This window comes from Streptococcus nakanonensis, from assembly GCF_059738785.1.
Map to the genome: position 1 here is coordinate 593,187 of NZ_AP027139.1, position 55,454 is coordinate 648,640.

61 protein-coding genes and 4 pseudogenes (2 of these 65 cut by a window edge) are annotated in these 55,454 nt (G+C 40.7%); 31 read left to right on the forward strand and 34 right to left on the reverse strand.

Translation table 11 applies throughout. The annotated features are described in order from the left end of the window. Together AC6I9F_RS03075 and dtd are read left to right on the forward strand one after the other, a co-directional pair. Positions 1–211, forward strand: the final stretch of a protein-coding gene (locus tag AC6I9F_RS03075; protein WP_173219876.1) for a RelA/SpoT family protein. 2,012 nt of this gene lie to the left of the window's left edge; only the last 211 of its 2,223 coding nucleotides appear in the window; its start codon lies off the left edge, out of view; its stop codon occupies positions 209–211. A 29-nt stretch (positions 212–240) separates the two neighbouring features. Next, complete coding sequence (gene dtd / locus AC6I9F_RS03080) at positions 241–684, forward strand: D-aminoacyl-tRNA deacylase (protein ID WP_173219879.1); 444 nt, start codon at positions 241–243, stop codon at positions 682–684. A gap of 38 nt (positions 685–722) precedes the next feature. Here dtd and AC6I9F_RS03085 read toward each other — a convergent pair whose 3' ends face one another. The 5 genes from AC6I9F_RS03085 to AC6I9F_RS03105 form a co-directional block, all read right to left on the reverse strand. Next, on the reverse strand, positions 723–1,136 hold the full coding sequence (locus tag AC6I9F_RS03085; RefSeq protein WP_078465556.1) for a hypothetical protein: 414 nt from the start codon (positions 1,134–1,136) through the stop codon (positions 723–725). Positions 1,137–1,412: 276 nt separating this feature from the next. Beyond that, on the reverse strand, positions 1,413–2,630 hold the full coding sequence (locus AC6I9F_RS03090) for a tyrosine-type recombinase/integrase (RefSeq protein WP_001291561.1): 1,218 nt from the start codon (positions 2,628–2,630) through the stop codon (positions 1,413–1,415). Positions 2,631–2,711: 81 nt separating this feature from the next. Further along, positions 2,712–2,915, reverse strand: coding sequence for an excisionase (locus AC6I9F_RS03095; protein ID WP_000814511.1), 204 nt, complete (start codon positions 2,913–2,915; stop codon positions 2,712–2,714). 460 nt (positions 2,916–3,375) lie between these two features. Continuing rightward, positions 3,376–3,606 carry a helix-turn-helix domain-containing protein gene (locus tag AC6I9F_RS03100; RefSeq protein ID WP_000857133.1) on the reverse strand — a complete coding sequence of 77 codons (231 nt, stop codon included), beginning with the start codon at positions 3,604–3,606 and terminating at the stop codon, positions 3,376–3,378. Further along, positions 3,603–4,025, reverse strand: a complete 423-nt coding sequence (locus AC6I9F_RS03105; protein ID WP_000804885.1) for a sigma-70 family RNA polymerase sigma factor — start codon at positions 4,023–4,025, stop codon at positions 3,603–3,605. Before AC6I9F_RS03105 ends, AC6I9F_RS03100 begins: the two co-directional genes overlap by 4 nt. 504 nt (positions 4,026–4,529) lie before the next feature. On the opposite strand from AC6I9F_RS03105, the gene AC6I9F_RS03110 reads away from it, so the two are divergent. After that, positions 4,530–4,883: a helix-turn-helix transcriptional regulator gene (locus tag AC6I9F_RS03110; protein WP_001227347.1), complete on the forward strand. Its 354-nt coding sequence runs from the start codon at positions 4,530–4,532 to the stop codon at positions 4,881–4,883. Positions 4,884–4,942: 59 nt separating this feature from the next. On the opposite strand, the gene AC6I9F_RS03115 is transcribed toward AC6I9F_RS03110, so the two are convergent. The 6 genes and pseudogenes from AC6I9F_RS03115 to AC6I9F_RS03140 form a co-directional block, all read right to left on the reverse strand. After that, on the reverse strand, positions 4,943–5,110 hold the full coding sequence (locus tag AC6I9F_RS03115; protein WP_000336323.1) for a cysteine-rich KTR domain-containing protein: 168 nt from the start codon (positions 5,108–5,110) through the stop codon (positions 4,943–4,945). Between the two features lie 118 nt (positions 5,111–5,228). Then, the gene (gene tet(M), locus AC6I9F_RS03120; RefSeq protein ID WP_000691743.1) at positions 5,229–7,148 is read right to left on the reverse strand and encodes a tetracycline resistance ribosomal protection protein Tet(M); all 1,920 of its coding nucleotides are present in this window, start codon (positions 7,146–7,148) and stop codon (positions 5,229–5,231) included. Between the two features lie 15 nt (positions 7,149–7,163). Next, positions 7,164–7,211: pseudogene (locus AC6I9F_RS03125) on the reverse strand (hypothetical protein); the annotation flags it as partial. A gap of 313 nt (positions 7,212–7,524) precedes the next feature. Then, on the reverse strand, positions 7,525–8,457 hold the full coding sequence (locus AC6I9F_RS03130; protein WP_001224318.1) for a conjugal transfer protein: 933 nt from the start codon (positions 8,455–8,457) through the stop codon (positions 7,525–7,527). Beyond that, entirely contained in the window at positions 8,454–9,455 is a 1,002-nt protein-coding gene (locus AC6I9F_RS03135; protein ID WP_000769868.1) for a bifunctional lytic transglycosylase/C40 family peptidase, read from the reverse strand. The genes AC6I9F_RS03130 and AC6I9F_RS03135 overlap by 4 nt, the downstream gene beginning before the upstream one ends. Beyond that, positions 9,452–10,174: pseudogene (locus AC6I9F_RS03140) on the reverse strand (YtxH domain-containing protein); the annotation flags it as partial. The gene AC6I9F_RS03135 and the pseudogene AC6I9F_RS03140, both read right to left, overlap by 4 nt. Positions 10,175–10,249: 75 nt before the next feature. On the opposite strand from AC6I9F_RS03140, the gene AC6I9F_RS03145 reads away from it, so the two are divergent. Next, complete coding sequence (locus AC6I9F_RS03145) at positions 10,250–10,930, forward strand: IS6-like element IS1216 family transposase (RefSeq protein WP_049486871.1); 681 nt, start codon at positions 10,250–10,252, stop codon at positions 10,928–10,930. A 111-nt stretch (positions 10,931–11,041) separates the two neighbouring features. Here the strand turns inward: AC6I9F_RS03145 and AC6I9F_RS03150 are convergent, their stop codons facing one another. Next, on the reverse strand, positions 11,042–11,440 hold the full coding sequence (locus tag AC6I9F_RS03150; RefSeq protein ID WP_009732039.1) for an FmdB family zinc ribbon protein: 399 nt from the start codon (positions 11,438–11,440) through the stop codon (positions 11,042–11,044). Between the two features lie 172 nt (positions 11,441–11,612). On the opposite strand from AC6I9F_RS03150, the gene AC6I9F_RS03155 reads away from it, so the two are divergent. Beyond that, positions 11,613–11,939, forward strand: a complete 327-nt coding sequence (locus AC6I9F_RS03155) for a DMT family transporter (RefSeq protein ID WP_009732038.1) — start codon at positions 11,613–11,615, stop codon at positions 11,937–11,939. 163 nt (positions 11,940–12,102) lie between these two features. Here the strand turns inward: AC6I9F_RS03155 and AC6I9F_RS03160 are convergent, their stop codons facing one another. Beyond that, the gene (locus tag AC6I9F_RS03160; protein WP_257960204.1) at positions 12,103–12,417 is read right to left on the reverse strand and encodes a hypothetical protein; all 315 of its coding nucleotides are present in this window, start codon (positions 12,415–12,417) and stop codon (positions 12,103–12,105) included. A 41-nt stretch (positions 12,418–12,458) separates the two neighbouring features. Here AC6I9F_RS03160 and AC6I9F_RS03165 point away from each other — a divergent pair, with 41 nt between their 5' ends. After that, positions 12,459–13,139, forward strand: coding sequence for an IS6-like element IS1216 family transposase (locus AC6I9F_RS03165; RefSeq protein WP_049486871.1), 681 nt, complete (start codon positions 12,459–12,461; stop codon positions 13,137–13,139). A 52-nt stretch (positions 13,140–13,191) separates the two neighbouring features. Here AC6I9F_RS03165 and AC6I9F_RS03170 read toward each other — a convergent pair. From AC6I9F_RS03170 to AC6I9F_RS03215, 10 genes and pseudogenes are all read right to left on the reverse strand, one after another. Further along, positions 13,192–14,655 (reverse strand): annotated as a pseudogene (locus tag AC6I9F_RS03170) (CD3337/EF1877 family mobilome membrane protein); the annotation flags it as partial. A 2-nt stretch (positions 14,656–14,657) separates the two neighbouring features. Next, a complete protein-coding gene (gene tcpF / locus AC6I9F_RS03175; protein WP_498022705.1) occupies positions 14,658–17,105 on the reverse strand; it encodes a conjugal transfer ATPase TcpF in 2,448 nt (815 codons plus the stop codon). After that, positions 17,089–17,481: a conjugal transfer protein gene (locus AC6I9F_RS03180; protein ID WP_000723888.1), complete on the reverse strand. Its 393-nt coding sequence runs from the start codon at positions 17,479–17,481 to the stop codon at positions 17,089–17,091. Before AC6I9F_RS03180 ends, tcpF begins: the two co-directional genes overlap by 17 nt. Positions 17,482–17,569: 88 nt before the next feature. Further along, positions 17,570–18,067, reverse strand: a complete 498-nt coding sequence (locus tag AC6I9F_RS03185) for an antirestriction protein ArdA (protein WP_000342539.1) — start codon at positions 18,065–18,067, stop codon at positions 17,570–17,572. Between the two features lie 116 nt (positions 18,068–18,183). Further along, positions 18,184–18,405 (reverse strand): hypothetical protein, encoded by a 222-nt coding sequence (locus AC6I9F_RS03190; RefSeq protein WP_001009056.1) that lies wholly within the window; start codon positions 18,403–18,405, stop codon positions 18,184–18,186. 42 nt (positions 18,406–18,447) lie between these two features. Further along, positions 18,448–19,653 (reverse strand): MobT family relaxase, encoded by a 1,206-nt coding sequence (gene mobT / locus AC6I9F_RS03195; protein ID WP_000398284.1) that lies wholly within the window; start codon positions 19,651–19,653, stop codon positions 18,448–18,450. Positions 19,654–19,830: 177 nt separating this feature from the next. Next, the gene (locus AC6I9F_RS03200) at positions 19,831–21,213 is read right to left on the reverse strand and encodes an FtsK/SpoIIIE domain-containing protein (protein WP_016398735.1); all 1,383 of its coding nucleotides are present in this window, start codon (positions 21,211–21,213) and stop codon (positions 19,831–19,833) included. Between the two features lie 28 nt (positions 21,214–21,241). Further along, positions 21,242–21,628 carry a YdcP family protein gene (locus AC6I9F_RS03205; RefSeq protein ID WP_000985015.1) on the reverse strand — a complete coding sequence of 129 codons (387 nt, stop codon included), beginning with the start codon at positions 21,626–21,628 and terminating at the stop codon, positions 21,242–21,244. Between the two features lie 15 nt (positions 21,629–21,643). Continuing rightward, positions 21,644–21,958 carry a YdcP family protein gene (locus AC6I9F_RS03210; RefSeq protein WP_000420682.1) on the reverse strand — a complete coding sequence of 105 codons (315 nt, stop codon included), beginning with the start codon at positions 21,956–21,958 and terminating at the stop codon, positions 21,644–21,646. A 402-nt stretch (positions 21,959–22,360) separates the two neighbouring features. Beyond that, positions 22,361–23,011, reverse strand: a complete 651-nt coding sequence (locus AC6I9F_RS03215; protein ID WP_000188509.1) for a metal-dependent transcriptional regulator — start codon at positions 23,009–23,011, stop codon at positions 22,361–22,363. A gap of 111 nt (positions 23,012–23,122) precedes the next feature. Here AC6I9F_RS03215 and AC6I9F_RS03220 point away from each other — a divergent pair, with 111 nt between their 5' ends. Both AC6I9F_RS03220 and AC6I9F_RS03225 read left to right on the forward strand, forming a co-directional pair. Continuing rightward, on the forward strand, positions 23,123–23,965 hold the full coding sequence (locus AC6I9F_RS03220; protein ID WP_498022731.1) for a metallophosphoesterase family protein: 843 nt from the start codon (positions 23,123–23,125) through the stop codon (positions 23,963–23,965). A gap of 75 nt (positions 23,966–24,040) precedes the next feature. Further along, positions 24,041–24,478: an Rrf2 family transcriptional regulator gene (locus AC6I9F_RS03225; protein ID WP_295525399.1), complete on the forward strand. Its 438-nt coding sequence runs from the start codon at positions 24,041–24,043 to the stop codon at positions 24,476–24,478. Positions 24,479–24,533: 55 nt separating this feature from the next. Here AC6I9F_RS03225 and AC6I9F_RS03230 read toward each other — a convergent pair whose 3' ends face one another. Then, positions 24,534–25,607, reverse strand: coding sequence for a DUF2974 domain-containing protein (locus AC6I9F_RS03230; protein WP_173234642.1), 1,074 nt, complete (start codon positions 25,605–25,607; stop codon positions 24,534–24,536). A gap of 155 nt (positions 25,608–25,762) precedes the next feature. Here AC6I9F_RS03230 and AC6I9F_RS03235 point away from each other — a divergent pair, with 155 nt between their 5' ends. Together AC6I9F_RS03235 and AC6I9F_RS03240 are read left to right on the forward strand one after the other, a co-directional pair. After that, positions 25,763–26,440 (forward strand): response regulator transcription factor, encoded by a 678-nt coding sequence (locus AC6I9F_RS03235; protein ID WP_000548993.1) that lies wholly within the window; start codon positions 25,763–25,765, stop codon positions 26,438–26,440. Further along, complete coding sequence (locus AC6I9F_RS03240) at positions 26,433–27,407, forward strand: sensor histidine kinase (RefSeq protein WP_173252844.1); 975 nt, start codon at positions 26,433–26,435, stop codon at positions 27,405–27,407. Before AC6I9F_RS03235 ends, AC6I9F_RS03240 begins: the two co-directional genes overlap by 8 nt. Positions 27,408–27,440: 33 nt before the next feature. Here AC6I9F_RS03240 and thrS read toward each other — a convergent pair whose 3' ends face one another. From thrS to AC6I9F_RS03255, 3 genes and pseudogenes are all read right to left on the reverse strand, one after another. Next, on the reverse strand, positions 27,441–29,396 hold the full coding sequence (gene thrS / locus AC6I9F_RS03245) for a threonine--tRNA ligase (protein WP_173249899.1): 1,956 nt from the start codon (positions 29,394–29,396) through the stop codon (positions 27,441–27,443). Between the two features lie 40 nt (positions 29,397–29,436). Beyond that, positions 29,437–29,617: pseudogene (locus tag AC6I9F_RS03250) on the reverse strand (hypothetical protein). A gap of 100 nt (positions 29,618–29,717) precedes the next feature. After that, a complete protein-coding gene (locus AC6I9F_RS03255) occupies positions 29,718–30,092 on the reverse strand; it encodes a hypothetical protein (protein WP_173234647.1) in 375 nt (124 codons plus the stop codon). Between the two features lie 202 nt (positions 30,093–30,294). Here AC6I9F_RS03255 and rpsO point away from each other — a divergent pair, with 202 nt between their 5' ends. The 6 genes from rpsO (at position 30,295) to AC6I9F_RS03285 (ending at position 35,806) form a co-directional block, all read left to right on the forward strand. After that, complete coding sequence (rpsO, locus tag AC6I9F_RS03260; RefSeq protein ID WP_001018251.1) at positions 30,295–30,564, forward strand: 30S ribosomal protein S15; 270 nt, start codon at positions 30,295–30,297, stop codon at positions 30,562–30,564. An 880-nt stretch (positions 30,565–31,444) separates the two neighbouring features. Next, a complete protein-coding gene (locus AC6I9F_RS03265; RefSeq protein WP_000531713.1) occupies positions 31,445–32,065 on the forward strand; it encodes a CadD family cadmium resistance transporter in 621 nt (206 codons plus the stop codon). Positions 32,066–32,299: 234 nt separating this feature from the next. After that, complete coding sequence (locus tag AC6I9F_RS03270) at positions 32,300–33,346, forward strand: FecCD family ABC transporter permease (RefSeq protein WP_498022736.1); 1,047 nt, start codon at positions 32,300–32,302, stop codon at positions 33,344–33,346. Between the two features lies 1 nt (position 33,347). Then, positions 33,348–34,103, forward strand: a complete 756-nt coding sequence (locus tag AC6I9F_RS03275) for an ABC transporter ATP-binding protein (protein ID WP_498022738.1) — start codon at positions 33,348–33,350, stop codon at positions 34,101–34,103. A gap of 19 nt (positions 34,104–34,122) precedes the next feature. Further along, positions 34,123–35,133 (forward strand): ABC transporter substrate-binding protein, encoded by a 1,011-nt coding sequence (locus tag AC6I9F_RS03280; RefSeq protein WP_218764200.1) that lies wholly within the window; start codon positions 34,123–34,125, stop codon positions 35,131–35,133. After that, a complete protein-coding gene (locus tag AC6I9F_RS03285; protein ID WP_218764201.1) occupies positions 35,114–35,806 on the forward strand; it encodes an alpha/beta hydrolase-fold protein in 693 nt (230 codons plus the stop codon). The genes AC6I9F_RS03280 and AC6I9F_RS03285 overlap by 20 nt, the downstream gene beginning before the upstream one ends. 43 nt (positions 35,807–35,849) lie before the next feature. On the opposite strand, the gene AC6I9F_RS03290 is transcribed toward AC6I9F_RS03285, so the two are convergent. Further along, a complete protein-coding gene (locus tag AC6I9F_RS03290; RefSeq protein ID WP_084950107.1) occupies positions 35,850–36,599 on the reverse strand; it encodes a lysophospholipid acyltransferase family protein in 750 nt (249 codons plus the stop codon). A gap of 132 nt (positions 36,600–36,731) precedes the next feature. Here AC6I9F_RS03290 and AC6I9F_RS03295 point away from each other — a divergent pair, with 132 nt between their 5' ends. The 6 genes from AC6I9F_RS03295 to AC6I9F_RS03320 all read left to right on the forward strand — a co-directional run bounded on the left by AC6I9F_RS03295 (position 36,732) and on the right by AC6I9F_RS03320 (position 43,837). Then, positions 36,732–39,068, forward strand: a complete 2,337-nt coding sequence (locus AC6I9F_RS03295; RefSeq protein WP_498022741.1) for a cation-translocating P-type ATPase — start codon at positions 36,732–36,734, stop codon at positions 39,066–39,068. Positions 39,069–39,169: 101 nt separating this feature from the next. Further along, on the forward strand, positions 39,170–39,847 hold the full coding sequence (locus AC6I9F_RS03300; RefSeq protein WP_498022743.1) for a tRNA (adenine(22)-N(1))-methyltransferase: 678 nt from the start codon (positions 39,170–39,172) through the stop codon (positions 39,845–39,847). Continuing rightward, complete coding sequence (locus AC6I9F_RS03305; protein WP_498022745.1) at positions 39,834–40,631, forward strand: Nif3-like dinuclear metal center hexameric protein; 798 nt, start codon at positions 39,834–39,836, stop codon at positions 40,629–40,631. Before AC6I9F_RS03300 ends, AC6I9F_RS03305 begins: the two co-directional genes overlap by 14 nt. Positions 40,632–40,647: 16 nt before the next feature. Continuing rightward, the gene (locus AC6I9F_RS03310) at positions 40,648–41,751 is read left to right on the forward strand and encodes an NAD(P)/FAD-dependent oxidoreductase (RefSeq protein ID WP_498022747.1); all 1,104 of its coding nucleotides are present in this window, start codon (positions 40,648–40,650) and stop codon (positions 41,749–41,751) included. Positions 41,752–41,850: 99 nt separating this feature from the next. Continuing rightward, positions 41,851–42,870 carry a UDP-glucose 4-epimerase GalE gene (gene galE / locus AC6I9F_RS03315; RefSeq protein WP_368081586.1) on the forward strand — a complete coding sequence of 340 codons (1,020 nt, stop codon included), beginning with the start codon at positions 41,851–41,853 and terminating at the stop codon, positions 42,868–42,870. 1 nt (position 42,871) lies between these two features. Beyond that, a complete protein-coding gene (locus tag AC6I9F_RS03320; protein WP_498022750.1) occupies positions 42,872–43,837 on the forward strand; it encodes a glycosyltransferase family 2 protein in 966 nt (321 codons plus the stop codon). 50 nt (positions 43,838–43,887) lie between these two features. Here the strand turns inward: AC6I9F_RS03320 and AC6I9F_RS03325 are convergent, their stop codons facing one another. After that, positions 43,888–44,094 (reverse strand): ferredoxin, encoded by a 207-nt coding sequence (locus tag AC6I9F_RS03325; protein ID WP_173218573.1) that lies wholly within the window; start codon positions 44,092–44,094, stop codon positions 43,888–43,890. 45 nt (positions 44,095–44,139) lie between these two features. Between AC6I9F_RS03325 and AC6I9F_RS03330 the strand changes: the two genes are divergently transcribed. The 8 genes from AC6I9F_RS03330 to AC6I9F_RS03365 all read left to right on the forward strand — a co-directional run bounded on the left by AC6I9F_RS03330 (position 44,140) and on the right by AC6I9F_RS03365 (position 49,718). Further along, a complete protein-coding gene (locus AC6I9F_RS03330; protein WP_173218575.1) occupies positions 44,140–44,610 on the forward strand; it encodes an SAG1386/EF1546 family surface-associated protein in 471 nt (156 codons plus the stop codon). An 8-nt stretch (positions 44,611–44,618) separates the two neighbouring features. Beyond that, a complete protein-coding gene (gene cmk / locus AC6I9F_RS03335) occupies positions 44,619–45,290 on the forward strand; it encodes a (d)CMP kinase (RefSeq protein WP_498022753.1) in 672 nt (223 codons plus the stop codon). Positions 45,291–45,420: 130 nt separating this feature from the next. Further along, the gene (locus AC6I9F_RS03340; protein WP_498022755.1) at positions 45,421–45,759 is read left to right on the forward strand and encodes a zinc ribbon domain-containing protein YjdM; all 339 of its coding nucleotides are present in this window, start codon (positions 45,421–45,423) and stop codon (positions 45,757–45,759) included. A 2-nt stretch (positions 45,760–45,761) separates the two neighbouring features. Beyond that, positions 45,762–46,391 (forward strand): Pr6Pr family membrane protein, encoded by a 630-nt coding sequence (locus tag AC6I9F_RS03345; protein WP_173226970.1) that lies wholly within the window; start codon positions 45,762–45,764, stop codon positions 46,389–46,391. A gap of 125 nt (positions 46,392–46,516) precedes the next feature. Then, a complete protein-coding gene (locus AC6I9F_RS03350; RefSeq protein ID WP_498022757.1) occupies positions 46,517–47,668 on the forward strand; it encodes an MFS transporter in 1,152 nt (383 codons plus the stop codon). 98 nt (positions 47,669–47,766) lie between these two features. After that, complete coding sequence (truA, locus tag AC6I9F_RS03355) at positions 47,767–48,516, forward strand: tRNA pseudouridine(38-40) synthase TruA (RefSeq protein WP_262080528.1); 750 nt, start codon at positions 47,767–47,769, stop codon at positions 48,514–48,516. Continuing rightward, complete coding sequence (locus AC6I9F_RS03360; protein WP_173234671.1) at positions 48,506–49,279, forward strand: bifunctional hydroxymethylpyrimidine kinase/phosphomethylpyrimidine kinase; 774 nt, start codon at positions 48,506–48,508, stop codon at positions 49,277–49,279. Before truA ends, AC6I9F_RS03360 begins: the two co-directional genes overlap by 11 nt. Further along, positions 49,257–49,718, forward strand: coding sequence for an ECF transporter S component (locus AC6I9F_RS03365; RefSeq protein ID WP_173234673.1), 462 nt, complete (start codon positions 49,257–49,259; stop codon positions 49,716–49,718). Before AC6I9F_RS03360 ends, AC6I9F_RS03365 begins: the two co-directional genes overlap by 23 nt. A 74-nt stretch (positions 49,719–49,792) precedes the next feature. On the opposite strand, the gene AC6I9F_RS03370 is transcribed toward AC6I9F_RS03365, so the two are convergent. The 5 genes from AC6I9F_RS03370 to AC6I9F_RS03390 all read right to left on the reverse strand — a co-directional run bounded on the left by AC6I9F_RS03370 (position 49,793) and on the right by AC6I9F_RS03390 (position 54,767). Continuing rightward, the gene (locus AC6I9F_RS03370) at positions 49,793–49,999 is read right to left on the reverse strand and encodes a hypothetical protein (RefSeq protein ID WP_112443985.1); all 207 of its coding nucleotides are present in this window, start codon (positions 49,997–49,999) and stop codon (positions 49,793–49,795) included. Positions 50,000–50,016: 17 nt separating this feature from the next. Then, positions 50,017–51,099, reverse strand: coding sequence for a M24 family metallopeptidase (locus tag AC6I9F_RS03375; protein ID WP_498022761.1), 1,083 nt, complete (start codon positions 51,097–51,099; stop codon positions 50,017–50,019). A 127-nt stretch (positions 51,100–51,226) separates the two neighbouring features. Then, positions 51,227–52,009 (reverse strand): lipid II isoglutaminyl synthase subunit GatD, encoded by a 783-nt coding sequence (gene gatD / locus AC6I9F_RS03380; RefSeq protein WP_498022763.1) that lies wholly within the window; start codon positions 52,007–52,009, stop codon positions 51,227–51,229. Further along, complete coding sequence (murT, locus tag AC6I9F_RS03385; protein WP_112443990.1) at positions 52,009–53,352, reverse strand: lipid II isoglutaminyl synthase subunit MurT; 1,344 nt, start codon at positions 53,350–53,352, stop codon at positions 52,009–52,011. The genes gatD and murT overlap by 1 nt, the downstream gene beginning before the upstream one ends. A 98-nt stretch (positions 53,353–53,450) precedes the next feature. Then, positions 53,451–54,767, reverse strand: coding sequence for an FAD-containing oxidoreductase (locus AC6I9F_RS03390; RefSeq protein WP_000958960.1), 1,317 nt, complete (start codon positions 54,765–54,767; stop codon positions 53,451–53,453). 193 nt (positions 54,768–54,960) lie between these two features. On the opposite strand from AC6I9F_RS03390, the gene AC6I9F_RS03395 reads away from it, so the two are divergent. Further along, positions 54,961–55,454: the 5' portion of an L-lactate MFS transporter gene (locus AC6I9F_RS03395; protein ID WP_000841581.1), read on the forward strand. It continues 733 nt past the right edge of the window; 494 of the gene's 1,227 nt are visible here — the first part of the coding sequence; it begins with the start codon at positions 54,961–54,963; its stop codon lies beyond the right edge, outside the window.

The window sequence follows — 55,454 nt, forward strand, 5'->3', positions numbered from 1 at the left end:
CAACCGTACAGGACTGTTGAACGATGTACTGCAAGTTCTTTCAAACACAACCAAGAATATATCAACAGTCAACGCCCAACCAACTAAGGATATGAAGTTTGCCAATATCCATGTGTCCTTTGGCATTGCCAACCTCTCTACATTGACCACGGTTGTGGACAAGATTAAGAGTGTGCCAGAAGTCTACTCTGTCAAACGGACTAACGGTTAATTGCCCGAGCTCTTACTAGAAAGGCTATTATGAAAATCATTATCCAACGGGTTACAAAAGCCCAAGTGAGTATCGAAGGTCAGATTCAGGGGAAAATCAATCAGGGGCTCTTATTGCTGGTTGGTGTAGGACCAGAGGACCAAGAGGAAGATTTGGACTATGCTGTGAGAAAGCTTGTCAACATGCGGATTTTTTCAGACGCAGAAGGCAAGATGAACCTGTCTGTCAAAGATATTGAAGGAGAACTCCTTTCTATTTCTCAGTTTACCCTCTTTGCGGATACTAAGAAAGGCAATCGTCCAGCCTTTACAGGTGCAGCCAAGCCTGATATGGCATCAGACTTCTATGACGCTTTCAATCAAAAATTAGCGCAAGAAGTACCCGTTCAGACAGGTATCTTTGGAGCGGATATGCAAGTTGAGCTGGTCAATGACGGACCAGTTACCATTATCCTAGATACTAAAAATAGATAAGAAAGACCAAGCCCAGTCGGCTTGGTTTTTCTCATCTATCATAAAATACTCCAAAATGAAATCGTTTCTTGATAGGCTTTTGGGAAGTCTCTTTTCAGTCTTTGGCTTATGCGATAGGAAGAGATGAGATGTCCTAGGATTAGGAGAGTTCCCTGAAGGAGAAGTGGCACACCACTCAAACATATCAAGGAGAGAATCATCAGGCTATCCCATAGAAGGATTTGTAAGGCAAAATGCCAGAATTTTGGTCTAATCTGGGAATAGAGGTGACTAAAGTGGTCACAAAGCTGGTTTGAAAGATAGGCCAATAGCACAGGGTGAAAGAAAATGAGCCAACCACTATAAATTAAAATCCAATCCCAAGTGAGCCCCTCTTTAAATGTCAAAAATGCCAGCATAATTCCATCGATGGCAAGGAGCTCAATGGTTTTGATGAAGATGATTTTTTTCATGCTAAAACCTCCTTTTTTCATCTGTTAGTGACGTAATATTGAATATAATTATTATACAATATTTAGTTGGAGTGTGAAAGCGTTTACTATCTTTTTTCTTTGAAACAAAGTATAAATTTCTAATTATCTTTTTATATTTTCTTAAATGCTCGTAAAGCCTTATTCTATGTGCTTTCGAGTATTTTTACTGTAGGAAGATACTTCACGTTTCTTTGCATATTTCCTCATGTCTTAGCTGTCAGAAGTGGTAAATAAGTAGTAAATTCATTTGTACTACTAAGCAACAAGACGCTCCTGTTGCTTCTCTTTATTCAAGCGTTTCATTTCTGCCATTGCAGAATCGAATGTTGCATGTGCGTAATAGTTCAGCGTCATGGCTATATTAGCATGTCCCATAATGTACTGTAATGCCTTTGGATTCATTCCTGCATTTGCATAGTTGGTACAGAATGTATGTCGCAAACTATGTGGAGTGATGTGTGGCAATTTATCCTCGTTATACTTATTGTATTTCTTAACAAGACCTTTCATCATGCCGTTGTAATCACTTGCCACTTTTGGATAGTTCTTTCTATTAAGAAAGAGGAAATCACTATATCCATCAATCTCAACACGCTTATCATTCTTTCGATTCGCTAACACTCGCTTAAATGCTTGATAGGCTTCTTCAACCATAGGAACTTGACGTTCGCCACTTTTGGTCTTTGGTGTTTCAATGTAGTACCCAATTTCAGTATCTCTCAATAGCTGATGGTCTATATTGACAAGACGATTCTCAAAATCTAAATCTGGAAGTGTCAAACCACCAAACTCTGAAATACGAAGACCTGTTTTTAAGAGTATCAGAATTTCATCATAATTTTTGCTGTAGGTTTTATCAGCTTTTGCAAAGGCTAACAGTTTTTCTTCCTGTTCTTCTGTTAGTACGGTCTTAGGGACAGTATCATCATCAAGAACTGCTTTCAGTTGAAAGTCAAATGGATTCTTCCGAACACAATCATCTTGTATAGCAATATAGAATGAAGCCTTTAAAGAACGTTTGTAGTTATTGATGGTTTGATAAGCATAACCATTTTCACTCATTCTAATAGCCCATTCTTTAGCGTCTGATGGCTTAATACTGTCAATACTTCTTACACCTAACTTGTCTTTCTTCAAAATATCCATAAGATATTTGCGTCCAGTTTCAGTGTTTTTTCTAACCTTTGGTCTTTGAGCGTTCTGTTTTGCGTAAAGCTGGCAGAGTGTCATTTTCTTTCCTACAACATCAATACCATCATGAATGTCTTTCTGTAACTCTGCGATTTTCTCTCTAAGTGAGATACAATCACGCTTTCCTGCTGGTACTCGGTCTGTAGCCACAAGTTTCCACGAGTAAACAAATTGCGGTTCTCCAAATGAATCTATATATTTGTATAAGTATCTTCCGTCTTTTCGTTGGCTCTCTCCAGTCTTTAAGATTCGACCTTTATTGTCACGTCTTTTTTCTGACATGGCATTTGCTCCTTTCCTTTATGGAAAGAGCCTTGATACGACTTAATACTATTTTATCATATACAAGACCCTTTGGCGACGCTAGATTGCGTCCAATGTATCTATAATTTTTTCAAATTGTTTTCGTTTAATCTGAATACGATTGCCATTCATAATCAGCCAATTTGCATTTTTATTTTCCTCTGCCAAGCGTCGTAGCTTGTTTTCGCCAATACGAAAATATTTTGACGCTTCTTCAATGGTTAGGGTATAACGTTCCCAAATAGGAATGTCAGTCTGCTTCATAAAATCCTCCTTTCCAAATCACTTATTTGGATTTCATAAAAGTTGTTTTACCAGCAATCGAACAGCTTTAGCAAAGCTCACGGGAGTTCCACCCCTGCATGGTTCTCATGTAGCCATACTCATTGCCTGCGACGGTTTTATCACGCTCGGACTATTGACTGTATGGGAGTATCATTATCACGATAAGAATGTCGTTGCAGGCAATCCTGCTAAAGATTGCTTCTCGGATCACTAACATGAATCGCTCGCTATCTTTATAAGATAGGTCATGGCGGTTAGTTCCGTTGGCTCTTTTCTTATCGAAACGTATTCGATTACTTTTATTCAGTTTTCAAAGAACAATGGCTCGTTAGCCTATCAAAACACATTGAAAGCTCAATATGCTTTGGTGGAATAACAAACCTCCCTGTTCGGGAAGCGTGGAATGGTTTAGCACGCTTCCACGAAAGGAGAGAGGATATTACTTAATTTCAAATGACAAAATCTTTGTAATCAGTCTGGTTTCCATTCTTCCACGTAAGACTTCATCAACGACCATACTTTGATTGCCATATTCATCTTTCATAAGTCGTAGGGAACGCTTCGTTATGTACCCTCTGTAATGATGTAGAATCTGGTTAATCGCTTCGGTATCGCCATCTGTTGCCTTTACAATGAGAGGAAAGGGAATCATAGGATATTGTGTTTTCATTCTTCAAATTCCTCCATAAACTTTTTAATTAAGGCTAGTCCACTGGTTCTATGCCGATAGACAGTAGAACGGTTCAATTTCAACAGGTCTGCAATTTCTGAATCGCTCATGTCCATAAAGTAAAACAGCAGTAGAATTTCACGTTTCTTGTCTGGCAACTCACGTAATGCTTCACTCAACAAATCATTTTCAACGCCTACTGATAACCCATTGAGTGTAAAAATCTGAAAGTCAGTTGAATAGTTATCTGTTGTCGCAAACTGGCTAACAAGATAATCGCCAACATCCGAAAAGGACACCTCACGCTTTGCAATCCTTGAAAGATAAAGCATATAATTCTTTCGCTCGTCTTCCATAGCACGTTTACAGATATAGTCAAACTGATTTTCTATTGTGGTCTGAAAAGAAGATGGTTTCATGTTTCTCACCCCCTTTCTGTCTAGGAAAGGAAGTGAGCCTTGCTCGTTTATCTCCTTTCACTCTTAGTCCCAATGTGAAAGGGGGATTTGTTGCATTACTGATAAATAAACTTTGTAAAAAAGTTCTGAATAGCCAAAAAAGCATATAAACAGATTTATTTCTCTGTTTACATGCTTCTGTTATTCTATCTATATGATTTATAAAACCACATTGGTGGACGTACTTATCTATTGCAGATAGACGACTTTTTTTGACAAGAACCCAATGTAAGGAAATTTATTGTATATGATGTACTTCATGGAGACGTTGACCTCCAACAAACCGCCATTTGGAAGTAATATACAATATTTTAACAGCGTAAATAGCACTACCATATAACGGTTTTTTTTATTGGCGTTTAGTAGTGCTTTTTATTAAATATAAACCTATAAACCATATAACACGTTTTTCTATACCTGTTTTTAATTCAGTAGGAACAATAAAATGTATAGAGGTGGTCTACTATGCGTAAAAAAGAAGATAAATATGATTTTAGAGCCTTTGGTTTAGCCATTAAAGAAGCTCGATTGAAACGAGGTTTAACTCGTGAACAAGTGGGAGCATTGATTGAAATTGACCCACGGTACTTAACTAATATTGAAAATAAAGGGCAACACCCCAGCATACAAGTTCTTTATGACCTTGTATCGTTACTTCATGTTTCCGTTGATGAATTTTTCTTACCTGCTAATAACTTGGTAAAAAGCACCCGACGATTACAGATAGAGAAATACATGGATAGCTTTACAGACAAAGAACTATCCTTAATGGAATCTTTAGCCAGCGGTATCAACGAAGCAAGAAACATCGAAGACTAATTAAAAGAATCCATACATAACGGAAAGAGCCGATAAAATGAGATTGTATTAATCTCATTTTATCGGCTCTGCGTCTTTGCGTCTGGCTCTGTAATCACAGTTACTTTGAACTGCTTTATTTCAATTAAATTTTCTTGTCTGCATTTCGGACAATAGAGGGGGAATTTTTTTAATTCAGTATCTTCCCTTATCTTTAATCGTGTTTTATTTCCACATACAGGACACAATATCCACTTGTAGTTTATAATAACTATCTCCTCCTTTACACTTTAATTCAAATCTTTATTAAAAAATATTTCATCTTATTTAACAAGAAACCATATTTATATAACAACATAAAATACACTAAGTTATTTTATTGAACATATATCGTACTTTATCTATCCGACTATTTGGACGACGGGGCTGGCAAACAGGTTCACCGGTAGTAACATGGTACCCTTTTAACTCTGTTAAACAAACACTACGTCCATTTGTAAAGAAAGTTAAATCACTACGATATTCTTGAATACACCGAGCAGGGATTTCTCCACTAAGAATGACCTCATTATTTTTCAATTGAGTGTCTACGATGTTCGCACAATATTTAGGAGCATCGTTGTATGCTCGTGAAAGATATTCCTGTGGCGCATAAATTTTAAAACTAAGATATGGCTCTAACAATTCTGTTCCAGCTTTTTTTAAGACTTGTTCCAATACAATAGGAGCAAGCATCCGAAAATCTGCTGGGGTACTAACAGGGCTATAGTATAAGCCATACTTAAAACAGATTTTACAGTCCGTCACATTCCAACCATACAATCCTTGTTCACAGCCATAGCGTATCCCCTCCATAACTGCATTTTGAAACGATTGATTTAAGTATCCAAGAGAAACCGAGCTCTCATACTGTACTCCGCTCCCTAATGGAAGCTGTGCTACAGATAGACCAATGGAAGCCCAGAAAGGATTCGGTGGAACTTCGATGTGAATGGTATACTCTGCTTTTTTTAACGGTCTTTCCATATAAATGACTGTAGGCTCTTTTATTTCTATCTCCACATGATACTTTTCTTGCAGCAGAGCACAAGTCACTTCCATTTGTACTTTCCCTAAGAAAGAAAGTATGATTTCATGTGTCGCAGAATCCACATAATATCGCAGAAGCGGGTCACTGTCGGAGATTTCTAAAAGTGCATCAAGTAACATTTCCCTTTGTTGAGGTTTGCTCGGTTCAACAGTCGTTTGCAGCAGAGGGAGGGGATTTTCAATTCTCTCTCTCTGTGGCAATAGCTTTGTATCTCCAAGAACACTATTTAACTTCAAAAACTCATTCTGCAAAATAACAATTTCCCCGGAATAAGCCTTATCAATTTTACATAATTCACCATTTATTGAAGTATACATTTCTGTAATTTTTATTTTTTCCTTTTCCGATATTCTAACCGAATCTCGCAAATGCAGTACGCCACTATAAAGACGTATATATGCAAGACGCTGTCTTTTTTCCGAATACTCAATTTTGAAAACTTTTCCGCAAAGTTCAGACTGACCTCGATGTGTTGATGAATAAAATTTATTCGTAATCACTTCTATAAGGTTATCAATCCCTATATTGTTTTTTGCACTTCCGTGATAAACAGGGAACAGAGAACAATTCTGAAATCTTATGCTTTCCTCTTGTTCGAGTTCCAATGCTTCTAATGATTTACCGGACATATATTTCTCTAAAAGGTCATCGTTTCCCTCTATTACCGTATCCCATTGTTCAGATTCGGTAAAGTTCGTCACACACATATTAGGATACAGTTCTACCTTCTGTTTGATTACAATTTCGGCAGAAAGTTTCTCTTTAATATCCTGATAAACCGTTGATAAATCAATTCCATTTTGGTCAATCTTATTGATAAAAAAGATTGTGGGAATCCCCATTTTCCTAAGTGCATGAAATAATATACGAGTTTGTGCTTGTACGCCATCTTTTGCAGAAATCAGTAGAATTGCCCCATCTAAAACTGATAATGAACGATATACTTCTGCTAAGAAATCCATATGTCCTGGCGTGTCTATGATGTTCACCTTCGTATTTTCCCACTGAAAAGAGGTTATTCCTGTCTGAATTGTAATTCCTCTCTGACGTTCTAAAAGCGTATTATCCGTCCTCGTTGTACCTTTGTCCACGCTTCCTAATTCTGTAATCGCTCCACTGTTATATAATAAGCTTTCTGTTAAGGTAGTTTTTCCCGCATCAACATGAGCTAAAACTCCAATATTAATAATTTTCATGTGATTTTCCTCCATTCAAAAGCCCAAAAGGGCATAAAAATCCCAGTGATAAATACTCTTATCACTGGGATTTTTATGCATAACCATAGGCATACAAAGCATACAGATATTCTCCGGATACTTTAGAATCACATGATAAAGGTATTCTTAAACTGGGTACAAAAAACTAAGCCCTCCTAAAAAAGGACATCCAATTATTTGTTCCCACTATCAAATTGACAGTTTATTTAAGAATACCTTGCCGCATATTTATTAACTCCTTTTAAATAGATACTTAAATTATAGCACGTAAGAGCATATTTGTAAAGGAATCTCCAATTTTTTATCAAAGAGAGTACGTGATTACAAAATAGCTGTAATAATGTACCAATATTTGTTATTCTATAATCTTCCAATTACTCCCGTTCTTTTCAAGTACCAAATCAAATTGAGATACCTGCGTTGCTTTGGTCTGCTGGTCGATATACTCCACTGTCAGCGATACCGTGACTTGATTATCCTTACGATTGTGAATAGGATTTACCAGTTCTTGAAAGATGTACTCTTTTCCGATTGGTTTTAATATCCCGTCATTCACATAGTAGGAAAGTTCACTGGCTGTCGCTGTAGGATAGAGCTTGAAGAACGTCGTTAAAAACTCATTGATTTCATTGGTTGTAATGGAATCAACCGTCCCCTCACTTTCAATGGCTTTTGGTTTATAACTTGATTTCTTAGGTATGTTGGTAATGGTCGGATTCTTAACCAGTACCATATTTCCAGAACCATCTACATAGACACTCACTATATAAGCAGAGTGGACGGTCTTTGTATTTTCTCCCTCTGTAATGAGCTGGTCTACACTGTAGGTTACATTAAACTCATTGTCGCCAGTTGGCTCTACCGTCCATATCTGAAATCCTCTTACAGAAGACGATACAGGAATATCTTTGCGTACTGTATCAACATTGAGAGCTTGAAGTTCATCTGTCAGATAGCCTTTTAGACTTTCCATTCGATTATCAATGGACTTATCGGATTGCTCCCATGAATAGTAGACTTTCGCAAAGTTCTCTACAAAATTTTCTACATGATGAGTATCAACGTATTCCTTTTCTATGATAGTTGTTTCGTGAATAGTATGAGTATCTATAGCTGTAAAGTGCTTGAATATCGCAAAGCTGAAACTAAGCCCTAAAAGTACCCACAAGGCAATCACAACCTTTTTATGAGGATTGACCTTATAGACACGAGGTTTCTTTTCCTTTGGTATCTGTTTTTCTTTATTCTGATTTTTTCTAAATTTCATCATTAAATCTTCCTTTCTCATTGTTTGATTCGTCCTGCTCCCACTAAATGCTGTTGCCAGTAGGGGCTTGTTAAGTCGGCATAACCGATTGGGTCGCCTGCATGAAACATACGGTTATTGCCAAGGTATATCCCAACATGAGTAATATAAGAGCCAGCGTTATAGGTAGAATGAAAGAAAACCAAATCGCCAGCTTGTGCTTCCGATAGTGGGATATGCTGGGTCACATCATATTGCTGTTGTGCGGTTCGTGGTAAGTTAATTCCAGCTTTTCCATACGTCCATTGTGTCAGTCCGCTACAATCAAAAGAAGTAGTCGGGGAAGCTCCACCGTAAACGTATCGCCAGCCCTCATATTTCAGTGCTTCGTCCATGATGGCTTGTACCGTATCATCATCAAACTCTGTTGTGACAAGATACTGCGTTACCAGTTGCACATAAAACATATTGCCATAGTTGTATCGCCAGCCCCCATTGATAGGTATGGCTATGGGATTGGGGTAAGACACTTTTTCGCCACCTGAATACTCTTTTGAGAAACTTTGAGCCAGTTCAAAGGTATATTTATTTCCACGATTAGCCACATACCCTAAGAAACCACCACCATAATTGTAGGACTGGATAACCGATTCTAAATCTACACTGAGCCTTTCGCTACTGGCTAATAATTCACTGAAATACTTCACACCTTGCTTAATGGATTCTTCTGTACTCAATGAATTAGGTGGAAGACCGAGGGATTCCGAGGACTGCATAACATCTTCCGCAGTACCGCCCGATTCCACCTGTATAATCGCAAGAAGTATGTTGACATATTCTTCAACGCCATATTCTTTGGCATATTTTTCTACCATAGGCTTATGAGCCAGCACTTCTGCGGAAACATTCACACCTCCATAATGAATATTGGAAATTCCGCTGTCCTGTTCATCTGAAAATAAAATGGCAACAAACAGAAGCAGTGAGAAGACCATCAAGAATAATCCAGAACCACCAATCACTAAAGTTTTCAACTTCATGGTTTCTTACCGACTTTCTTAATGGTGGCGGTTTTGATTGGTGGTCTACTTCTTGTATTTTGTAGTGGTACTCTTTGAACAGTAGACGGACGTTCTTTTGTGATTGGACGTTGTGAAGTTCTATCTGCTGTAGTGGTTGAAGTTGCTGGCTTTTGAACGGTTTTTTCTTGAACGGTATTGCCTTGGCGTTCCACTTTTGGACTTGAAAAATCGGACTTAACTGCTGGACGCTCTTGTTTGGCTTGTTGAGATTCCTTATATGAAGTCTGAATATTAGACTGTTTTGAGGTCTGTTCATCATGATATTGTTCTTGTCTTGTAGTCGGTCTTTCATGAACAGAAGAAGCAGGCTGTTTTTTCTGTTTGACCTGTTCCATTTCAGAGCGACGCTTCGCAATGGTTTTTCGCCTTTGTTCCTGCTGTTCCTTGCGTCCACTGGCTCTGTCCGCTTTGGTTTGAGAAATACTACTGGTTAAATCACGGACATTCTCTTTTACTTTGGATTTTCCTTGATATACTGCATATCTTGCATTGGTCGGCAAATCTTTAACCTGTTCTTTCAAACCACTAGCAGTGTCTACCATTCTGTCTTTGGTATCAGCTACTGTACCGATGGTTTGACCGATACGTTTTCCAAGTGTTGATTTTTCCTTTCCGTCTGGTCGGGAGTGATCTGCTTGTGTCCTTGCAGAACTCCCCGAACCCGACTGTCCTTTTTTAGGTTCTGTTGCAAAGTTTTAAATCTACTATCAAATAAGGTAGAATAATAGAAAAAGATAGCAGGAGGAATGACGATGAATCATTTTAAAGGAAAGCAATTTCAGCAGGATGTGATTATTGTAGCCGTGGGCTACTATCTTCGTTATAACCTTAGCTATCGTGAAGTTCAAGAAATCTTATATGATCGTGGCATTAACGTTTCTCATACGACGATTTATCGTTGGGTGCAAGAATATGGCAAACTACTCTATCAAATTTGGAAAAAGAAAAATAAAAAATCCTTTTATTCATGGAAAATGGATGAAACATACATTAAAATTAAAGGAAAATGGCATTATTTGTATCGAGCCATCGATGCAGATGGTTTAACCTTGGATATTTGGTTACGTAAAAAACGGGACACACAAGCAGCCTATGCTTTTCTTAAGCGGTTAGTGAAGCAGTTTGATGAACCGAAGGTTGTAGTCACAGATAAAGCCCCCTCTATTACAAGTGCCTTTAAGAGACTAAAAGAATACGGCTTTTATCAAGGGACAGAACATCGTACCATTAAATACCTGAATAATTTGATTGAACAAGACCATCGTCCAGTAAAGAGACGCAATAAATTCTATCGAAGTTTACGCACTGCCTCACCCACGATTAAAGGCATGGAAGCCATCCGAGGATTATATAAGAAAACCCGAAAAGAAGGCACTCTCTTCGGGTTTTCGGTCTGTACTGAAATCAAGGTATTATTGGGAATCCCAGCTTAAATCATAGATGCCGTAAGGGATTTTATTCTTTATTTAAAACTTTGCAACAGAACCCTTTTTAGTAACTATAAAATGCTAGAAAGTATACTCCTTATTAAAAAGAGTTTTGGACTAGTTTTGTGCAATTTTATTACCCATATCCGTAATAAGAGAGGCTAAATTAATTGCCTTTAATGATTGTAGAAATTGGTTGTGAATATCATTAGACACATAACCAGCTAGCAAAATATGCTCAGCCATGTCATATTGCTTAATCAAGAGAATCTTATCATGTTTTTCATTAAATAAAATCGCACTAATTGCTGTATTAAAGACTGGAAAACGAAAACTCGCACATTGTGAACAATAAGGAATATCTCCCTCATCTTTTAAAAATTTTTTCTCCAAAGGATGCCCACATTCGGGACAACAAGTCATTGTTTTGTCAAATATAGAAACCTCTTTTTTAAAGTTCTTAAAAGTAATTTTACCAGTAAAATCGAGACCACGCAAGACATTGAAATAAATCAAGACTTTTTTTAAAATTTATTTTATGATATACTAAACTTATCAGCTATTGGTTCTGAAAAAGTGTCTGCCACAGTTTTACTACAAATTCTCATGACTTGTGCCAAGATTTATAAAAAACGGATAGCTATAATAGCTCTTAGAGCAAAAACATGACATATAGGAGGTTAAAGACATGTCATACTTTTATCTTTTTATCGCCATTGTAGGAGAGATATTGGGAACTAACCTTTTGAAATTATCAGACGGTTTTACAAAGCCTATTCCAACCGTTTCTGCCCTACTTAGCTATGGCGTTTGTTTCTATTTCCTCTCACTAGCAATGCAAAAAATTCCTTTAGGAATAGCTTATGCAACATGGTCAGCTGTCGGTTTAGTTTTGACAGCCTCTATCGCAGTAATGATTTTCAAAGAAACACTAAATGTTTATAGCATTATCGGTTTAATTTTGATTATCATTGGTGTTGTCATGGTTAACTTATTAGGAAATGCAGGACATTAATAAAACCGGCTCTATACTATTTGTAGTGGGTAAATCCCCTATGGATATTATGGAGCCTATTTTGTTGTAGAAAAAAAGTTCCATAAGAACTATAATGAAAAGCTAGAATTCTGTCAATATTTTGGACACATTTTGGGAGGGAATTTTGAAGACTAGCGTCCTCCTAATTTTCCCAATAAGTTTTAACTTCTTCAAAAATCTTATTCAAAAGTTCTGCATCTTTTTCTGACAACTGATTTTTTTCTATAACTCTATCTTTTAGTTCTGTTGCCTTTATTTTATTTCTTGCCACCGAAACTGCTATTGAATGTTTCAAAATATCAAACTCATCCTTTGAAAAGTTTGCAATATTGGTAAGATCTAATTGTTCTAGAGGTAAACTACTGATAATTGAATAAGGTTTTTGTCCCAGCAAATAATCTGTAGTAGTCCCAAAGATATTTGCGGTTCTGTTGCAAAGTTTTAAATCTACTATCAAATAAGGTAGAATAATAGAAAAAGATAGCAGGAGGAATGACGATGAATCATTTTAAAGGAAAGCAATTTCAGCAGGATGTGATTATTGTAGCCGTGGGCTACTATCTTCGTTATAACCTTAGCTATCGTGAAGTTCAAGAAATCTTATATGATCGTGGCATTAACGTTTCTCATACGACGATTTATCGTTGGGTGCAAGAATATGGCAAACTACTCTATCAAATTTGGAAAAAGAAAAATAAAAAATCCTTTTATTCATGGAAAATGGATGAAACATACATTAAAATTAAAGGAAAATGGCATTATTTGTATCGAGCCATCGATGCAGATGGTTTAACCTTGGATATTTGGTTACGTAAAAAACGGGACACACAAGCAGCCTATGCTTTTCTTAAGCGGTTAGTGAAGCAGTTTGATGAACCGAAGGTTGTAGTCACAGATAAAGCCCCCTCTATTACAAGTGCCTTTAAGAGACTAAAAGAATACGGCTTTTATCAAGGGACAGAACATCGTACCATTAAATACCTGAATAATTTGATTGAACAAGACCATCGTCCAGTAAAGAGACGCAATAAATTCTATCGAAGTTTACGCACTGCCTCACCCACGATTAAAGGCATGGAAGCCATCCGAGGATTATATAAGAAAACCCGAAAAGAAGGCACTCTCTTCGGGTTTTCGGTCTGTACTGAAATCAAGGTATTATTGGGAATCCCAGCTTAAATCATAGATGCCGTAAGGGATTTTATTCTTTATTTAAAACTTTGCAACAGAACCCTTTTTTACCTGTAACAATGGCAGACCCAGCCCCTAGAGTAGTCATGGAACGTCCAAGTTTCCGCTGTAGACGGTGCATGTGAGCGTGCATAAGCATACGAGGTTTTCTCATCACACGACTTCCCACACTTTGAGAATCGTTACTCTGTAGAGAAAACATACTCATTAAATCGCCCAGCTTGAAGTAGATTCCTGCAAAGGTCACAATCTGTAGAAAAGCAATCAAAAAGAACGGATAACCAGCCGATAAGGTATAGAGCATGGTTGAAATACTAAATGCTGTCGTAATAATCAATGTGATTCCAGCTCGTGTCAAAATGGTATTAAAGAGCTTTGTTATGGCTCGTTTTGACATACCATCAAATGATGGAATCATGCTTAAAATAAAGCTCACAGGCAGAAACATAGCATAGATGATAAAAAGTACCTGCGAGAAAATCATGATTCCTGTTAATAGGAATACAAATATGGAAATCCCAATATTGAAGACAAATAGGAAGAAGACTGTACCTAAACGGTTAATGGTCTTTGTAATGGTTAGATTGGTATTGCTTCTGTCTTCAATTTCTTCCGCAACAATTTTTTCTCTGTCTTCGCCATTGTTGGAATCTGGGCTGGTGGAGAGCAGGCTTTCCACACGGTCAATACCGATACTTTCAATGTCTGAACTGTTGTATTGAAGCAGTAGCCACGGTTGCTGAACCTGTATGGAAAACAGGCTATCTCTGATTAAGTCCACGCTGTCCTTGCCTTGACTATCGGAATGGGGCATGACAATCTTCGTGCCAAGTGATAAACTGGCATTACTGATGTCTGATGAAAAGTCATTGATTTTTTTAATGTAGTCGGGAGCGTAGGCAATAAAGGAAGCCGATAGGATAAACACCAGCACAAAATTCATAATGGCATGAATTGCCTTTGTGGTTTCTCTCTTTATCAGTCCCGTATAGGCAACATAAACCCCAAGAACCAAAATCAAGAGTAAGAGGAATCCAACATAGAAACCCTCTGTTGAAAATCCGTTTGCACTCACACCAGCTAAGGTCTGCATATTCTTACCAATGGAATCTGCTGTAGCGGAAATGAAGTCTAAGGAATAGGCTTCCTGTACTAAGTAACCTGTCGCATTGGAAACATACAAACTGATTGTCCAAATAAAATTGGTAATGGCATATAGTCCATACATGACCTGTTTTCCAATCCCGTCCGACCAGTTCCACGGAAGCCAGCCCCAGCTATTATCCACATAAAAATCCAGTTGATAGTTTTCAAGTGGGTATCGGCTGTATTCATTTGCCACATTGACCGTATCATCTACCAAGCCCGCAGCTTGAACCACCGTTCCCAGCATGGCTAAAAGAAAAATGGCAATCACAAGTGTGAAAGCCACTGTCATTGCCACTTTACCTAGACGTTTCAGCGTCCAGTTTGATTTTATTCTGTTTACTATTGATGGTTTCACATTTACACCTCTTTTCGCACAGGTGGTCTGGTATCAAAGGCATGGAGCAGTTCTTCAAATACAGGGTGGAACTGTATCACACCGACACGACCATATAAATCACTGATAAGGCATTGCCCGTTTTCCAAATCACGCAATCGCTTCTGATTGTTTTCGTCCTCTGGGTCTACACCAAAAAAGGCTAAGGTCTTTTTAATCTCGTTAAGGTCAGTGGAACGAAATGCAAATTTTAAGCCGAGGTTATTTTTCAGTTTTTCATCTAAGAGGTCGTCTGTATTTTGGGTCACGAAATATACCCCAGCGTTCATAGCACGACCAGCCCGAACCAGCTTCATAGATAGTGTTTTTCCTTGTGCTACCTGTAAAAAGCTCCATGCTTCGTCTAAATCTACAATCTTGAAAATGCTTCGGTCTGTATGGATAAAGTCTAAAGCAAAGGTACTAATGACAATCAGCATAGCAACGGATAAAAGCTCCATAGTGGTATATTCCTCAAAGGAAGTTTCCTTGTCGGGAAGTACCAAGTCCGCAACCTGTATAATGTTCAGTTGTTTTTCTAAGCTGATAGACTGCTCCACATAACCATTACTGAATAATAAATGTGCAAAGTCATAGTCTGTAAAACTTTCGATATGGTCGGCTATACTGGTACTTAGTGGCGTATTCTCAACCCGTAATTCCTCAATCACTTTCATCAACCCTCGTACTTCACTATTGGTTACTGCACGAATGGCTTTTCTAAGGATTGGGAAGCGTTCCCCATCACGAGAGGAAATCCCCGTAAGGAATGTCAGAATATCAATAGCCAGTGATTCAGAATCTTTGGGATTTTTCATAATCACATAAGGGTCAAGTAAGCCTTTGTTTTTCTCATCAGAAGTCAGAGTGACGATATTGATTTCATGGGAAATCTCTGGCAAGGTTTCTTTCCATCTGCCACGTTCTGCTTTTGGGTCTACAATCACTGCTTGTGCCCCATAAAGCACCGCATAATAGACGATAAGGTTATTCGCAAAGGATTTACCACCACCCAGCGAACCAACAAAAGCCGACGCTAACGCATTGGTTACTGAACCCTTAACCCCTTGACTGGCAAGAGCAGGTTTCAGATAGATATTGCGTCCAGTATCTAAGCTGTAGCCAACATAAATCCCCTCATTTTCCCCCAGCATTTGAGTAGCACCAAAACCTAAACCAGCGAGGAAATCAGAGGTCACGTATTGAATATAATCATTCATATAACGCTTGCTGGCAGGTAAAAATTCTTCATGTAAGCCGAGCATATCCCCAAATGGTCGTACCAGTTTTACGCTTAAATCGTCATAAAAATCTTTCACTTCATTACAACGACGTTTGAGTTCGTCAAGATCATTTGCTGATACCCTTACCACATAAGACAGCTTGTACATAGATTCCTTGCTTTGGTCTAAATTGGTTTCCAGCTCATTCACACTTTCCAGAGCTTCCGCCACATTGGAGCTGGTTTCATTATCACTTTGCCAAGCGTGGTTATCCAAGTCTTTCAGTTCTTTCTTTTTATTGCGGACAGTAGATAGGGCTTTACGATTCGCTACAATTTCCACATTCATTGACGTATCAATCGGGAATGTAAATTGCTGTTGCTGGTAGTAGAAGATTTCAGAGGACGGGAAGTCCAGTTCTCCGACAATGCTGTTAATGGTAAAGTAAGCTACATAGACGGTTTCATCTTCCTGCTGGATTTTCAAATATCGCTGTTTTTCTTCCACCAAACAGCGAGTAGGCTTAATCAAGTCATAGTATTTAATCAGCGTTTCATTATCCAGCTTTTTCTTTGATAGATGGTACTCATACTCTTCATAGGCAGTGCCTGTCTGTCCGTAAAGGTGTTCAATCAGATAGCCGAAGTCGTCCTTATCTAACCTGCGGATTTTGAAACGACGAGAGATTTTATTTTCTAAGAGCTTTTCCATCTTCTGAAAACGCAGGATTTCATCATTACTCATACTAACAAAATCGCCCATCAGCTTATGGTTCACATCATAGACAAAATCAGACAAAGCATTTTTTGCTTCAACGGTAAGACTTTTCATAGAAAACTCCTGATCGTTGAGAAGCAACTTAAAGCCGATAAAGAAACGGTAGTTCACTTGATTTTCGCCAATCATGGATATTAAAGCGTCTGTCTGTTGGTCGATTTTGTCATAGGCAACCGCTTTGAGCTTGCCAGTGACTTCATTTTTGGAACGCTCTTGTGCAGAACGTATGCTGGATTCTGTACTGATTTGTAAAGCATGAATTTTGCCATCACGATTTTGTGCGATAAGCTGTCTGAAAGAATCATGCACTTGTATTTTCTGTTCTGGACTTAGAAATGAGTAATTGTAAGGAACAAGCTCATAGTAAGCATAACATTCCCCGTCTTTATTCCAGACGAGATTGTTTTCAATGTATTTAATTGGATATGCCATAAAATTCACTCCTAACTGCTGTAATGGCTTCTTGTGGCTGGTTTCTGCCAAGCGTTACTTTTTTTCCTGCATAGGTCAGCTTTGGTCGCAGTGCATAAGCAATGACAGACTTCAAAAATCCATAAGGCTTTTTACCATCAAAAGTTTTTGTAGACATAAACCATGTGAAAGCCACAGGAATCCCAAAGTATTTGAGAAATGCTCCCTCTATCATGGAAAGAGGGGGCAAGTTGCCAAGTATCATCACTGCAAAGAGTGACACGACAAACCATGTCATTTGCGTAAAGGTTATGGGAAACGGAAGTCTAAAATCATTGATAGAATACAGTACCTTTTCCACAGACCAGATACTGGTATAGCTTCGTATTTTCTTCATGTAATCAATCCTTTCATAAAAAATAGGGGTAGCTGATTGAGCCACCCCGTAAAATAGAAAATCTGCCAGTAGTAATGTACCGACAGATTTAATAGACGATTTCAAAAATCCCATGATTGGTTGAGATAAACGTTCCTGAAAGGTCTAAATCCCGACCATAGGCTTGATAATCAATATAGTTTTGAAGACTAGCTGGTACTTCGCCTAAAGCACCCGTTTCTTCAATGTAGTAGCGTGCCACGTCATACATATCATCACAATCGGAATGAATGATAATATCCTCTTGATGTTCGCTTAGTTCTTCAATGCTTGAAAAATGAGTGAGCAGAGCAGATAGCTCCGATTGTAATTCTTCGGGTAATTCCGATACCATTTCCCATAGTCGATTGAGTTCGCCAATGGAAGTGTATTCGTCAACCGTAAAGGGTAACTCGTAGTCATGAATGGCGTATTCCTCATATTCATCATTCAAGCCGATTTTCTCTTTGACTTCCTCAAAGTCAATGGGAAAGGTAAACCACGCACCGACCAATTCGCCCTCATTGTATTTGCCTAAATTCGCAATATAGACTTGCATATCGTCCATATATTCACGTCCTTTCTTTGTAGAGATTCAAAAATCCCTACCGCACTTCGTTTGGTGTACCATTCCTTTGCGGAACATAAGAAAACCACTTATATTCCACAAAAGAACGGTTTTATTTAAGCACCAATAATGCGATTGAATAGCTCTAGTAAAATGTCTTTTACTCCAGCAGCGTTGAAGACTAAGCCAACCGCAATAATCGCAATAATTAAAAAGCCAATCAGTTTGCTAAACTCACGCTTGAAGCCAAGATACAAGCCAATCACAACGATTGCTAAAAGCACCAGTGATTGAGCGTTTGATAGAAACCAGTTATAAAGGTTTTGTCCAAAATTCATAAAAATGTTCTCCTCTCTATATTCAATGAATTTGTATTTGAGTTATTTTTTTGTTGTTATCACGTCCTGTTCTTTTACTGACTGTTGCTTCAAAATCTGCTTGTGTCGGTCTGTCAGTTTCGCATGGTCGAGAATGTCTTTTACAACCTGCGTCTGGTTGATTTCATCAAGTTTAATCGCAACCTTTAAGGTCGGGGCAACTTGATGAGATAGCCAGTTCAGCGTCCTTTGGAAGGAGTAAGGCTCTGGTTTTGTGGTTAGTTTTAATCGTTCACGATTGTTCCCAATAAACCAAGCCCATTCTTCATTCAGTTTCCAATCAGAACGAGGTTTGGAATCGTCTTTATCTACAAAACGGATATACCGATTGATAATTTTAAAGGCGGTATGCTCTGGATTGTCATAGACGAGTAAATCACGGACTGCATAATAGGCACGCTCATTTTTCAATCGAATCTCAAAACGGTTTTTTACTTCTGCGTCTTCAATGGGAATATCATTTTTCTTGTACTGCTCGTAGTCCTTTTCATAGATACAGAAATAAACTTCACTTTGTAATGAACCGATATAGAGGGTGTTTCCCATACATTCCTTTTCCTCTTTGCGTACCAGTTCGCCACTGCGATAGCTTTTAAAACTGCGGAAGACGGAGATACATTCTTCCTGTTGGCACTTTTCAGTGAGTACAGGGATATTCAAAATCCCTGTCTTATCGTTAATGGCAAGGTCAAGGCGTTTCATCACACCGCCAGCCACCAAAACGTCCATAAAGAACTCATACCAGCTTCTTTGTTGTGCCAGAAGATAGCTTTCAAATTGTCTGCACCCACGACCTTTCAATTCCACCAGAACTCCTTTGTCCAGTTCATGGGAGCAAAGGACGAATATGTCGCCTAAAGCATAATGCTCTGAATAAGAATAGAAACCATAGTCCTCATGAAGAAAATAGGACAGTTTCAGTTGTAAGATGTTTTCGACCACCTGCTGTACGTCTGTTGTCGGAAAGCGAATCCTTACATAATCAAACAGCATTTCAAGGGGAGCGTCGGGATTGAAGCGTTCCAGAGCTTCCCAAAGGGACTGCTGTAAATCCTCTGATGGCTTGACTTTTCCTGTTTCAATATCGCTTAGATACTGCCTTGTAATACCAGTCGCAACAGCTAAACGGTTTTGAGATAGTCCATAAGCCAAGCGTTTTTCTTTTAAATGCTGTAACCAAGTTTGTTCATTCAGTAAAAATCCCTCCAATCAAAAAGGCGTATGTCAACTTTTAAAGCCCATTTGACATACGCTGAAATTTTGTAAATCCCTTGTAACCAAAGGATTTTCTAATGTTTTTTTGACTGTTTCCTGTCGATTTGTACCCCCCTGTTAGATACGGGGGGTTAAGTGCTGGCGTGGCTATTGCCACACCAGCCAGCAAGATCAGTCCACACCTGCGACTTCCGCTTCGCACGTCGCCTGCGTGGACTGTCTGCTGTTGGATAACTTTTTAATTTCCTCCAAGAAATCATATCCTTTTGGTACAAGGGGAGTATAAAACTCTGATATGACACTTGTTCCTACATCAACATAGCCACGACCTTTGATTCGCTTTAAGAAGAAATCCTTTTGTACGTCACTGCCAAACATCATGCCATAGCCCATTTCAGACATACGACCTAAAGCCACTCTGAAATTAAACTGATCACGGATTCCGTCGCCTAAATATTTTGCGTCTGGACGTTGACAAGCCAGTATTAGAAAGAAGCCAGCTTGACGACCTAACATGACAATCTGTTTCAGCTTATTCATAACTGCGGTGTTTTCTTTTGTTCCCAGCATTTCCATGAAAGCGACGTATTCATCAAAGATTAAGAAGTGTGCCGGGAGACCTAAGTAAGCATAATTTTTGCCAGTCTTATAGTTCTTCATCTGCTTCATTTCCTCACTACGTTTCATCATTTCTTCATAGAATGTTTCAATGCAAGAAAGCAAGTCTTCTTTTCTATAGTAGACATTTGCCATCACAGAACCTAAGTCCGCAAGGTCAGCATTTTTCGGGTCAAGAATATACAGTTTTGAATCTGTATGAAGCAAGGCTTCAATCAGTGTCAGTATAAAGTAAGTTTTACCGCCACCTGTACCACCAGCAATCAACATATGAGGGAGCTTATCATATTCCCACCATACGTTTTTCATTAAGCGAAGTTTACCATCTTTAGCTTCTACTTCATCAATAGAAATACGACTGGCTATGGTGTCATAGAGCAAAGTATATTCCACATAGGAATCCTTTAACTCTTTATCCGTCAGCTCACAGTACAAGCCACTCTCTAATTTCTTTTCCAAGTGTAAGAGTTGGTCTTGATATTTTCCCAGCGTGATTTCCACCCGTATCTGTATCAAGCCATTTTTAAGTCGATAATACATTTTAGGGAAGTAGGTTATCTTTTTTGTACGACCAGCACTATCTTTAAAGAAACCCTCTGTTTTGACCTGTTCAGATTCATACCACTTGTTTTCAAGTATCATCTTTGCCAGTTTTTGACGGTGGTAAAGTTGTTTAACCGTATCATAGCGAACCCGTTTGAATACAAACGCTACCAGCAAGCAGATAAGAATTGCGACACTGAAACTGATAATTAAATAGGGAATGTCAATCTTATCTGCTTGTGATAGGTTAAAATCCTGCCAGTTGATCTGCTGGATTGTCTTCACATGAAACAGTCCGACAACCAGCAGGAAAACAGGCAGGAGTGACGCTATCGTAAAATGAAAGACTAAATCTTTACCAGATGGGCGAATCCTTTTACCACGCTGTTTCATGCGAAAAAGTCTCCTTTCTACCTAGCGACTATTTGTCTTGTGTCGGTTCTTTCTTTGCTTGTGGTTGAGCTTTGAATGAACTAGAATCCTTTGTCAGCACAATATCGTCTGCCTTGATATACCAGTCAACATCTGCTCCTTGATAGGTGGCAGTAGCAACGGTGTCCGCAATGGGATTGATAAGTTCCACCCGTGCGTTATAATCAAACTCTTTCAAAGGCACGCTGGCAGGAATACTTACTTGAATCATGCGTCCTTGTCCTTTGGATTTTAAGTCATAGGTACGTTCCTTGATTTCATCTGAAACCGACCCGTCTTCATTTTGGATTCTCACTTCACGACGTAGAGCAGAGAATTTCAATTCTCCAAAAGTCGTGTCTTTATCTAATACAATGCCATTTGCTAATCTCATCATTTTTCCTCTCTTTCTTTATTCTTTTATCATGTCGTCAGCATGTAAAAGGTAATTTGTAAAACCACGAGTGCCGATTTTGTAGCCCTCTGCGGTAATACGTGGATTGACTAACTTCACACGTTCCTCAAAGCCGAAATGTTTTTCGCCAGCTTCAGCAGGAAGCACCACCACAATATCATCTGCTCTTTGAACATCAGAATAGAGATTATAGCTTCTTGATAAGACAGTTAGCCGTCCGTTGATTCTTCGCTGAACGACTTTATCCTCGCCAGCAAATTCTAAATTGCCGAATGTTTTTTCCATGTTGGGAATCACAAATTTAAGTTCCATATTTTTACCTATCCTTTCTTTTTTATTGGCTGAATGAATGTTTGATGGTCTTAAAGAGTGGGGAACGACCTTTTGATTCTTGATTTTTTGTTTTCATAAGTTCACTTCCTTTCAAAATCGGGTAAAAAAATAGACACCTCATTTTTTGAAGTGTCTACCTATTAAATATTCAAATTTTATTGGAAGTATCTTTATATCTTCACTTTTCAAGGATAAATCGTCGTATCAAAGCTCATTCATAAGTAGTAAATTAGTAGTAAATTGAGTGGTTTTGACCTTGATAAAGTGTGATAAGTCCAGTTTTTATGCGGATAACTAGATTTTTATGCTATTTTTGATATAAAAAATAGATAAGAAAACCCTGAAAATCAAACTTTCAGGGTTGGTAGGGGATTGGAGAAATTAGTTGATTTTCTCGACATAGAGTTGTTTTGCAATGTCCATACTTACTTGTAAGTCCTCGTCTTTACTAAGGATAGTGAAGGTGTTGCTGAAGCCATCAAACTGCTTGACTTGGAGCTGATCACCGATGTGAAGTGAGTGCTTGTCCAGATAATGGAGAATGTCAAAACTATCATGCACCCGAGTCAGGCGGTAGGAGCCAGCTTCCTTGATGTCAGCTAGTGGGAGGTTATTGATTTCAACTAGGAGTTCTCCCTTGGCAGGAATGGTTCCTCCGTGGGGGCAGGTTTTAGGGAAACCTAGCAATTTATCCAGTCTTTCCACGAACAGGTCAGAGACAGTATGTTCCAAGACCTCAGCTTCCTCGTGAATCTGGTCACTCGTATAGTCTAAATGATGAACTAGAAAAACTTCAATCAAGCGATGTTTACGGTAGAGCTCAGAGACCAGTTTGAGGCCGAGGTCAGTCAGTAGATAGCCACATTCCTTGTCCTTGAGGATGAGATTTTCACTCTTCATCCGTTTAATCATTTCAGTTACGGCAGGGGGAGAGACTTGCATGCGGGCAGCAATTTCCTTGTTGGTAATTTTATGCAGGTCTATGCCGATTTCATAAATACATTTTAGATAGTCTTCTTTATTCGGGGTCATTCGCTTCCTCTTGTCTAATATCTTTATCTAGTATATCAAAAAAAGCTAGATTTCTCTAGCTGTGACTTTTTATGTTATACTTATTGCAAGAGAAAAAACGAGGAGATGGATATGACGAAAATAGCTCTTCTTTCAGATATTCATGGAAATACCACCGCCTTGGAGGCTGTTTTGGCAGATGCTCGGCAGCTAGGAGTGGATGAATACTGGCTTTTGGGAGACATTCTCATGCCAGGGACAGGGCGTAGAAGGATTTTGGACTTGTTGGCTCAACTACCGATTACAGCTAGAGTTTTGGGAAACTGGGAAGATAGTTTGTGGCATGGTGTCCGTAAGGAATTGGATAGTACTCGTCCCAGTCAACGCTATCTCTTGCGCCAGTGCCAGTATGTTTTAGAGGAAATTTCCCTAGAAGAAATTGAACTGCTCCACAATCAACCTCTCCAGCTTCATCGTCAGTTTGGGGATTTGACGGTGGGAATTAGCCACCATCTTCCTGATAAGAACTGGGGGCGAGAGTTGATTCATACTGGAGCGCAAGAGGATTTTGACCGCTTGGTGACCAATCCCCCTTGTGATATTGCTGTTTATGGTCATATTCACCAGCAGTTGCTTCGTTACGGGACTGGTGGGCAATTGATTGTCAATCCGGGTTCGATTGGACAGCCCTTCTTTTTAGATGCTCAGTTGCGGAAGGACTTGCGAGCCCAGTATATGATTTTGGAGTTTGATGACAAGGGTTTGGTAGATATGGACTTCCGACGGGTAGACTACGATGTGGCAGCTGAATTGCAACTGGCTAAAGATCTTAAACTTCCCTATTTTGAGGTTTACTACGAAAGTCTGGTCAATGGTATCCACCATACCCACAATCAGGAATTTCTGAGAGAATTGGCCCAGAAAGAGGGCTATGATAGGGAATTAGATGCTTGGTTGAAAAGTGGTAACGATTGACATTACAACTAAAAAGGGTATAATAAAAGAAAAAGAAGAGTAGAGGCAGGGGAGCCTCGTAAAAAGGAGAAGAGGATGCAAATTCCAAGTAGATTTACCATTGCGACTCATATGCTGATAATTATCGCCCTCGAGGGGAAGGAAAGCAAGGTGACCAGTGATTTTCTGGCTGCTAGTGTCGGGGTCAATCCTGTCATTATCAGAAAAACCTTGTCCCAGTTGAAGAAGGCAGAGCTGATTTCAGTAGCGCGTGGAACAGGGGGAACAGAGATTGTTAAGGATCTCAAAGACATTAGTCTATTAGATGTTTATCAGGCGGTCGAATGTCTTGGTAAGACAGGTCAACTCTTCAGTTTTCATGACAATCCAAATCCAAATTGTCCAGTCGGAGCTCATATTCATGATGTTTTGGATCAAAAATTGGAGAGAATCCAGCTAGCTATGGAGTCTGAGCTTGGTCAGACCAGTTTAGAGCAAGTTGTGGCCGATGCAGAGAGTCAGATGAAGGATTGAATTTTCTTTAAAACAAGAAAGCTTATGAAAAGGCAAAAACCTTATCATAAGCTTTTTATCTATTCTTCCATGCTTGGTAACGGGTATCAATCAATAACTGGGTAAGGCGTCCCATGGTTTCTCTTTCTTCTGGAGTGAGGGATTGAGCTTGGACAAAGAGATGATGAATGTGTTCGATAGCCTTGAAGGAAGATAAGTCATTGATGGAGCTAATTCCAGCATCAAGAATAGTGCCAAAGAAGAGGTCGAAGTAGAGCTGGAGTTCTTCATCAGGGACTGTCGCTACCCATTCTTTAAAGGTTGTGTCTACTTGTTGGCTATCACTGTTGGTCTTATTCAGTTGGACGAAGTGCTTGTCCTCAATCTGCCAACTAAAGGTATCGTGCTGGGCGATGCCACCCAAGGCAGTACTCTGAACGATGATTTGGTGGGCAGGAATTTCTAGCATCCTACCGATAATGGAACCTTGTGGAATGAAGACCTTGGTTCTATCCATTATCCTTTGATAACCCTCGGTCTGTGTCAATTCTGTGTGAAGACCAGGCGCATCAAATGTATAAACTGCTGTGATCTGATCTTGCAAGCTTTGCTCAATTTGGCTAGTAGCATAGATAGCTAGATTTCCTCCCTTGGAATGCCCAGCCAGAATGACCTTTTTCTTTGGATGGTGGGCAAAAAAGTTCTTTAAATAGCGGAGGGCGTGCTTTTGAGCAGGAATTTCCTTCATATAGGTCAGGTGGAAATCTTCCTTCCAGCCAATGATACTATCATCAGTCCCACGAAAGACAATCAGATAGGTATCGAGAGTGAGGCGGTAGGTCATAGCAGCAAATTGCTTTTGCAGCTCAGGGTCGATGTCGTTGATAAAATGGGAGAGTTTGCAATTTTTGAAGCGTTTGTGTTGAGCTAGTTCATCTAATAGCTGGAGGCGATTTTTGCTGGTCAACATGTTAGGTTCTCTTGGAACCTGAGGTGCCAGTTCTAAAAGTCGCTGAGGAGCTGTGGAGACCAGATTATCAAAGGAGAGATAGGCGGTTTCTGTTAAGGCTAGAATGTCTAATTCATTTAAAGGAAGGTCGTAATAAGAATCGTATGCGACATCTTTCAGATAGTCAAAAATATTGGCCATAAGAGCTCCTTTCTTTTTATTTATCTTATCAAATTTCCCTCAAATTAGCTACTAGGGTTACCTCACTTTGTTAGCTGAAAACAAGCTATTTCAAATTCAGTTTCAGACCTGCTAGCATGGAAAAATCTGTTATAATAATAGAAAAGGAGAAGCGCATGCACAAGATTTTATTAGTAGAAGATGATCAGGTTATTCGTCAACAAGTCGGGAAAATGCTCTCTGAATGGGGATTTGAAGTGGTTTTGGTAGAAGACTTTATGGAAGTTTTGAGTCTTTTTGTCCAGTCGGAACCTCATTTGGTCCTTATGGATATTGGCTTGCCCTTGTTTAATGGCTATCATTGGTGTCAGGAGATTCGCAAGATTTCCAAGGTGCCGATTATGTTTCTGTCTTCGAGAGACCAGGCTATGGATATTGTTATGGCGATTAATATGGGGGCGGATGACTTTGTGACCAAGCCTTTTGACCAGCAGGTTCTTTTAGCCAAGGTTCAGGGCTTGTTGCGTCGTTCCTATGAGTTCGGGCGTGACGAGAGTTTACTGGAATACGCCGGTGTGATCCTTAATACCAAATCCATGGATGTACATTATCAAGGCCAAGTCTTGAATTTGACCAAGAACGAATTCCAGATTTTACGCGTTTTGTTTGAGCATGCGGGCAATATCGTAGCGCGTGACGACCTCATGCGAGAACTTTGGAATAGTGACTTTTTCATTGATGATAATACTCTCTCTGTCAATGTGGCTCGTTTGCGTAAAAAATTGGAAGAGCAGGGCTTGGTAGGATTTATCGAGACCAAGAAAGGAATAGGGTACGGATTGAAGCATGCTTGATTGGAAACAATTTTTTCTAGCCTATCTGCGTTCCCGTAGTCGTCTGTTTGTCTATCTACTTGCTTTAGCATTTCTGGTTTTGCTCTTTCAGTTTTTATTTGCCAGTTTAGGAACTTACTTTCTCTACTTTTTTCTTTTGTGTTGCTTTGTAACCATCTTATTTTTCGCTTGGGACATATTGGTGGAAATGCAGGTCTATCGCCAGGAAATTCTCTATGGAGAGAGAGAAGCCCAGTCTCCTTTGGAAATAGCTTTAGCAGAAAAATTAGAAGCGCGTGAGATGGAACTCTATCAGCAAAGGTCAGATTCAGAAAGAAAATTGACGGATTTACTGGATTACTATACCTTGTGGGTCCATCAGATAAAGACTCCCATTGCAGCCAGTCAACTCTTAGTTGCAGAAGTAGCCGACCGCCAACTGAAGCAGCAATTAGAACAGGAAATTTTTAAGATTGACTCCTATACCAATCTAGTTTTACAGTACCTGCGTTTAGAAAGTTTTCATGATGATTTGGTCTTAAAGAAGGTTCAAATTGAGAACTTGGTCAAGGAAATGATTCGTAAATATGCTCTTTTCTTTATTCAAAAAGGCTTAAATGTCAATCTACATGACCTTGATAAAGAAATCGTGACAGATAAGAAATGGCTGCTAGTGGTCATTGAGCAAATCATCTCAAATAGTCTCAAGTACACTAAGGAAGGTGGTCTGGAGATTTATATGGACGGTCAAGAGCTCTGTATCAAGGATACAGGAATCGGAATAAAAAACAGTGATGTTCTCCGAGTCTTTGAACGTGGATTTTCAGGATACAATGGGCGCCTAACCCAGCAGTCATCTGGACTTGGTCTTTACCTATCCAAGAAAATTTCTGAAGAACTGGGGCACCAGATTCGTATCGAGTCTGAGGTTGGTACAGGAACGATAGTGCGGATTCAGTTTGCTCAAGTGAACTTAGTCCTTGAGTGAGAATAGACGAAAAAGCCTCCGGATTGGAGGCTTTTATGCTAGATTCTTAGACTCAACTCGTGATTTGTTGGCGATATCAGCTAGGATAGCTTGAACAAAATCATCTACTGAGACAGTTTGTGTTTCTTTTTGGCCGTAGCGACGAACGTTGACTGTTCCGTCTTCCATTTCCTTGTCCCCAACGATCAATTGGTAAGGAATCTTGCTGGTTTGTGACGCACGGATTTTAAACTGCATTTTTTCATTGCGTTCATCTACGTCTGCACGGACACCACGGTCACGGAGTTTTTTAGCTACTTCCCAAGCGTAGTCCACGTGTTTTTCGTTAGATACTGGGATGAGGGTTACTTGGTGTGGTGCAAGCCATGTTGGGAAGGCACCCTTGTAGTTCTCAATCAAGATAGCTGTGAAGCGTTCCATAGTTGAGATAACTCCACGGTGGATCATAACTGGACGGTGCTCTTCGCCATCAGCTCCGATGTATTTAAGGTCGAAACGTTCTGGAAGCAAGAAGTCAAGCTGGATAGTAGAAAGAGTTTCTTCTTTTCCAAGAGCGGTCTTAACTTGGATATCCAATTTTGGTCCGTAGAAGGCTGCTTCACCTTCGGCTTCAAAGTAGTCCACACCCATTTCATCAAGGGCTGCGCGAAGCATGGTTTGAGCATTTTCCCACATTTCATCGTTATCAAAGTACTTGTGAGTATCTTGAGGGTCACGAAGAGAGAGGCGGAAGCGGTATTCATTCAAGTTGAAGTCTTCATAAACATCGATAATCAACTGAAGAGCACGTTGGAATTCTTCTTGGATTTGTTCTGGAGTAACGAAGAGGTGACCGTCGTTGAGTGACATTTCACGTACACGTTGAAGACCAGTGAGGGCACCAGATTTTTCATAACGGTGCATCATACCGATTTCAGCGATACGGATTGGCAACTCACGGTAAGAGTGAACATGATGTTTGAAGACTTGGATGTGGTGTGGGCAGTTCATTGGACGAAGGACAAATTCTTCCCCGTCACCCATGTCCATAGTTGGGAACATGTCTTCTTGGTAATGATCCCAGTGACCAGAAGTCTTGTAAAGTTCAACAGAAGCAAGTGGTGGAGTGTAAACATGTTGGTAGCCAGAAGCCAACTCTTTGTCTACGATGTAGCGTTCCAACTCACGACGAATAGTCGCACCATTTGGCAACCAGAATGGCAAACCTTGTCCCACTTCTTGTGAAATCATGAAGAGGTCAAGCTCTTTACCAAGTTTACGGTGATCACGTTCCTTAGCTTCTTCACGCATTTGAAGGTAGTTCTTCAAGTCTTTCTTGTCAAACCAAGCTGTACCGTAGATACGTTGCATCATAGCGTTGTCGCTATTTCCACGCCAGTAAGCACCTGCTACATGGAGAAGGTGGAAGATTTGGATACGGCCTGTTGAAGGGACGTGTGGGCCACGGCAAAGGTCTACATATTCACCCTGACGGTAGATGGTCAAACCACCTTCGTCTTCTGAGTGTTCTTCAATCAATTCTAATTTGTAAGGGTCATTTTTGAAGATTTCACGTGCCTCGTCTTTAGTAACTTCTTCACGGATTGATGGGAAGTTTTCTTTGACAATTTTTTGCATTTCTTCTTCGATACGAGGAAGGTCTTCGTTAGAGATTTGACCAGCTGTGTTGTCAGTATCGTAGTAGAAACCATCTTCGATGGCCGGACCAACTCCCAAGTGAATGTCTGGGAAAAGACGACGAGCTGCTTGGGCGAACAAGTGAGCAGCTGAGTGACGCAAGATTGGAAGGGCATCTTCGTGATCAGGTGTCACGATTTCGATGCTTCCATCTTCAGTGATAGCACGAGTAGTGTCGATGAGCTTGCCGTTGAATTTACCAGCCAAGGCCTTTTTAGCTAGAGAATTGCTGATAGATTGGGCAATTTCAAAAGTTGTAACGCCAGATTCGAATTCACGAACAGCGCCATCTGGGAAAGTAATGTTAATCATGATGTTCTCCTTACTTATATTATTGACGAATGTGTTAACCCTATTCTGAAAACAGGGACAGAGGATTGTGAAAGATAGAAAAACAAAAAGCGACATCCTCGAAAGGACGTCGCAACGTGGTTCCACCTTCATTTATGTTCCTCAAAAGAGAGGGACACCTCTGATTGGCTCTAACGTGGCCACCGTTTTATGTTTTCATAAAAACTCAAGAGTAGTATCAGTTTAGGCTTTCTATGCGTTTCCAGCAACCACGCACTCTCTAGTAGAAAGGGACTAAGTGACTTGTCTCTATGGATTATTATAGCATGATTGTGAGATTTTTCAAGGATTTTGTGAAAGTTTTTTGTTTTTCAGTTTTTGCACTAGATTCTTAATAGCGGCACCGACAGCCATACCAACTATGGCAAAGATTTCATAGGCTAGGAAGTAGAGAAGGATAAATTCTCTGAAAGTAATGATGGTAAAACAAAAGAGCAGTCCGTTACCAATTAACCACCAAAGTGAGAAACGGAAACGGTAGCTATAGAGTAGCGATATAATCAAGATTACCAGAGGTGTAAAGAAGAGAATATTATTTACGTAGAGACTCTTGAGCAAAAGGGGGTCAGAAATGATTAGTGATAACAACTCATAAAATGGCCAATAAAAGAAAAATACGACCAAATAGTAGGGGACATGGGAATAGAATCTAGGCATGATAATCACCTCGTTTAAAAACAGATAACTTGGATTTCTTGCTATGATTATTATAGCATGTTTAAAACAAGAAAGTAAATCTGTTGACAAAGAAGTTAGTTATTGGTAGAATAGGGATTGTCGTAAAGACAAATAACTTCTTCTTGGTTACAGGCATGCCAACCTGTCACTCGGATGAAGCCAAATAAAAAGGAGAAACATCATGGCAATCTCAAAAGAGAAAAAAAATGAAATCATCGCACAATATGCACGTCACGAAGGTGATACAGGTTCAGTAGAGGTTCAAGTTGCTGTCCTTACTTGGGAAATCAACCACCTTAACGAACACATCAAACAACACAAAAAAGACCACGCTACTTACCGTGGATTGATGAAAAAAATCGGTCGCCGTCGTAACTTGCTTGCATACTTGCGTAAAAACGACGTTAACCGTTACCGTGAGTTAATCAACTCTCTAGGACTTCGTCGTTAATTCAAGATACAAAGGCCGTCAAAAGCACAAAGCAAAAATAGGAAAATTGACGAAGAAACTTCAGTTTCTAGGAGATTTTATCTTTTTTGCCAAGTGCTTAGGCCGTGTTCAATTGAGCATATCTTGATAATGAAGCTACTCTAAATTGGGTAGCTTTTTTACTTTTGTTACCTTACTTCGATATACTCAAGTATAATCTTCGGTTACAGTTCCTAGCACTGTAAGGTAAAATAAACCAGAATGATCTCCCTTCGGGGAGATTTTTTTGTTTCACTAAAAATTTTGTACAATCTTCGGCTTACCGCCTAGTCTATAAACGGTTTATCCAGCAAGAATTATGATGCTAAGGGCGTAAGAAATCCGTATGAAAATAGGGAAATGACACAGTGTTCGATGAACACAAGGAGTTTCATCTTTTTCACTAGGATTTTAGCCCGGGCTCAAATCAGCTCTCGGACTTCAGAGGGCTTTTTTATTGAGATTTTATCGGTCACAATTTTGGAGACTACAAAAACTATCGGTCAACTCGACTTCTGGCAAGATGTGTTTTATCGGTCACAATTTTGGAGACTACAAAAACCTCAAATGGTATCAGCTAATTACACCATAAGGGTGCGTAGCTACTCGGCTTGAAAAGCCGAGTAGCTGTCTGCAAGCCCCTTCGGAGAGCCCACACTTTACGAAGTAAAGTATAGTATGTTATACTTTACATGGAAGTAGTCACCGAATTCCAGTTAGAAATTACTTTGTAACTACGTTTTGAGGAGGAGTAAAATGCTTTCCTATGTTCGAAATTACCCACTAGCGATAGCTAAATTAATGTGTCTGTGCTCTCCTAAAATCTGCTGATTTATTACTGACTAATACAGGAGGGTTTTTTATGGGACAGACAATCATATCTGCTATTGGTGTTTATATTTCCACCAGTATCGATTATTTAATTATTTTATTTATTTTATTTGCACAGCTATCACAGAATAAACAAAAATGGCATATTTATGCGGGGCAATATCTAGGCACAGGCTTACTTGTAGGGGCGAGTTTAGTTGCTGCTTATGTCGTTAATTTCGTGCCTGAAGAATGGATGGTTGGATTGCTTGGTTTAATCCCTATCTATTTAGGGATTCGCTTTGCAATTGTTGGAGAAGGTGAGGAAGAAGAGGAAGAAGAGGAAGAAATTATTGAAAGATTAGAACAAAGCAAGGCAAATCAACTGTTTTGGACAGTTACATTGCTAACAATTGCGTCTGGCGGAGATAATTTAGGTATCTATATACCTTATTTTGCTTCATTAGATTGGTCACAGACCCTCGTGGCCTTGCTTGTGTTTGTAATCGGCATAATTATCTTATGCGAGATTAGTCGGGTGTTATCCTCTATTCCCTTAATATTCGAGACAATTGAAAAATACGAGCGAATCATTGTGCCCTTAGTATTCATTCTACTTGGACTATACATCATGTATGAAAATGGCACGATAGAGACTTTTCTGACCGTGTAGATTTTTTTGTTTCACTAGGATTTTAGCCCGAGCTCAAATCAGCTCTCTGACTTCAGAGAGCTTTTTGCGTTGGCACCTTACCTCGATATACTCAAGTATAATCTTCGGTTACGGTTCCTAGCACAATAAAATCAACTATATTCATTTGTTCTCATCTTGTTCCATTGTTGAAAATATGGTATACTTTTCATGAGAATTTTCTAAATTTTTAAGATTCTATCAAAGGAGGTTTGCATGCTTTCCAAATTTTCTGGAAGCCGACAAGACCAGCAATTTGTGTTACTTTTAGTTATTTTGCTAGGTATTTTAGGGATTTCTCTCTTTCTAGCAGTTTCAATGGGATCTGTTGCGATTGATCTAGGAGATACCTATCGGATTATTTTGAGCAGGTTGGGATTTCCTCTTGAGATAGGAGAGGTTTCCAAGTCTACTCTTGCCATTGTATGGAATATGAGATTCCCTCGAGTATTGTTAGGTCTGATAGTAGGAGTAGGCCTTTCTATGTGTGGTAGTGTGATGCAGTCCACAGTGAACAATCCCATCGCAGAGCCTTATGTCTTAGGAATATCTGCGGGTGCTACTCTAGGGGCAACTTTGAGCATCATTCTTGGTTTAAAAGTGATGATTAGCCTTGGAGCTTTTCTTGGAGCTATTTTGGCAACAATTGCTGTCCTCATCATTGCCTCTATGCAGGGAAGGATGACGACTTCCAGTCTGATCTTATCAGGAACGGTGGTCAATGCTCTCTTTCTAGCTTTTTCCAACTTTATTATCTCAGTTGGCGCTAATGCGGACAGTGTGATGACCATTAAGTTTTGGACCATGGGCTCGCTCGCTGGGACTTCCTGGGCAGACTTGGTCCTGCCAACTATAGTAGTAGGAATAGCCTTTCTATTTTTCTCTACTCAGTATCGTGTTTTCAATGCGATGATGATGGGAGATGAGGCTGCTTTAACTTTGGGAATTCCCTTACGCTTTTATTGGTATCTTTATGTGACCATGGTGGCTGTGCTGACAGCAGTCTTAGTGGCAACCTGTGGGATTATTGGATTTGTCGGTCTGATTACTCCACATTTAGCTCGAGGGTTAGTAGGAACGAATTACAAGAGGCTTTTTCCTGTTGCAACCTTGCTAGGTGCCCTCTTTGTCATCTGGGCAGACGTACTCTCTCGTATCATCATTCCAAACGCAGAGCTTCCTATTGGTATTTTCACAGCCTTAGTAGGTGCTCCCTTCTTTATCTACATTGTTGGAGGTAGGCGAAGGGAGGTGAGGGTCTGATATGGACTTGATTTGTCAGGATGTCCACTTTGGACTGGGAGAGAAAAAAATCCTCAAGGGAGTTTCTCTTAAGGTTGAAGGGAATCAATTTCACACGATACTAGGACCAAATGGAAGCGGGAAAACCAGCCTGCTTAAACTCCTCTATCGTCAGGAAAAGGTGGACAAAGGCTTGATAAGCCTAGATGGAAAGCCGCTGGAACAATGGACGCTCAAAGAAACAGCCAAGCAAATGGCGGTCGTCACCCAGTTTAATCAATTGCAGTTTGATTCTACAGTTGAGGAAATCGTCTTGCTGGGAAGAACTCCCCACCTCTCTTTTTTACAGAAGGAAAAGGAAAGAGATTTTACACTCGTTCAAGATGCTCTCGTTAAGGTGGATATGCTTGAGAAGAAAACACGTCTCTATTCGTCTCTGTCAGGGGGAGAGAAACAGCGAGTCTTACTAGCCCGCGCCTTGGCGCAAGAACCGACTCTCTTGCTCCTTGACGAACCAACCAATCACCTGGATATCAAGTATCAGTTAGACTTGTTGGCCATTGTGAAGGAGCTCAAGGTCAATGTTCTAGCTGTCCTGCATGATATTCAACTTGCTTGTCGCTATTCGGATTATCTCTATCTAATGAAAGAGGGAGAAATCCTTTACCAAGGGACTCCAAAGGAGACCATCACCCCTGAGTCATTGCAAACTGTATACGGAGTGCAAAGTCAGGTGACTTGGACCGAGGATCAGCAAGCCATGATTCACTATTTATAAAAATGAAAAGGAAAATAAGATGAAAAAAACACTAAGCATTTTACTGGTAACAGTAGCTACCCTAACCCTGGCAGCTTGTGGTAACACTACTACAGAAAAAGCTACCACACAATCAAGCGCAGAAACAAGTCAAAAGGCTAACGCAGAGACGACTTATCCGCTAACTATCAAAACCTATGATGCTAAGGGAAATGAAGTCGAACAAGTTTTTGACAAGGCACCTGAAAAAGTTATCACAAACAATCTTTCAACCACTGAAATCTTATTGGAGTTGGGGTTGAAGGATAAAATTGTTGGCATGCTCAATCCAGACAATGCTGTGACGGACAAATACAAGGATGCGATTGCGACTATTCCTCAAATTGGGGATAAAAAAACAGTCTCACAAGAGACAGTCCTTTCTTATGAGCCAGACGCTGTGATGGGTCGAAATATGATGTTTTCTGAAAAATCCTTGGGGACAGTTAGCACTTGGAATGAAAACAAAATCCCAGTCTATACACAAAAAGCTTCTCTCTCAACAATTCAGCAAGATTTGGGGAATATCGTAGAAGATGTCAAAAATCTTGGAATGATTTTTAATGTTCAGGACAAGGCTAATGAATACGCAGCCCAATTACAAACTAAAATTGACGTTGTTAAGAAAGCAAATCCAGCAAGTCAAGGTGAAAAGAAAAAGGCTTTGATTATGGTTGCTTATAATGATCAAACCTTTGGTGCCTACAAGTCTGCTTTGCAAGAAAGTTTGCTGAACCAACTTGGCTATACAAACGTTGCTACGGGGACATCAGGCTTAACCTTGGAAAATCTCGTGTCAATGGATCCTGAATTGATTATCTATGTAACCAGCGATCGCAATAAAAAATTGGATGAAAAAGCAGTAGAGTTGATGAAGGCAAATGCTGTTTTGGAAAGCGTTGCTGCTATTAAGAATCAAAAAATCATGACCATCTCTTACGATGAATTGATGGATTATGGTCCAGCAGTGATTGATTCCCTTGAGAAAATCAATGACTTTATCAATAAATAATGAGTTTGATTGGGAAGGAATTCAAGTCAAAATCAGCCTTCCTTCTAACTACGACCCCAAACAAACCTATCCGGCTATTTTATTGAATGATGGAAACTTGGATTTCTTATCTTCACTTTCAGAATCTGTGATTTTAGTGGGCTTGACCTCTAAAAATCGCTTAGATGACTACACTCCCTGGGCAACATCAGCTCTGAGAGATGGAGCTCCAGATTTTGGAGGTCAGGCCAACGTCTATCATAATCATTTGTTTGGAGGTCTTTTAGACAAGCTACAGTCGCTTTATCGCCTGGATGAAAATCGCCTTGCCTACGGAGGCTACTCACTAGGTGGTTTGGCGGCAGTCTACAATCTTTTCAGCTTTGACAAGGTTTCCTGTGTCTTTTCGATCTGCGGTTCCTTTTGGTATCCTGATTTTGTGACTTACTGCAAGGCAGAGACAGTGAAAAATCTAGACTGTTTGCTGTATTTACAGAATGGTCAAACAGAAGGAGCACACCATATTAATCGCTTGGCTCAAGCACCAGTCTGTGCTGAGCAGATCCATACCAGTCTTCAGAAATGGTATCCGAACGGTCAGTTTGTCTTTGACCCTTATGGGCACCATGAACAAGTGGATGAGCGATTTCTAGCCTTTTCCAGCTGGTTGGCCCAAAAATGGAAAATCGAATAACAGATTTATCCCTTGGCTTTTGCCAAGGGATTGTTGTATTTATTTAACCAAGTTTTTCTCTCTTTTTATCTGGATTCCATACGAAGCTTGCGATAAAGCTAAAGATGATGGTTAGGATAGCGAGGATAATGGCAAGGATGAGAGCAGGTATGCGGATAAACCACCAGAGTGGGTTTGGTTTTTTATCATTGTGCCATTGTTTCGTTTCTTGGTCCAAACGTTGGAATTCTGCTTGAATGCGATTGGCGACTGTTTCAATACCTTCATCATTCATTTTCTTGATATCTGAGATATCGATTGGATTTCCAAAGTTCATATCGACACGCTCACGGCTAACCAAGCCTTTCAAGGTCATAGGACCTGTGTAGGTAACCGGCATAATACGGACCTTGGCCATTTTGGCAATCAGGGCAACTCCACCCTTGACATCGTTTGAGTGACGGCTTCCACTTGGAAACATGATGAGAGAGCGGTCACTTTTTTTGAGAACATTGATAGGATATTTGATGGCTGAAGCGCTAGGATTTTCACGGTCAATAGGAAAGGCTCCACACATACGAATCCACCAGCCAAAGATACGGTTAGCAAAGAGTTCTTTTTTGGCCATAAAGATGAACTGTTTTGGCTTGGTCGCAAAGGCCATGTAAACAGGATCCCACCAGGTGCGGTGAGGTGCAACCAGAATATAATTTTCATCTTGATTAGGAATTTTATCAGTATTATGATAGTGGGCATTGCCATTGATGGACCATAGGAGCAAGACAACCAATCCACGTAAATAAGTATAAAACATGCGATCTCCTTCGATTATTTTCTTGTTATTATTATACCTTATCAAAGGAGGGCTGGCAAACTTTTCCCTTGACTAGGTGCATATTTGGGATGAGATTAGAATTCTGTTAAAAAAAATGATATGATAGAATTTATGGATAAAAATAAGATTATGGGATTAACCCAAAGAGAAGTCAAGGAAAGACAGGCTAAGGGCTTGGTCAATGATTTTACTGCTTCGGCCAGTACCAGCACTTGGCAAATCGTTAAACGAAATGTCTTTACCCTTTTTAACGCTTTGAACTTTGCCATTGCTTTGGCACTAGCCTTTGTGCAGGCTTGGAGCAATTTGGTCTTCTTTGCTGTTATCTGTTTTAACGCTTTTTCTGGAATTGTGACCGAGCTACGGGCCAAACACATGGTGGACAAGCTCAATCTTATGACCAAGGAAAAGGTCAAAACCATTCGTGATGGTCAAGAAGTGGCTCTGAATCCGGAAGAATTGGTGCTAGGAGATGTCATTCGTTTGTCTGCTGGAGAGCAGATTCCCAGTGATGCCTTGGTTTTGGAAGGCTTTGCGGAAGTCAATGAAGCCATGTTGACGGGGGAAAGTGATTTGGTGCAAAAGGAAGTGGATGCCTTGCTTTTGTCAGGAAGTTTCCTAGCCAGTGGGGTAGTTTTAGCTCAAGTTCACCATGTTGGGGCTGATAACTATGCTGCCAAACTCATGCTGGAAGCCAAGACCGTTAAACCAATCAACTCTCGTATCATGAAATCGCTGGACAGGTTAGCTGGTTTTACTGGGAAGATTATCATTCCTTTTGGTCTGGCTCTCTTGCTAGAAGCCTTGATTTTAAAAGGTCTGCCTCTCAAATCATCCGTTGTAAATTCGTCGACAGCCCTTTTGGGAATGTTGCCTAAGGGAATTGCCCTTTTGACCATTACTTCGCTCTTGACTGCGGTGATTAAGCTGGGTCTGAAAAAGGTCTTGGTACAGGAGATGTACTCTGTTGAGACCTTGGCGCGCGTGGATATGCTCTGTCTGGACAAGACGGGCACCATCACTCAAGGAAAGATGCAGGTGGAGGCCGTTCTTCCTTTGACCGAAGAGTATGGAGAGTCAGCGCTTGCTAGCATCTTGGCCAGCTATATGGCCCATAGTGAGGATAAAAATCCAACAGCTCAAGCTATTCGCCAGCGTTTCCAAGGTCAGGTAGTCTATCCTATGATCTCTAATCTGCCTTTCTCAAGCGACCGCAAGTGGGGAGCCATGGAGTTAGAAGGTTTGGGAACAGTTTTCTTAGGGGCACCTGAGATGTTGTTGGATGCTGAAGTTCCTGAAGCTAGAGAAGCTCTTGAACGAGGCTCTCGTGTCTTGGTCTTAGCGCTCAGTCAAGAAAAACTTGACCATCACAAGCCACAGAAACCATCTGATATTCAGGCTCTGGCCTTGCTGGAAATCTTGGACCCCATTCGAGAAGGAGCAGCAGAGACGCTGGACTATCTCCGTTCTCAGGAAGTGAGACTCAAGATTATCTCTGGTGACAATCCAGTTACGGTATCCAGCATTGCCCAGAAGGCTGGTTTTGTGGACTATGACAGTTATGTAGATTGCTCGAAAATTACGGATGAGGAATTGATTGCTATGGCTGAAGAGACAGCTATTTTCGGACGTGTTTCCCCTCATCAAAAGAAACTTATCATCCAAACTCTGAAAAAAGCAGGGCATACAACAGCTATGACTGGGGATGGAGTTAATGATATCCTGGCTCTTCGTGAGGCGGATTGTTCTATCGTGATGGCTGAGGGAGATCCTGCGACTCGTCAGATTGCCAATTTGGTTCTCTTGAACTCTGATTTTAATGATGTTCCTGAGATTCTCTTTGAAGGTCGTCGTGTGGTCAATAACATTGCCCACATCGCCCCGATTTTCTTGATAAAGACCATCTATTCATTCCTATTAGCGGTCATCTGTATTGCCAGTGCTTTACTAGGTCGGTCTGAGTGGATCTTGATTTTCCCCTTCATTCCAATCCAGATTACCATGATTGACCAGTTCGTGGAAGGTTTCCCACCATTCGTTCTGACTTTTGAGCGAAATATCAAACCTGTTGAGTCAAATTTCCTCAGAAGATCCATGCTTCGTGCTCTACCAAGCGCTCTCATGGTCGTCTTCAGCGTTCTTTTTGTGAAAATATTTGGAAGTAGCCAAGGTTGGTCTGAGTTAGAAATCTCAACTCTACTCTATTATCTCTTGGGGTCAATTGGTTTCTTATCCGTATTTAGAGCCTGCATGCCATTTACCCTATGGCGTGTCCTCTTGATTGTTTGGTCAGTAGGAGGCTTCCTAGCTACAGCTCTCTTCCCAAGAATTCAAAAATTGCTTGAAATCTCAACCTTAACAGGACAAACATTACCTGTTTATGGTGTCATGATGTTGGTCTTTACCGTGATTTTCATCCTGACTAGTCGCTATCAAGCCAGAAAATAAAGAAAGGCTGCAATCTGTGGATTGCGGTCTTTTTAGGTACAAGATTGCCAGTTGAAATGTGGTATAATAAGAGGTAATAGAGTTTTGGAAAGTGAGAGAAGATGATTTCAAAGAGATTAGAATTGGTGGCTTCCTTTGTGCCACAGGGAGCCATTTTGCTAGATGTGGGAAGTGACCATGCTTATTTGCCTATCGAGTTAGTCGAAAGAGGACAAATCAAAAGTGCCATTGCAGGTGAGGTCGTAGAAGGTCCTTACCAGTCTGCAGTCAAAAATGTTGAGGCTCACGGTCTAAAGGAGAAAATCCAGGTTCGTTTAGCCAATGGCTTGGCAGCCTTTGAAGAGGCAGATCAGGTATCGGTTATCACTATTGCTGGCATGGGCGGCCGTTTGATTTCTAGGATTTTAGAAGAAGGATTGGACAAGTTAGCTAATGTAGAACGATTGATCCTCCAGCCCAATAATCGTGAAGACGACTTGCGTATCTGGTTACAAGAGAACGGATTCCAGATTGTAGCTGAAAGCATCTTAGAAGAAGCTGGTAAGTTTTATGAGATTTTGGTGGTGGAAGCAGGACAAATGAAGCTCTCAGCCAGTGATGTTCGCTTTGGTCTTTTCTTGTCCAAAGAGGTCAGTCCAGTCTTTGTCCAAAAATGGCAAAAAGAAGCTGTTAAGCTAGAGTTTGCCCTCGGACAAATCCCAGAAAAAAATCTGGAGGAACGTCAAGTTCTAGTGGATAAAATTCAAGCCATCAAGGAGGTTCTCCATGCTAGCAAGTGAAGTAATTAACGCATATGAAGCCTTTTGTCCTCAGGAATTTTCCATGGAGGGAGACAGTCGTGGCCTACAAATTGGCACTTTGGACAAGGATATCCAAAGTGTCATGGTTGCTCTGGATATTCGTGAAGAAACGGTGGCTGAAGCTATTGAAAAGGGTGTGGACTTGATTATTGTCAAGCACGCGCCGATTTTCCGTCCCATCAAGGACTTGGTAGCTAGCCGTCCACAAAATCAGATTTACATCGACCTGATCAAGCATGACATTGCAGTTTATGTCAGCCATACCAATATTGACATCGTTGAAAATGGCCTCAATGATTGGTTCTGTCAGATGCTAGGTATCGAGGAGACGACTTATCTTCAGGAGACAGGTCCTGAACGTGGAATTGGTCGTATTGGGAATATTCAGCCTCAGACATTTGGGGAATTGGCCCAGCATGTCAAGCAAGTCTTTGGTTTAGATAGCCTTCGAATGGTCCATTATCAAGAGAGGGATTTGCAGAAGCCTATTTCAAGAGTGGCTATCTGCGGTGGAAGTGGGCAATCATTCTATAAGGATGCTTTGGCAAAGGGGGCAGATGTTTATATCACTGGTGATATTTACTACCACACTGCCCAGGATATGCTGTCTGATGGGTTGTTGGCATTGGACCCAGGCCACTATATCGAAGTGCTTTTTGTAGAAAAAATCGCTGCACTCCTTAATAAATGGAAAGAGGAAAAAGGCTGGGAACTAGAGATTTTACCTAGCCAAGCATCGACCAATCCTTTCCATCATATCTAGTTAGAAAGTGAAGACAATGAAAAAAGTTGCCATTATCGGAGCAGGGATTGTAGGTGCAACAGCTGCCTACTACCTCTCTAAAGAAAGTGACCTAGAAGTAACCGTCTTTGACCATGGACAGGGTCAAGCCACCAAGGCCGCAGCAGGAATTATCAGTCCTTGGTTCTCCAAACGTCGCAATAAGGCCTGGTACAAGATGGCGCGCTTGGGGGCAGACTTTTATGTGGATTTGTTGGCTGATTTAGAGAATTCAGGGCAAGAAATCGACTTTTACCAACGTTCGGGAGTCTTTCTCTTGAAAAAGGATGAATCCAAGCTAGAAGAACTCTATGAACTAGCCCTCCAGCGTAGAAAAGAGTCTCCCTTGATAGGGCAATTAGCCATTCTGGACCAAGCATCAGCAACTGAATTATTCCCTGGTTTGCAGGGATTTGATCGCTTGCTCTATGCTTCTGGTGGAGCGAGAGTAGATGGCCAACTCTTAGTGACTCGTTTGCTAGAAGCCAGTCAGGTCAAGCTGGTCAAAGAAAAAGTGACTCTGACACCATTAGCATCAGGCTACCAGATTGGTGAAGAGGAGTTTGAGCAGGTTATTTTGGCGACGGGAGCTTGGTTGGGGGACTTGTTAGAACCCTTGGGTTATGCTGTGGATGTTCGTCCCCAAAAAGGACAACTCCGAGATTATTGGCTTGCCCAAGACATGGAATCTTATCCTGTGGTTATGCCAGAAGGGGAGTGGGATTTGATTCCTTTTGCAGGTGGGAAATTATCCCTAGGTGCTACTCATGAAAATGATATGGGATTTGATTTGACGGTAGATGAAACCTTACTCCAACAAATGGAGGAGGCGGCATTGCCTCACTATCCAGCCTTGGCTAAAGCGACTTCAAGAACTGAGCGTGTGGGAATCCGTGCCTATACCAGTGATTTCTCTCCTTTCTTTGGGCAGGTGCCAGAATTAGCAGGTGTCTATGCAGCTAGTGGACTAGGTTCATCAGGCCTCACAACGGGTCCTATCATTGGTTACCACCTAGCTCAATTGGTCAAAGACAAGGAGTTGATCTTGGACCCTGAAAACTACCCAATTGAAAACTATGTCAAACGACTAAAAAGCGAATAAATATTTTACTGAAATTTTAGCTTAGCTTCTAGGATGGCAAATGACATTCCCTATCAAAAATGGTAAAATAAGAAAAAATCCGAGAATCGAGGAAAGAAGATGCAAGAAAAGATTTTGGTAACGGGTGGGGCAGGTTTTATCGGGACCCACACTGTTATTGAGTTAATCCAAGCAGGTCATCAGGTTGTTGTGGTGGATAACCTTGTTAACAGCAACCGTAAAAGTTTAGAAGTTGTTGAGAGAATTACAGGAGTTGAGATTCCTTTTTATGAGGCTGATATCCGTGATACAGATACTCTTCGTGACATTTTCGAACAAGAAGAACCAACAGGTGTCATTCACTTTGCTGGTTTGAAGGCTGTTGGCGAATCAACCCGTATCCCTCTTGCCTATTATGACAACAATATCGCAGGAACTGTTAGCCTTTTGAAAGTTATGGAAGAAGCCAACTGTAAAAACATCATTTTCAGTTCTTCTGCGACAGTTTACGGAGATCCGCACACAGTACCCATCTTGGAAGATTTCCCACTTTCAGTGACTAACCCATACGGTCGTACTAAGCTTATGCTAGAGGAAATTTTGACGGATATTTACAAGGCAGACTCAGAATGGAATGTGGTCTTGCTTCGTTACTTCAACCCAATCGGAGCCCATGAGAGTGGTGATTTGGGAGAAAATCCAAACGGTATTCCAAACAATCTCTTGCCATATGTGACTCAAGTAGCCGTTGGAAAATTAGAGCAAGTGCAAGTGTTTGGAGACGATTACGATACGGAAGATGGAACTGGTGTTCGTGATTATATCCACGTTGTTGACTTGGCTAAAGGTCACGTCGCAGCTCTGAAAAAAATCCAAAAAGGTTCAGGTCTAAACATTTATAACCTTGGGACAGGTAAAGGCTACTCAGTTCTTGAAATTATCCAAAATATGGAAAAAGCGGTGGGACGTCCAATTCCTTACCGCATCGTAGACCGTCGCCCAGGGGATATCGCAGCCTGCTATTCAGATCCTGCAAAAGCCAAAGCAGAACTCGGCTGGGAAGCAGAACTCGGCATCACCCAAATGTGTGAAGACGCATGGCGTTGGCAAAGCAAGCATCCAAATGGATTTGAAGACTAAGATGGTGATGTCAATCATTGTCCCCTGTTTAAACGAAGAGGAAGTACTTCCTCTTTTTTATCAGGCTTTGGAAGCTTTACTTCCAGATTTGGAAACAGAAATCGAGTATGTCTTTGTCGACGATGGATCAAGTGATGGAACCTTGGAACTCTTAAAGGCCTATCGGGAACAAAATCCGGCAGTGCATTATATTTCTTTCTCTCGAAATTTTGGAAAAGAAGCAGCTCTTTATGCAGGATTGCAATATGCGACAGGAGATTTGGTGGTGGTGATGGATGCAGACCTCCAGGATCCTCCTAGTATGCTGCTTGAGATGAAAAACTTACTAGACCAAAATGAAGATTTGGACTGCGTAGGAACACGGAGAACCAGTCGGGAGGGGGAACCCTTCTTTCGCAGTTTCTGTGCTGATCTCTTTTACCGCCTTATGAAAAAAATCAGCCCAGTAGCCCTGCCCTCTGGTGTTCGTGATTTTCGCATGATGAGAAGAACTGTGGTCGATGCCATTTTAAGCTTGACTGAGTCCAATCGTTTTTCTAAGGGACTCTTTGCCTGGGTCGGCTTTAAAACCCACTATCTGGACTATCCAAATGTCGAAAGGCAGGCTGGCAAGACCAGTTGGAGTTTTAGGCAACTCTTTTTTTACTCCATTGAAGGGATTGTTAATTTTTCAGATTTTCCCTTGATTATCGCCTTTGTTGCAGGTCTCTTATCTTGCTTTGTTTCTCTAATAATGACCTTTTTTGTTGTGGTTCGGACTCTCATTTTGGGCAATCCGACATCAGGTTGGACCTCTTTGATGGCAGTCATTCTCTTTCTTGGAGGCATTCAACTCTTGACCATTGGGATTCTCGGCAAGTACATCAGTAAAATTTATTTGGAGACTAAAAAAAGACCACTTTATCTCGTTAAAGAAAAAAGTGACCTTCCTGATTTTACAGAAAAAAATAAAGTGAAAAGACTATAATTTTACATGGAAATATGCTAAACTAGAGGGAGTGGGTTATCGCCATTGATTTAGGCTTCCTGATTGCTAATCAGGGCGCGAGTTGGGCAATTTTTAACAGCCTCTAAGACATCCTGGCTAGGAGAAATTTCTTTTTCTAGTTGGTCAGGGTCATCGTAAAAACGCACGATTCCATTATCGTGGTAATCAAATAAATCAGAATAAGTTTGGCAAAGCCCACAGGCGATGCATCGTTCAGGTATAAGTGTGATTTTCATATTTATATTGTAATAAGAAAAGTAAAAAAAAACAAGGAGCAGGGTATGGAAAAAGAACCGTGGCAAGAAGATATTTATGAAAATCAAGAAGAAACAAGATCAGAACGTCGTAAGAGAACTCAAGGCAGAGATGTAGTGGCCAATCGTGTCTTGACGATCCTAGCCAGTATTTTCTTTGTAATTGTGGTGGTGATGATTATTGTTCTCATCTATCTTTCATCAGGTGGGAGTAATCGCACAGCAGCCTTGAAAGATTTTCACGATTCAGATGCAAATGTAGTACAGATTTCATCATCTAGTAGTTCCCAGCCTGAACAGAGTTCAGAATCTTCTTCTGAACACTCGGAGGAAGCTACAGATCCAGAAGGGACGACAAAAGTCTTGGCTGGAGAAGGGGAAGCAGCCATTGCAGCTCGTGCTGGGATTTCGATTGCTCAGTTAGAAGCTTTAAATCCTGGGCACATGGCTACGGGGTCTTGGTTTGCTAATCCAGGTGATGTTATAAAAATAAAATAGGAGCCGATATGAAAACAATTCAAATTGCTATTGACGGTCCTGCTTCAAGTGGTAAGAGTACGGTCGCAAAGATTATTGCCAAGGATTTTGGATACACTTACCTAGATACAGGTGCCATGTATCGCGCAGCGACCTATATGGCTCTCCAAAACCAGTTAGGAGTAGAAGAAGTTGAAGCCCTTCTAGCCTTGTTGGACCAGCATCCAATTAGTTTTGGACGCTCAGAAACTGGAGACCAGCTTGTCTTTGTAGGCGATGTGGATATTACCCATCCTATTCGTGAAAATGAAGTGACCAATCATGTTTCTGCTATTGCAGCAATTCCTGAAGTCCGTGAGAAACTAGTTTCTCTCCAACAAGAAATCGCCCAACAAGGCGGTATTGTCATGGACGGTCGCGATATTGGAACTGTTGTATTACCACAAGCAGAATTGAAAATTTTCCTAGTAGCTTCTGTTGATGAAAGAGCAGAGCGTCGTTATAAGGAAAATATTGCCAAGGGAATTGAGACAGACCTTGAAACCTTAAAAGAGGAAATTGCTGCGCGTGACTACAAGGATAGTCATCGTGAGACTTCACCTCTCAAACAAGCAGAGGATGCTGTCTACCTTGATACAACTGGTTTGAACATTCAAGAAGTAGTTGAAAAAATCAAAGCAGAAGCTGAAAAAAGAATGTAGATGTAGAAAAGCCGATAGATTGATATCGGTTTTTTTCTAAATTTGTCAAAATGCTGATTTTAAGGTATAATAGTTGCTGTTCAAGAAATTTTGATTTTCAAAGAATAGTGAATGATGATAAGGAGAAACCATGAACAACCTACCAAATTGCCCAAAATGCAACTCAGAGTATGTCTACGAAGACGGTGCCCTACTGGTTTGCCCAGAGTGTGCTCATGAGTGGAATCCTGCTGAAGTTGCAGAAGTAGAAGAAGGTCTTGTCGCTATCGATGCCAACGGAAATAACTTGGCTGACGGTGATACTGTTACCCTCATCAAGGACTTGAAAGTAAAAGGTGCGCCAAAAGATTTGAAACAAGGGACGCGCGTGAAAAATATCCGCATCGTAGAAGGCGACCACAATATCGACTGTAAAATTGATGGCTTTGGTGCCATGAAACTCAAATCAGAGTTTGTGAAGAAGATTTAAGTATGTCAAAACACTATAAACTTGTATTTTATAGCCGTATCTTCTTGTTTCTAGCGGCTTTTACGGGAGTTTATCTTGAAATTACCAAGCATGGTGGTTTTGGGATGCTTCTCTATTACACGGTTCTGTCCAACCTCTTGGTAACTATTTTTACCCTCTATCTCCTAAAGGTTATGAGCCGTGTAGGTGAAAACTGGCAAAGACCAAGTCTCTTGCGCTTAAAAGGTGGAGTCACCATGAGTATCATGATTACCTGTGTGATTTACCATTTCCTCTTAGCACCTATTGCGACTAATTTCTATACTCTAGAAAATTTCCTTTGCCACTATATCGTTCCCCTCTGGTTTTTCGCAGATACCCTCTTTTTTGACAAACAGGGTCAATACAAGATTTGGGATCCAATTGTGTGGACGATTTTACCCTTGCTGTATATGATGTTTGCTCTCTTTAATGGTTTGGTTTTAAAACTCAATATTCCAAATGCCAAGGATAATCCTTTCCCTTACTTCTTTTTGAATGTGAACAAGGGTTGGGATGTCGTGTTCAAGTGGTGTCTGATTATCTTTGTTGCCTATATGGTGGCAGGATTTATCTTCTACTTTATCAAGCAAATCAAGAGAAAGTCATCCTAAGACACAAGGGATTCATTTTCGAGTTTAAGAAGGAGTCTATACACTAAAGAGGCTTCTTCTTTTCTTGCTTTTTTGACAACTATCAAAAGAGACAGAAGATTAAGAGAAATATAGAAAGAGATTTCATGAAACAATTTTTAGAACGGGCCAGTATTTTGGCTCTCTCACTCGTTTTGATTACATCCTTTTCCATCTCGAGTGCCCTGCCAGCCATGTTTGACTATTATCAAGGTTATCCTAAGGAACAAATTGAGCTCTTGGCGAGCTTGCCTTCCTTTGGGATCATGATGATGTTACTACTAAATGGTTTCTTAGAAAAAATATTTCCTGAGCGATTACAGATTAGTTTGGGATTGTTGATTTTATCACTGAGTGGAACAGCACCCTTTTGGTATCAAGCCTATCCCTTTGTCTTTGGAACTCGGATTCTTTTTGGTTTGGGTCTCGGGATGATCAATGCCAAGGCCATTTCCATTATCAGTGAACGTTATCAAGGAAAAACACGAATTCAGATGCTAGGGTTACGCGGTTCTGCAGAGGTCGTTGGAGCTTCTCTCATTACCTTGGCAGTCGGTCAGTTGTTGGCCTTTGGTTGGACAGCTACCTTCCTAGCTTATAGTGCTGGATTTTTGGTGCTGACCCTTTATCTGCTCTTTGTCCCTTATGGAAAAGAAAAGAAAGAAGTCAAGAAAAAAGCGAAGGAAGCAAGTCGCTTAACTCGAGAAATGAAAGGCTTGATTTTTACCCTAGCTATTGAAGCGGCAGTTGTAGTTTGTACCAACACGGCTATTACTATCCGTATTCCAAGTTTGATGGTGGAAAGAGGACTTGGAGATGCCCAGTTATCTAGTTTTGTTCTTAGTGTCATGCAGTTAATCGGGATTGTGGCTGGGGTGAGTTTTTCTTTCTTGATTTCTATTTTTAAAGAGAAACTGCTCCTCTGGTCTGGTATTACCTTTGGTTTGGGGCAAATTGTGATTGCCTTGTCTCCATCCTTGTGGGTGGTAGTGGCAGGGAGTATTCTGGCTGGTTTTGCCTACAGTGTAGCCTTGACGACGGTCTTTCAACTTGTCTCTGAACGAATTCCAGCTAAACTCCTCAATCAAGCAACTTCATTTGCTGTATTAGGCTGTAGTTTCGGAGCTTTTACAACCCCATTTATTCTAGGTGCAATTGGCTTACTAACTCACAATGGGATGTTGGTCTTTGCTATCTTAGGATCTTGGTTAATTGTAACCTCTATCTTTGTCATGTACCTACTCCAAAAGAGAGTTTAGGATTGGTTTCCTAGGTTTTTCTTTTGAGTTTTTTGTACCCAGACAATATTTATTTTAGAACCTTGTCTACAGATTAATTTCTTGATAAAATAGAAGTTATGACGAGATATAAAGCAACTATTTCCTATGATGGTTACGCCTTTGCTGGTTTTCAGCGCCAGCCTCATGCGCGTAGCGTTCAGGAAGAAATTGAAAAAACCTTGACTAGATTGAATAAGGGGAAAGCCATCACTGTTCACGGTGCTGGTAGGACTGATAGTGGGGTTCATGCTTTGGGACAGGTTATTCATTTTGACCTACCTTATCAGATGGATGAGGAGAAGCTCCGTTTTGCTTTGGACACTCAGTCTCCTGAAGATATTGATGTGATTTCAATTGAGCTTGTGGCGGATGATTTTCATTGTCGTTATGCCAAGCATAGCAAGACCTATGAGTTTATCGTGGATAGAGGACGTCCCAAAAATCCGATGCGCCGTCACTATGCCACCCACTTCCCTTACCCACTTGATGTGGAGAGGATGCAGGAGGCCGTCAAAAAGCTAGAAGGAACCCATGATTTCACTGGCTTTACAGCCTCTGGGACTAGTGTAGAGGATAAGGTTCGCACTATTACAGAAGCCAGTCTTAGGGTTGATGAGACAGGCCAGTTTTTGACTTTTACCTTTTCAGGAAATGGTTTCTTGTATAAACAGATTCGCAATATGGTGGGGACGCTACTCAAAATTGGCAATAACCGCATGCCAGTAGAGCAGATTGACCTCATCTTGGAGAAGAAGGACAGGCAACTTGCAGGTCCCACTGCAGCACCTAATGGTTTGTATTTAAAGGAGATTCGTTATGAAGAATAATCGTATTTTAGCACTTTCAGGAAATGATATTTTTAGTGGTGGTGGATTGTCCGCTGATTTGGCTACCTATACCTTGAACGGCTTGCATGGCTTTGTAGCAGTGACTTGTTTGACAGCCTTGACAGAAAAAGGATTTGAAGTCTTTCCAACTGACGATACCATTTTTCAACATGAATTAGATAGCTTACGTGATGTGGAGTTTGGGGGAATTAAGATTGGTCTCCTACCAACTGTCAGTGTGGCTGAGAAGGCATTGGACTTTATCAAGCAACGCCCAGGAGTGCCTGTGGTTCTGGATCCTGTCTTGGTCTGCAAGGAAACGCACGACGTAGCAGTTAGTGAACTCTGCCAAGAGTTGGTTCGCTTTTTCCCTCATGTCAGTGTGATTACGCCTAATCTTCCTGAAGCAGAATTACTAGCAGATCAAGAGATTAAAACCCTTGAAGATATGAAAACTGCAGCACAGAAATTGCATGAATTAGGAGCGCCAGCAGTTATTATCAAGGGAGGCAATCGCCTTAGTCAGGACAAGGCTGTAGATGTCTTTTATGATGGACAAACCTTTACAGTGTTGGAAAATCCTGTCATCCAAGGGCAAAATGCTGGCGCAGGTTGTACCTTTGCCTCTAGCATTGCCAGTTACTTGGTTAAAGGTGATGAACTTTTATCAGCAGTAGAAAGCTCTAAGGCTTTCGTTTACCGTGCCATTGTACAAGCAGATCAGTATGGAGTAAGACAATATGAAGCAAACCAAAACAACTAAAATCGCCCTTGTATCCCTATTAACCGCCCTTTCTGTGGTTCTAGGTTATTTCTTAAAAATTCCAACACCGACAGGCATTCTAACTCTTTTAGATGCGGGTGTCTTCTTTACGGCCTTTTACTTTGGTAGTCGTGAAGGGGCTGTAGTCGGAGGACTAGCAGGCTTCTTGATTGACCTCTTATCAGGCTATCCTCAGTGGATGTTCTTTAGCTTGGTCAACCATGGCTTGCAGGGATTTTTCGCAGGATTTAAAGGAAAAACTCAGTGGTTAGGCCTTATCTTAGCAACGATTGCCATGGTAGGGGGTTACGCCTTGGGTTCTACATTGATGAATGGCTGGGCAGCAGCCCTACCAGAAATTTTACCAAATTTCATGCAAAATATAGTAGGGATGATTGTAGGATTTATTCTTAGTCAAAGTATCAAGAAGATTAAGTAAAGAGACTGAGTCAAAAGTCTTTCAAATAAGAAAAACGCATAGTATCAGGTGTTCAAAACTTGATACTATGCGTTTTATTGTGGGAAGATTTTATACTCTTCAAAAATCTCTTCAAACCGCGTCAACGTCGCCTTGTCGTAGATATGGTTACTGACTTCGTCAGTTCTATCCACAACCTCAAAACAGTGTTTTGAGCTGACTTCATCAGTCTTATCTACAACCTCAAAACAGTGTTTTGAGCAACCTGCGGCTAGTTTCCTAGTTTGCTCTTTGATTTTCATTGAGTATTAGATGAATATTAATCAAAATAAAGCAAGTCTTTGCTGGTGCTTGTAAAGAGGTCAAAGCCATCCTTGGTAACAACACCGCAGTCTTCGATACGGACACCGACTTTACCAGGGATATAGATACCTGGTTCAACAGAGAAGCACATGCCTTCTTCGATAACCAAGTCATTTCCTTCCATGATAGAAGGGAATTCGTGGACATCCATACCGATACCGTGACCGAGACGGTGGTTGAAGTACTCGCCGTAACCAGCTTTTTCGATGACCTCACGGGCAGCGCGATCCACTTCATGGGCAGTCACCCCTGGCTTGATAAAGTCAAGAGCAGCTTGTTGGGCTTCAAGAGTCAAGTTATAAATGTCTTTCTTGAATTGGTCTGGTTTGCCGACAGCGACCGTACGAGTCATATCTGACGCATAGCCGTTGACTAGAACACCAAGGTCAAAGAGGAGAAGGGCGTTATTTTCAACTTTGTTTGCTGCTGGAATACCGTGTGGATTTGCAGCATTATCACCAGTCAAGACCATGGTATCAAAACTCATTTCATAACCTTCACGCTTCATAGCAAAGTCAATTTGGGCGATGATATCTGTCTCAGTCTTATCAAGAGAAATATTGTCAAAACCAACATTAACAGCCTTGTCCGCATAGAGACCTGCAACCATCATTTTTTGCACTTCATCAGCTGATTTGATGAGGCGCATGCGTTGGATACGAGGAGTGAGGTTTTCAAACTCAGCAGTTTCAAAAACGGTTTTTAAACCATGATATTTGGTTAAGATGAGATTGTCAAACTCAACAGCGACACGTTTGAAATCAAGCTGTGGTAGAGCATGTTTCATTTTTTGCCATGGATTTTCAGAATCCACATAGCCCACAACTGGGAAGGAAACAGTGCTAGTAGCACGCTCAACTTCAAGAGCTGGGACAAAGAGGAGGGGTTCTTGATCCGCTAGGACAAAAAGGAACATTTGGCGTTCATGGGGATCACTGTAAAAGCCAGTGAGGTAATTGATTGTGACGGGGTCAGATACGACAGCGACGTCTAGTTTTTCTGATTCAAGATATGTTACGATTTGTTGTAATTTAGACATATGCTACCTTCTTTCTACCCCTCTATTTTGGCAAAAAAAGAGAGAAAATGCAAGGGAGAAGGGTAAAAGAAAAGACAAAAAGAACTCCGATAAGATAATGGAGTTCTTTGATATGTTTTTCCTTGGTTTAAGAAAAGTCAGCCTTGCTTTTGACATCACTGTACTCTTCAGCGATTTCTTGGCTGAGAATATCTTCATAAGCAGGGAGTTGGATGTCCTGACCGTATTTCTTCTTGAGGGCAGTAGTGACTAGGCGATAAGCCAGATTGGCATTACGAGAGAGGATAGGTCCGTGGAAGTAGGAACCAAAGACATTCTTGTAATGAACCCCTTCGCCGACTTTTTCTTCGTTGTTTCCATTTCCATAGACTACCTGTCCCAGTGGTTTTTGGTCATCTGAGAGGAAGGTACGGCCCTGATGGTTTTCAAAACCATAGTAGGTTTCATCGAAATCTTCATTGTGAATCTTGATGTCACCGATAAAACGCTTATTGGTCTGGTTGAGGGTGTAGTGGCCCATAACCCCTAGCCCTTCGATGCGTTTGCCTGAAGCTTCAATATAATATTGACCCAATAGTTGGAAACCACCGCAGATAGCCAGAACCACACCGTCATTTTGGATGTAGTTGTCAATGCTCTCTTTTTTAGCAGGTAGGTCGTCTGCAATGATACTCTGTTCAAAGTCTTGACCACCACCAAAAAAGGCGATGTCGTAATGATTTTCGTCAAAGTCATCATGGAGTGAAACGATGTCAACGGTCACATGGGCTCCCAGCTTTTCAGCCACATACTTGAGCATGAGGATGTTTCCATTGTCCCCGTAGGTATTCATGAGATTTCCGTAGAGGTGGGCAATGTTGAGCTGATAGGGGTAATTGCCATCTTTTGAGGAAAGTGAAGTATAAACCATTAGTTCATCTCCTTTCTAACAATCTGACGACTAGCCAGCAGTTCGCGGAATTCCAGCATAGCAGTATAGGTAGCCAGGATATAGGCATGCTTGCAGTCTTGGTTTTCAATGGTCTTAAGAACTTGTTCCAGATTACTTGTCTCAGTAATTTTCTCAGCTGGGTAACCAGTCACACGAAGACGGCGTGCGATTTCAGAATGGCGAACACCGCCAGCGTTGATTTCAGGGATGTCCATGTCAGTGATTTGTTCAAAATCAGCATCCCAGATCCAGCTTGTGTCAATCCCATCAGCATAGTTGGCATTAAGGAGGACGGATAGGCTAAATGGATAAGGTGCTAGTTTAATCATCTCGATAGCTTGGGTTGCACCGACTGGATTTTTAATCAAAACAAGGGTGCATTCCTTGTCACCGATATGGAAGGTTTCCTGGCGTCCAAAGACAGCACGGCTCTTGTCAAATCCCTGCTTGATGAGTTGGGAATCGGCGCCGAGAAAGCGGGCGATGGCAACTGCAGCTAGGGCGTTGTAGATATTATAGAGACCACCGATTTGGATACCATATTCTTGTCCGTCTATGACAAAGCGAGAGCTATTGTTGGTCAACTCAACTAGTTCTGTCAAGCGATAGTCGAGATCAGGACGTTTACATCCGCAGCCTTCACAGATATAGGCACCCAAGTTTGCATAGGTATTCTGCTCATATTTGAGGATTCCTTGGCAGTCAGGACAGAGAATCCCTTCTGTATTATAGTGAGCCAGCTGGGCTGGTCTTTTCTCCAAGTCAAAACCAAAATACTCTACAGGATTTGGAATAGCTGGCTTGTAGAAAAGTGGACTGTCTCCATTAAGGAGAACAGTAGCCGTAGGCACCTTACGAATGGCATCCAAAATCATCTTGTAAGTTGTGTAAATCTCACCATAGCGGTCCATCTGGTCACGGAAGATATTGGTGATAACAAAAAGGCTTGGCTGGATATAGTCACAGATACGAGATAGACTGGCTTCATCAATTTCTAAGACGGCAATATTTTTTCCAGTTTTAGAAGATTTGGCTGTTAAGAAGGTTGTCGCAATTCCTGTAATCATGTTGGCACCGCTTGGGTTGGTCAGAACTTGACCATAAACCTCTTTTAAAATACCGACAGTGAGGGCAGTTGTCAAGGTTTTTCCGTTGGTTCCAGTGACCACGACAATCTCGTAGTTCTTAGCTAGGTTTTGTAAAATATCTTTATCAAATTGAAGGGCAAGTTTTCCTGGGAGCGTACTTCCACGGCCAAGACGGCTTAAAACGAAGTGGGAAGAGCGCCCAGCAATAAGGCCCAAAGTAGTTTTTAAGTTCATGTTTCTATTATATCACAAAAGAGTGAAAAGACAGATTTGGTGTTTCGCAGAAGCAAAAACAGCCCAAAGAGGGCTGTTCGATACGATCAAATCTCAACTTAAATCGCAAACAAGTCATTCAAGTTCTCAGCCAAGGTTGGGTGAGTGAAGATTTGTTTTGTGAAGTAAGTATAAGGAATCTTGTTGTCCATAGCAACAGTAATGATGTTGATGATTTCTTGAGAACCTTCTGAGAAGATGCTTGCTCCAAGAATTTCTTTTGTTTCAGTATTCACAACAGCTTTGAAAGCTCCGCGAAGGTCTCCATTTACGTGACCACGAGGCATGGCTGCAACAGGGATTTCTTTCACTGCGTATGGAAGTTTCAAATCAGCTGCTTGGCTTTCAGTTAAACCAACTTGTGAAAGGGCAGGTGTGATAAACATGGTGTTTGGTACATTGAGACGGTCTTCAAGAGTGTAGCTGCCATCTCCAGCAAGGTAGCTGTAGACAACACGGAAGTCATCAAGTGAAATGTAAGTAAATTGAAGGCCACCGTTGACATCTCCAACTGCAAAGACACCAGGAACGTTTGTTTGACAGTGTTTGTCTACTTTAATAGCGCCACGTTCAGTTAGTTCAATATCTGTATTTTCAAGTTGAAGTGGTTCTACATTTGGTTTGCGTCCAGTTGCGTAGAGAAGGGCATCGAAACGGTAAGTTTCGTTTTCAGTCACGACAAGGACTTGGTCACCGTCGTTTTTGATTTCAGTAGTATGGATATTTTGAAGCAATTCAATACCGTCTTCTTCCATATATTGTTTAGCAAGAGCTGCGATGGAAGGTTCTGCACGAGGTAGGAAAGTATCCAAGGCATCTAGGACTGTGACCTTGCTTCCAAGTTTGTTGTAAAGGCCAGCAAATTCAAGACCGATATTTCCGCCACCAAGGACTCCAAGTTTTTCAGGCAACTTGTCCAAGTTTTGGATCCCTGTTGAGTCAAAGACGTTTTTGCTTGTAGCAAGTCCAGGGATTGGCAAGACGTTTGAAACAGCACCAGTGTTGATGACGATTGTTTCAGCAGTCAGTTCTTTCTTTTCATCACCAGCTTGGATTTCGATGACTTTATTTGAAAGGAAGTGAGCTTCCGCATCAAAGATATCCACGCCTGTACCAGCAACAGTCGCATAGTTTTTACCGTTGAGGCGACCAGTGATAGTATTTTTGGTAGCAATGACTTCTTCAAAAGACAAGCCCTTCTCAGCAGCAACTAGCAAAGTCTTAGTTGGGATACAACCGATGTTGATACAAGTTCCACCGTACATAGCTTTGCTACGTTCAACGAGGGCAACTTTTTTGCCAGCTGAAGCCAATTTACCAGCTAGTGTTTTACCAGCCTTACCAAATCCGATAACGATTAAATCATAAGTTAACATTTAGAGTTCCTCCTATTCGAATTACATTCTAGCACAAGAAAAAAACTTTTGCACAATTCTGCTACGAAAAAGACAGAAAAAAATAAAAACGCTTTCCAGACAAAAAGCTAGTAATTTTTTGACAAGCTTGATAAACTAAAATCCTATCTATTTTTATATAAGATAGAATAAATGTTCGAAAATAGGAGGTTTTATGAAATCGAATCGTTATATTATTGCCTTTGCTGGGGTCATTTTACACTTAATGCTGGGTTCGACTTATGCTTGGAGTGTTTATCGTAACCCTATTATTGAAAAAACGGGATGGGATCAGGCTTCTGTTGCCTTTGCCTTTAGTCTAGCAATCTTTTGTTTAGGCTTATCGGCTGCATTTATGGGGCGTTTGGTAGAAAAATTTGGTCCGAGAGTCATGGGGAGTCTATCTGCTTTTCTATACGCAGGTGGAAATATCTTAACAGGATTTGCAATAGACCGTCAGGAACTGTGGTTGTTGTATCTGGCTTACGGCATTTTAGGTGGGCTTGGTTTGGGAGCAGGCTATATTACCCCTGTGTCAACGATTATAAAATGGTTTCCTGATAAACGTGGTCTCGCAACAGGTTTAGCGATTATGGGGTTTGGTTTTGCTTCTTTATTGACTAGTCCCATAGCGCAACATCTCATCGCAGGGATAGGGCTTGTAGAAAC

Coding starts and splice junctions, on each gene's coding strand:
- gatD (WP_498022763.1), bottom strand. CDS start 52,009: ATGGTTTATACTTCACTTTCCTCAAAAGATGGCAATTACCCCTATCAG.
- AC6I9F_RS03135 (WP_000769868.1), bottom strand. CDS start 9,455: ATGAAGTTGAAAACTTTAGTGATTGGTGGTTCTGGATTATTCTTGATG.
- AC6I9F_RS03230 (WP_173234642.1), bottom strand. CDS start 25,607: ATGGCCAATATTTTTGACTATCTGAAAGATGTCGCATACGATTCTTAT.
- galE (WP_368081586.1), top strand. CDS start 41,851: ATGCAAGAAAAGATTTTGGTAACGGGTGGGGCAGGTTTTATCGGGACC.
- AC6I9F_RS03110 (WP_001227347.1), top strand. CDS start 4,530: ATGCGTAAAAAAGAAGATAAATATGATTTTAGAGCCTTTGGTTTAGCC.
- AC6I9F_RS03390 (WP_000958960.1), bottom strand. CDS start 54,767: ATGTTAACTTATGATTTAATCGTTATCGGATTTGGTAAGGCTGGTAAA.
- AC6I9F_RS03155 (WP_009732038.1), top strand. CDS start 11,613: ATGTCATACTTTTATCTTTTTATCGCCATTGTAGGAGAGATATTGGGA.
- AC6I9F_RS03105 (WP_000804885.1), bottom strand. CDS start 4,025: ATGAAACCATCTTCTTTTCAGACCACAATAGAAAATCAGTTTGACTAT.
- AC6I9F_RS03220 (WP_498022731.1), top strand. CDS start 23,123: ATGACGAAAATAGCTCTTCTTTCAGATATTCATGGAAATACCACCGCC.
- AC6I9F_RS03300 (WP_498022743.1), top strand. CDS start 39,170: ATGATTTCAAAGAGATTAGAATTGGTGGCTTCCTTTGTGCCACAGGGA.
- AC6I9F_RS03225 (WP_295525399.1), top strand. CDS start 24,041: ATGCAAATTCCAAGTAGATTTACCATTGCGACTCATATGCTGATAATT.
- AC6I9F_RS03325 (WP_173218573.1), bottom strand. CDS start 44,094: ATGAAAATCACACTTATACCTGAACGATGCATCGCCTGTGGGCTTTGC.
- AC6I9F_RS03310 (WP_498022747.1), top strand. CDS start 40,648: ATGAAAAAAGTTGCCATTATCGGAGCAGGGATTGTAGGTGCAACAGCT.
- AC6I9F_RS03285 (WP_218764201.1), top strand. CDS start 35,114: ATGACTTTATCAATAAATAATGAGTTTGATTGGGAAGGAATTCAAGTC.
- AC6I9F_RS03320 (WP_498022750.1), top strand. CDS start 42,872: ATGGTGATGTCAATCATTGTCCCCTGTTTAAACGAAGAGGAAGTACTT.
- AC6I9F_RS03305 (WP_498022745.1), top strand. CDS start 39,834: ATGCTAGCAAGTGAAGTAATTAACGCATATGAAGCCTTTTGTCCTCAG.
- AC6I9F_RS03350 (WP_498022757.1), top strand. CDS start 46,517: ATGAAACAATTTTTAGAACGGGCCAGTATTTTGGCTCTCTCACTCGTT.
- AC6I9F_RS03100 (WP_000857133.1), bottom strand. CDS start 3,606: ATGAAAACACAATATCCTATGATTCCCTTTCCTCTCATTGTAAAGGCA.
- thrS (WP_173249899.1), bottom strand. CDS start 29,396: ATGATTAACATTACTTTCCCAGATGGCGCTGTTCGTGAATTCGAATCT.
- AC6I9F_RS03190 (WP_001009056.1), bottom strand. CDS start 18,405: ATGAATTTTGGACAAAACCTTTATAACTGGTTTCTATCAAACGCTCAA.
- truA (WP_262080528.1), top strand. CDS start 47,767: ATGACGAGATATAAAGCAACTATTTCCTATGATGGTTACGCCTTTGCT.
- AC6I9F_RS03185 (WP_000342539.1), bottom strand. CDS start 18,067: ATGGACGATATGCAAGTCTATATTGCGAATTTAGGCAAATACAATGAG.
- AC6I9F_RS03365 (WP_173234673.1), top strand. CDS start 49,257: ATGAAGCAAACCAAAACAACTAAAATCGCCCTTGTATCCCTATTAACC.
- AC6I9F_RS03205 (WP_000985015.1), bottom strand. CDS start 21,628: ATGATGAGATTAGCAAATGGCATTGTATTAGATAAAGACACGACTTTT.
- murT (WP_112443990.1), bottom strand. CDS start 53,352: ATGAACTTAAAAACTACTTTGGGCCTTATTGCTGGGCGCTCTTCCCAC.
- AC6I9F_RS03215 (WP_000188509.1), bottom strand. CDS start 23,011: ATGACCCCGAATAAAGAAGACTATCTAAAATGTATTTATGAAATCGGC.
- dtd (WP_173219879.1), top strand. CDS start 241: ATGAAAATCATTATCCAACGGGTTACAAAAGCCCAAGTGAGTATCGAA.
- AC6I9F_RS03375 (WP_498022761.1), bottom strand. CDS start 51,099: ATGTCTAAATTACAACAAATCGTAACATATCTTGAATCAGAAAAACTA.
- AC6I9F_RS03085 (WP_078465556.1), bottom strand. CDS start 1,136: ATGAAAAAAATCATCTTCATCAAAACCATTGAGCTCCTTGCCATCGAT.
- AC6I9F_RS03280 (WP_218764200.1), top strand. CDS start 34,123: ATGAAAAAAACACTAAGCATTTTACTGGTAACAGTAGCTACCCTAACC.
- tcpF (WP_498022705.1), bottom strand. CDS start 17,105: ATGGCATATCCAATTAAATACATTGAAAACAATCTCGTCTGGAATAAA.
- AC6I9F_RS03090 (WP_001291561.1), bottom strand. CDS start 2,630: ATGTCAGAAAAAAGACGTGACAATAAAGGTCGAATCTTAAAGACTGGA.
- AC6I9F_RS03200 (WP_016398735.1), bottom strand. CDS start 21,213: ATGAAACAGCGTGGTAAAAGGATTCGCCCATCTGGTAAAGATTTAGTC.
- AC6I9F_RS03180 (WP_000723888.1), bottom strand. CDS start 17,481: ATGAAGAAAATACGAAGCTATACCAGTATCTGGTCTGTGGAAAAGGTA.
- AC6I9F_RS03255 (WP_173234647.1), bottom strand. CDS start 30,092: ATGCCTAGATTCTATTCCCATGTCCCCTACTATTTGGTCGTATTTTTC.
- AC6I9F_RS03290 (WP_084950107.1), bottom strand. CDS start 36,599: ATGTTTTATACTTATTTACGTGGATTGGTTGTCTTGCTCCTATGGTCC.
- AC6I9F_RS03210 (WP_000420682.1), bottom strand. CDS start 21,958: ATGGAACTTAAATTTGTGATTCCCAACATGGAAAAAACATTCGGCAAT.
- AC6I9F_RS03240 (WP_173252844.1), top strand. CDS start 26,433: ATGCTTGATTGGAAACAATTTTTTCTAGCCTATCTGCGTTCCCGTAGT.
- rpsO (WP_001018251.1), top strand. CDS start 30,295: ATGGCAATCTCAAAAGAGAAAAAAAATGAAATCATCGCACAATATGCA.
- AC6I9F_RS03360 (WP_173234671.1), top strand. CDS start 48,506: ATGAAGAATAATCGTATTTTAGCACTTTCAGGAAATGATATTTTTAGT.
- AC6I9F_RS03295 (WP_498022741.1), top strand. CDS start 36,732: ATGGATAAAAATAAGATTATGGGATTAACCCAAAGAGAAGTCAAGGAA.
- AC6I9F_RS03130 (WP_001224318.1), bottom strand. CDS start 8,457: ATGAGAAAGGAAGATTTAATGATGAAATTTAGAAAAAATCAGAATAAA.
- AC6I9F_RS03235 (WP_000548993.1), top strand. CDS start 25,763: ATGCACAAGATTTTATTAGTAGAAGATGATCAGGTTATTCGTCAACAA.
- AC6I9F_RS03330 (WP_173218575.1), top strand. CDS start 44,140: ATGGAAAAAGAACCGTGGCAAGAAGATATTTATGAAAATCAAGAAGAA.
- AC6I9F_RS03165 (WP_049486871.1), top strand. CDS start 12,459: ATGAATCATTTTAAAGGAAAGCAATTTCAGCAGGATGTGATTATTGTA.
- AC6I9F_RS03370 (WP_112443985.1), bottom strand. CDS start 49,999: ATGAAAATCAAAGAGCAAACTAGGAAACTAGCCGCAGGTTGCTCAAAA.
- AC6I9F_RS03270 (WP_498022736.1), top strand. CDS start 32,300: ATGCTTTCCAAATTTTCTGGAAGCCGACAAGACCAGCAATTTGTGTTA.
- AC6I9F_RS03145 (WP_049486871.1), top strand. CDS start 10,250: ATGAATCATTTTAAAGGAAAGCAATTTCAGCAGGATGTGATTATTGTA.
- AC6I9F_RS03095 (WP_000814511.1), bottom strand. CDS start 2,915: ATGAAGCAGACTGACATTCCTATTTGGGAACGTTATACCCTAACCATT.
- cmk (WP_498022753.1), top strand. CDS start 44,619: ATGAAAACAATTCAAATTGCTATTGACGGTCCTGCTTCAAGTGGTAAG.
- AC6I9F_RS03340 (WP_498022755.1), top strand. CDS start 45,421: ATGAACAACCTACCAAATTGCCCAAAATGCAACTCAGAGTATGTCTAC.
- AC6I9F_RS03265 (WP_000531713.1), top strand. CDS start 31,445: ATGGGACAGACAATCATATCTGCTATTGGTGTTTATATTTCCACCAGT.
- AC6I9F_RS03345 (WP_173226970.1), top strand. CDS start 45,762: ATGTCAAAACACTATAAACTTGTATTTTATAGCCGTATCTTCTTGTTT.
- AC6I9F_RS03275 (WP_498022738.1), top strand. CDS start 33,348: ATGGACTTGATTTGTCAGGATGTCCACTTTGGACTGGGAGAGAAAAAA.